Raw genomic sequence first — 47,909 nt, forward strand, 5'->3', positions numbered from 1 at the left:
ATGGCTTCCTACTGTGCATGGGGTTGTTTTCGCAGTTTATGTTGGACCGGCCTGTCAGGCCCGCTTCATCGTCCGGAAGGTGATGGAGTAGCGGCGCGCCTCGATCGGGGGGGCATGCTGTGCTCCCATTGCGACCGCGCCTCGCCCTCCATCATGTAGAGCGAGCGCGGCAGGGCCTCGAGCGTGTGGCGTTCCCATCTGTCCCCGTTGCGGCGGCGGAAGCGGAATTTGCAGGGCGAGCCGAGCGACAGGCCCAGGACCTTGTCGAAGTGCGGCTTGTCGCGGTGCCAGCCGATGCCGACGCCGACCTCATATTCGGTGCACAGCACCTGCCGAACGCTGCCCTCCGCCAGCTGCGCCCATGCCACGACCTGCCGCGCGACGGGCAGCAGCCAGTCCGGGATCGGCTCCGCCTCGGCCAGCCGCTGCAGCGAATAGTCATAGCGATAGCCGAACGAGGCCACGCGCCGGTTGCCCTCGAAGGCGCCGAACTGGAAGCGCTGGAGCGGCAATGCTGCGATGCGGTCGATCAAGTCCTGCTCGACCGCGGCATCGATGAAGTCGTCCGTATGGCGAAGCCCCGCAGGGCCCGCTTCCGGTTCGGCGAACAAACCAAGCTGCGTCATGCCTCGCATTTCCGTGATGGAACCTAATGGCGGCTGCTGCGACTTATCTATGACGCGGGAAGAAACGTGCGAGGCTGTCATGGCAGAGAAGCATACCGCCGATCCGGTCGAGATCATGCGGGCGACCGGTCATCCTGAGCTTGAATATGCCGCGGGCTGGACCATCGCAGGTCTCGTCACCATCGGCACCATCGTCGCCGCCTGGGTGTTCGCGATCTGAGGCATGATCCGGAAAAGTGTGAAGCGGTTTTCCGGATAGATCATGCCTCAACAAAAAGCTGAGAGGCGATGCGCATCGCACCTCAGGCCACAGGGAATTGCAGCTCGAAGGCGACGCCGTCGCCGGTCGGCTTGAGCTTGATCGAGCCGCCATGGCTCGCCATCACCGCCCGCGCGATCGCCAGCCCCATTCCAGTACCGCCCTGGTCGCGGCGGGTGGTGAAGAACGCATCGAAAATCCGGTCGCGGTTGGGCGCCGAGATCAGCTCGCCGTCGTTGCTCACGGTCAGCCGCAGGGTGGTGCGCTCGTCGACCGCCTCCAGCCTGATCGTCCCGGCCTTGTGCCGCACCGCGTTGTCGGCGAGATGCGACAGCACGATCAGCGCCTTCTCGCCGGACATGCCGATCGCCCGGTCGAGGCTGCCGCTGGCTTCGATCGAGCTTGCCGGAAACCTGTTCCGGAGGTCGGCGATCACGGGTGCAAGCTCGGTGCGCTCGTTCTGCGGCAGGCTTTCGGCGCGGGCGAGCTCGCGCAGCCGCTGCGCCATCGCCTCCAGCCGCTGGGTGTCGGACAGGATGTTGGCGATGAATGTCGTCTGCTCGGCCGGCGTCAGGCCCTCGGCCTTGCCTTGAAGTGAATCCTGCAACAGCTCGGCCGCGCCCTTGATCGAGGTCAGCGGCGATTTCAGTTCGTGGGTGAGGTGTGCCGAGAACGTCGCGATGTAGTCCGAACGCCGCGCCAGCTGCTCGGCCATGCCGAGGAAGCTGTGCGAGAGCTGGGCGAACTCCCGTGTGCCGTAGTGCCGGAGCGGCCGGAACGCCTCGCGGTCACCGCGGCCGATTCTGGCGGCGCGATCGATCAGCTCGCGCATCGGCAGCGTGATGGTGCGCGAGAACACGAGCCCGATCGCGATGGTGCCGAGGAGCACGGCCAGCCCCGCCAGCACGAACTTGGCCCGCTCCTGGTAGAGGTGGTCGAAGATGTTGCTCGGCGTCCGCGTGGCGTAGATCACCCCCGCGACGCGATTGTCGACAATGACCGGCATCGCCGAGAACACGTGCACGCCGAGGCCCCGGCTGAAGGAATAGATCGGCGGCGGCGGCTTGTCCGGCACGCGGTTGCGCAAGGTGGCGCGGTATTGCCCGTGCAGCGCGTCCGCGACCTCCTCGATATGCGCAAGGGATTGCCCGACCTCCTGCCGGCCGGCGATCACCACGCCTTGCGGATCGAGGATGCGAAAGCCCGCCAGCGTCACCTTCTGCGTCTCGCGGATGATCGGCGTCAGTCTTGCGCCGATCTCGACATAGGCGGGCTGCGCCGGCCGGGGTGCAGCCTGGGCATCCGGCCGCCGCCGCAGCAGATCGTTCGCGGTGAGATCGAGCCCGGGGCGGATCGGCGTGACCTGGTCACCGGGATCGGGCAGCACGCCCGGTGGCACCTCGGCGCCCAGCGTGAGGCCGCTGTCGAGCCTTGCTGCAACCTCCTGCGCATAGATCGTCGCCAGCACGCGGCTCTGCGCGATCAGCTCGGCCTGGGTCTGTCGGATGAGCTGGTTGTCGTAGAGGCGAAAGAAGAACAGGCCGACCAGTGGCAGGATGGCGACGGTGGCCAGCACCGTGAAGATGACCAGCCCCAGCGACGGCCGCCATTTATCTGGCGCCGCGCTCATGCCTCTTTCTCGCAGCGGCCGAGCTTGAAGCCGACGCCGTGGATGGTCTCGATGACGTTGTCGCAAGCCAGCGCCGCGAGCTTGGCGCGGATATTGCGGATGTGGCTGTCGATGGTGCGGTCGGAGACCTGGATGTTGAGCTGATAGGCGGCCCGCATCAGCTGCTCGCGATTGAAAACCGATGTGGGGCGGGTCAGGAAGGCGCGCAGGATACCGAACTCGATCGCGGTCAGTTTCAGCGGTGTCCCTGCAAATGAAGCCACGTGCTGTTCGGGATCGATCAGGAGACTGCCTTGCGACAGCGCGGTGGGAACCGCCTTGGCCTCGCCATTGCGCGGGCTGAGGCGACGCAGGATGACGTTGACCCGCGCCACCAGCTCGCGCGGGCTGAACGGCTTGGTCACGTAGTCGTCGCCGCCGATCTCGAGGCCGAGGATGCGGTCGATCTCCTCGTCGCGGGCCGACAGGAACAGGATCGGCACGTCGGACGTCTTGCGGATCTCGCGGCAAACGTCGAGGCCGTCGAACTCGGGCATGCCGATGTCGAGCACGATGAGGTCGGGCCTGTCGGCGGCAAAGCGGAGAAGCGCCTCCTTGCCGTCGCGCGCCTCGATCACGTCCATGCCGGCCTTCTTCAGGGCGACGCGGATGACCTCGCGAATGTGGCCCTCGTCGTCGACGATGAGAATGCGATTCGCCAAGAAATTCTCCGCTGTCTCGTCAGCCCGCCAACCGGCTGCCGGACCTGGTTTCCGCCTGGGCGTCCAGCCTGCGCTGGAGCCGCCAGCTTCGGAAGCTCCAACTCCGCCAGGCCAGGTCCTGGCGCTGCTGTTCTACAAGCCTGTCTCGCTGTGACACAAGGCAGCCCTCGCTGGCGCCGGGCCGCAGCGCGATCGCCCTGTCGATGGCGGGCAGCGCCTGCGGCCCGAGCGTCAGGAGATAGTCGATGTCGATCTGCACGCCGTTGCCCGATGCCTCCCGGCTGTGGGTGACATTGTAGTCGGCAATGAAGGCGTCGAAGTTCACCAGCGAGCAGCCGTACAGCACGATCGTCAACGCGATCAGGTTGGCGCCGATCAGCCATTGGTTGGACCGGTTGAGGGCGATGCGGGTCACGATCAGGACCAGTCCGAGCGCGACCAGCCCCATCCAGATGAAGGCCGCGATGCGCCAGTAAGTCAGCATGTAGATGTCGACATAGAGATCGAGGCGGAGGATGGAGGAGGCGACCAGAAGCACGTTCTGCCCGACCCAGAGATAGACCAGCGGCCGGATCACCTTCGATTTCTCGGCCGGTCCGCCCGGTCGCATCGCGACCAGGACGAAGGCGGCAGCGAGCAGCGCGGTCGCGATCAGCGGGTAGGCGCCGCGATGGGCGTAGGACGCATAGGTCAGGTTCTCGGGCAGCGCGACGTGGCCCCAGAGATAGATGGCGTCGAGAATCGACTGTGCCGCGAACAGCAGATTGAACAAGATCAGCGAGCGCAGGATGGTGGAGGGGCCCAGAAACTCCGGCGACACGAAGGGCGGCAGCGGCTCCGCGACGTCCGTTTCGGCGGCGGCAACCTTCTTGCGCCGCCAGCGCACATGGATGAACGGCCAGACCAGCGCCAGCATCAGGATCCAGAACAGCACGCGCCAGACGCTGACATATTCGAAGATGATCTTCGGATTGAGCAGCGACACCCATTGCTCGATCACCGGATTGGCGGCGGCGAACAGCGCCACGAACACGGTGCTCAGCACCGCCGGCATCAACCAGAGCGCGATGCCGCGGGTGAACGCCGACATGTTGCAGACCTGAAGCGCGTCGGGGAAGAATCTGAAGGGACCGAACAGGACAAGGTTTCGCAGTGCGCGGGCGCGTTCCGCGAGGCCGGTCGTCTCCGGATTGGTTGCGAGCAGCAAGGCGATGGCCAGCGCTGCGACGAGAATCAGCAACGAAAGCGTGTTGAGCTCCTCGATGGCCGGCACGAGACCGAGTGCAACGATCGCGCCGCCGGTTACTGCGCGGCGAAAGTCCAGCGCCGCACGGTTGGCAAGCAGAGAGGCGCAGGCAATCGCGACCGCCAGGATCACCAGGGACATTCCGATCCGCCGGCCGTAGAGCAGAAAGTCGCCAAGTGCGGCGAGCAGCAGTGCCATTGCGAGCTTGGCCGACAGTGCCGAAGGCCTGATCGGTGGAATGTCCGTCGTCGATGTCGAAGCCAGGCTCGTCATGTCCAGAAGATTCTCCGTGATGGGGCATCACGAATTCTGGACGGCGCTCGTGCAGAAGTCGGGATCATCGCCTGCACGGTTTCAGGAGTCTTTTGCAGTTTTCGTGCAGACCCGAGTTTGTCTCTCGCGCAGCGTCAACCGCTTTGATAGGTGCGAAGCATTCGCTCCAATCGCGAGTGCTGCATCATGCAATTCCTCAATCGCCTCTGTCTCGTCCTGCTCTGGCTGGCCACGCCGCTCGCCGCATTCGCGGCAGCGAACAAGAATGACCCCTATTTGCTCGTGCTACGCGGCGCCGGAAACATCGCGCTTGTCGTCGCAAGCATCCTGGTCGTCATCGTCCTGCTGCGTCGCGGGCATTGGCGCAGCATTGCGGGCAAGCTGCTCGTCACGCTCTGGTGCCTGCCGCCGCTGCTGATGTCCGCCGCGCATGTCAGGTTCGAGCTGCGCAAGCACGCCGTTCTCAGCGTGAGCGCCGCCGAGGCTCGCCAGCTCGGACCACATTTCATGGTCGGGTATTCGTCCTTTCCGGAGGTTGCGCGTCTCGCCGAGCAGGGATTGATCGGCGGCGTCTACGTCACCCGGCACAACATCCGGGGACGGACGATCGAGGCGCTGCGGGCCGAGATCGCGGCGCTTCAGCACAAGCGGCGCGCCGCAGGCCTACCGCCGCTGGTCGTTGCGGCCGATCAGGAGGGCGGCATCGTCGGGCATCTCGCGCCGCCGCTGACCAAGGTGCCGGCACTGGCGACGCTCACCGGGCTCGCGCCCGGCGACCAGCAGGCCAGGGCAGAAGAGTTCGGCCGCATCCACGGCCGAGAGCTTGCAGATCTCGGCGTCAACCTCAATCTCGCGCCGGTGCTCGACCTGAAGCCGCCGGTTCGCCGCAATCGCCTCGATTTTCACACGCTGATCGGCCAGCGCGCGATCGCGGCCGATCCCGCGGTCGTCAGCACGATCGCGAGCGCCTATGTCCGGGGGCTGGAGGAGTCGGGCGTCGGTGCCACGCTCAAGCATTTCCCCGGCATTGGGCGCGTGCGCGATGACACGCATCATTTCAGCGCCAGTCTCGACACGCCGGTGAAGGAATTGGAGGCAACCGACTGGCTGCCGTTCCGCGAGGTGCTGTCGCACTCGCGGAGCGCTCTGATGGTCGGCCATGTCACGCTCACCGCTGTCGATCCCGACCGCGCCGCATCGCATTCGAAGCGTGTGGTCGAGGGAATCGTTCGTGGGAAATGGGGTTACCAGGGCGTGGTGATGACGGACGATCTCGTCATGGGCGCAATCTACCAGAACGACGTCTGCAGGGCCGTAGTGGAGGCGATCAACGCCGGCGTCGACATGCTGCTGGTCGCCTATGACGGCGCGCAATTCTATCGGGTCTTTTCGTGTGCCCTGGATGCATCGCGGCAGGACAGGCTCGACGCAGCGATGCTGCGCGCGAGCGCGGCGCGGTTGGAACTGCGCTCGCCGGCCGCACAGGCCGGAGCGGTCTCACCCGTTGGAAGCACACTTGGGATGATGGGCATGCCTGCTGCCCCGCGCGCGATGGCGCGGGGCGGTTGAACTCGGGCGCCTGCGCGTCGCGACGGGCGCGGCCTATTCGGCCTGCTCCAGCGCCGCCGGCATCTTCGCCACGGACATCAGCGACCGCGCCACCTGATTGAGCAGGAGATCGGCGTTCTCCTCTTCCGCGAGCGACTTCGACAGCAGCGCGACGATGGCGCTGTGCCGGAGCTGCTGCGCAAGGTTGCGTGCGGTGGTGTAGCCGGACATCTCGTAATGTTCGACGCGTTGGGCCGCCGAGATCAGCGCAAGGTCGGCGGCTGCGTCCTCCTTCTCTTCGCCTTCCTTCATGACTTCCTGGCCTTCCTCGATCAGGCCCATCATGCCCTTGCAGGGCTTGGCCCGTGCATTCTCGCCGAGCAGCTCGAAGCATTCATTGATGCGCTCGACCTGGTTCTCCGTCTCGGCCAGATGCTGCTCGAACAGTTCCCGCAGCTGGTCGAAGCGCGCGGCCTGAGCCATCTTGGGAAGCGCCTTGGTCAACTGTTTCTCGGCATGGAGGATGTCGCGCAGCTCGTGAAGCAGAAGGTCGGTGAGGCCCGCCTCGTCGACGGGCGACGAGCTCTCCGCGACGATCGACGGGGCCGCGCCGGGGTCCGAAGACTGGAGGGCAGGCGATTCTGTGAATACCCAGTCCTCGCCTTCGTTCCAGGGACCGCGGGTGTCGATCTCGCCGTGATCACCGCTGCCGGTGGAATCGTTGAAATACTGGTTCACGAGGCCCGGCGTCGGCGCGATCCTGCCGATGCTGAAGGCCGGCTTCGACAGGCTTTCGAGTGCCCGTGCGAACGCCTTCATATGGGTAATCTCTCTCGTCATCAGGAACTGCAGCGCGTCCTTGCTGCCGGCGTCGTCGCAGAAATTGATCAGTCGTTCGTAGACGATCTTTGCCCGTGCTTCGGCGGCGATGTTGCTGCGGAGATCGACGTCGAGCTCGCCGGTGATCTTGAGATAGTCGGCAGTCCAGGGATTGCCTTGCGAATTGAACAGGTTGACGCCGCCGCCGCCGGCAATCGCAATCAGCGGATCGGCTTCGGCCGCCTGGCGATCGTTCTTCGAAGGCGCGAGGTGCATGCGGGCAAGGCAACCGACGACTTCGAGATGGCTGAGCTCTTCGGTGCCGATATCCATCAACAGGTCCTTGCGGTCGGGATCCTCGCAATTCAGCCCCTGAATCGAATATTGCATCGCCGCCGCAAGTTCCCCGTTGGCGCCGCCGAACTGCTCGAGGAGCATATTGCCGAAGCGCGGATCGGGTTCGTCGACGCGCACGGTGAACATCAGCTTCTTGACGTGGTGGTACATGGGACGGCTCGCGCTGTGAGGGAAACTACGGCGACAACGGGCCCTCGGAATGTTCGTTCCTAGTCATCTCAAAATTCGGATTTCGTTCCAGATTGGTCTGGCGGGGCGGCTTGAGCCCGTCCCGGCAATAGAGTAGCGACGGAGCAATTGGCCTCCGCCGCTCCCCCGCGCCTGTGGACCAGCTCGCATGCGGTCGAGGGGCCGGCGGTCTCATCACGCATTGTGCTTCGAATGCAGGTGCGTTATGGCTCTCGCGCTTTCCAGAGGCGGAGACGAGCTTTGTCGAAACAATCCCTGCGCGAGGAGGCCGAACGCCTGATCCGCGAATCGATGGAAAAGAAGACCATCGTCGTCAAGCAGGGCACGACCCGCATCGAGGCGGTCTGCGGCAAATGCGGCGCCCCGAACCGGGTCCAGGCGGAAAAGGGCCAGGCCCGCGTCAAGTTCGCCTGCAAGCAGTGTGGGCACAAGCAAGAGACGTTGTAGCCAGGCCCCCTGACCTCACCGTGCTGCCGCGCTCCGGCTCCTCGCCACAGTCAGCGTTCTTCCACGAACTTCTTGAACGCATCGGCATAGTCCGGGTGCCAGCGCGACAATGGCGGGCGGTTCTCGACGATGTCGCCCATAGCCCAGAGCATGCGTTTCTCGTCGAGGGCCCGGGGCACGTCGTTGTCCGGGCAGAGGATGTAGAAATCGCCGGCTTCCAGCCGTGCCAGCATGAAATCGACCGTCTCATCCGGTGTCCAGGCGCCGGCCGGCTTCTCGGTGCGTCCCTTCGCGGTCAGGCCGGTGAAGACGAAGCCCGGGATCAACAGATGCGCCGTGATGTGGCAGCCCTTCGTGTTGCGCAGCTCGTGTTGCAGCGCCTCGGTGAACGCCTTCACGCCGGCCTTCGAGACATTGTAGGCGGGGTCGCCCGGCGGCGTGGTGATGCCCTGCTTGGAACCGGTGTTGATGATCAGGCCCGGTTTGCCGCGCGCGATCATGTTCGGCGCGAAGATTCGCGAGCCGTTGATGACGCCCCACATGTTGGCGCCGATGATGCGTTGCCAATGGTCGGGCTCGCCGAACAGCGTGCTGCCCGGCTGGATGCCGGCATTGTTCATGAGGATGTCGGTGCCGCCAAACCGCTCGCGCACCGCGCGTTCCAGTTCCGTCACGCTCTCGACCTTGCTGACATCGACGGCGGATGTCATCACGTTTGCGGGTGCCGTGACGGCTGACAGTTTTGTTGCAGTCTCCGCCAGCCGTGCCTCGTCGACATCCGCGACACATACCTTCATCCCAGTGCGCGCGAAGGCGATGGCAGCTGCAAATCCGATGCCGGATGCGCCGCCCGTGATGACGGCAACATTGTCTTTGACGATGGCGGGATGTGGCATGGATCGTCTCCGTGGAGGGCCTCGGTCGAGCTATAACATGGCGGCAGTCCGACCCTGCACAAGTCGGCATGGGAGGTCTTCGTTCGGCGCTGCCTTTACGCCCAACCGGCCCGGCTGTATCCTCGATCGAACGATCCCGCCCAGATCGAACCAATCAATCACTTGACAGGGAGTGCAGCCATGGCTGTGTCGCAGGCTATTCCGATCACGCGCCATCCGTTTGCAAATGGATCTTACAAGCCGATGCTGATCGACGGGAAGTGGGTCGATGCAGCCTCGGGCAAGCGCTTCGAAACCCGCAATCCCGCCACCGGCGAGTTGCTCGCCACCGTCGCCGAAGGCGACAAGGAGGACATCGATCGTGCGGTTGCGGCCGCTCGCCGCGCCTTCGAAGGCCCCTGGAGCAAGGTCAAGCCGTTCGAGCGGCAAAACCTGCTCCTGAAGCTCGCCGACCTCGTCGAGAAGAATTTCGACGAATTGTCGCAGCTCGACACGCTCGACATGGGCGCGCCGCTCAGCCGCACCCGCGCCTATCGCCTGCGCGCCGTCGGCATGCTGCGCTATTATGCCGGCCAGACCACGGCGATCCACGGCGAGACCATCGAGAACTCGCTGCCCGGCGAGATCTTCTCCTACACGCTGAAGGAGCCGATCGGCGTCGTCGGCGCCATCATTCCCTGGAATGGGCCGCTGACCGCGACGATCTGGAAGATCGGCCCTGCGATCGCGACCGGCTGCACCGTGGTGCTCAAGCCCGCCGAGGAGGCGCCTCTGACCTCGCTGCGCATCGCTGAACTCGCGATGGAAGCGGGCGTGCCGCCCGGGGTCATCAATGTCGTGCCCGGCTATGGCGAGACGGCGGGCGCCGCGCTCGCCTCGCACCATGACGTCGACAAGGTCGCCTTCACCGGCTCGCATGTCACGGGCCAGTCGATCATCCGTGCCTCCGCCGGCAACCTCAAGCGCGTCTCGCTCGAGCTCGGCGGCAAGTCTCCGGACATCGTGTTCGCGGATGCCGATCTCGATGCCGCCGTGCCGGGCGCGGCGATGGCGGTGTTCGCCAATTCGGGGCAGATCTGCAGCGCCGGTACGCGCCTCTTCGTCGAGCAGTCGATCTATGACGAATTCGTCGGCCGCGTCGCCGAGTTCGGCAAGAAGCTGCAGGTCGGCAACGGCCTCGATCCGAACGTGCAGATCGGACCGCTCGTCTCCGAGCAGCAGCTCGAGCGCGTCACCGGCTATCTCGATATCGGCCAGAAGGAAGGCGCCAAGGCGCTCGCCGGCGGCGGACGCGTCACCGAAGGGGCGCTGTCGAAGGGCTTCTTCGTCTCGCCGACGGTGTTCGCGGGCGTTGAGGACAACATGCGCATCGCGCAGGAGGAGATTTTTGGTCCCGTCATCTCCGCGATCGCGTTCAAGGACATGGACGAGCTGGTCAAGCGCGCCAACGCCACCACGTTCGGTCTTGGCTCCGGCCTGTGGACGCGCGATGTCAGCAAGGCCCATGCGGTGGCGAAGCGCCTGCGCGCCGGCTCGTTGTGGGTCAACTGCTACCAGGCGATGGATCCGGCGGTGCCGTTCGGCGGCTACAAGATGAGCGGCTACGGCCGCGAATCCGGCAAGCAGCACGTCGAGGAATATCTCAACGTGAAGGCCGTCTGGATCAAGACGGCGTAAGGCCGGCTCATCTTCGCCTCTCCCCGCTTGCGGGGAGAGGCCGGAATTCGCGCAACGCGCGGATTCCGGGCGAGGGGGACTCTCCGCGAGTCTAACTCTCACCGCGATTGCCGAGGCAGCCCCTCACCCCGTAAGAACGGGGAGAGGGAGAATAACCACCGCCTTCTCGGGCGGGCAGTCTCCCTCATATCATCCGTATTTCCTTCATTGACATCCGGGGACCACATGAAATTCAAAGCGTTGTTCAAGCCGTTGCAGGTCGGTCCGTACAAGCTCGCGCATCGCGTCGCGATGGCGCCGCTTACGCGCATGCGCGCCGAGCGCGAGAGTTTTGCGCCGCGGCCGCTCAATGCCGAATATTACGGCCAGCGTGCAACGCAAGGCGGCCTGATCGTCGCGGAAGCCTCGCCGGTGCTCTCGCACGGACGCGGCAATCCGGCAACGCCAGGCATCTATTCGGAGGCACAAGTCGCGGGCTGGCGCAAGGTGACGGATGCCGTGCACGCCAAGGGCGGCATCATCTTCCTCCAGCTCTGGCATGTCGGCCGCGTCTCTCATTCCTCCTTCCACGGCGGCGAGCTGCCGGTCTCGGCTTCCGCCATCCCGATCAAGGCGGAAGGCATGAAGGCGATGACGGCCGACGGCAAGATTGCGGACTACGAGACGCCGCGCGCGCTGGAGACCGAGGAGGTCAAGGACATCGTCGAGGCGTTCCGGCAGGGTGCGAAAAACGCGCTCGCCGCGGGCTTCGACGGCGTCGAAATCCACGGTGCCAACGGCTATCTGCTCGAGCAGTTCCTGCAGTCGCGCAGCAACCAGCGCACCGATCAGTATGGCGGCGGAATCGAGAACCGCGCGCGCCTTCTGCTCGAGGTCACGCAGGCCGCGATCGACGTCTGGGGCGCGAACCGCGTCGCCGTCCGGTTGTCGCCGCACGGCATCGCCAATGATTCCGGCGAGCCCGATCCGATGCCGCTCTACACCCATGTCGTGAAGGCACTCGACAAGCTCGGTCTTGCCTATCTGCACTTCATCGAGCCGCGCTCCAGCGGCGCCGGCCGCGCCGACGTCCACTGGGACAACGTGCCCTCGGCAATGGTGCTGTTCCGCCCGCTCTACAGCGGCGTGCTGATGACCGCGGGTGGCTTCACCGGCGAGACCGCGAACGCGGCGATCGCCGATGGGCATGCGGATATCATCGCGTTCGGCCGCATCTTCATCTCCAATCCCGATCTGCCGCGCCGGCTTCAGCACGACTATCCGATCACGCCGTACAACCGTGCGACCTTCTATAGCGGCGAGGAAAAGGGATATACGGATTATCCTGTTTATGACGAGCTGACGCCGGCATAACTTGCTCCGTCATTCCGGGGCCCGACGAAGTCGCGAGCCCGGAATCCATCCGACCGCATACCCGGAGGTGAGATGGATTCCGGGCTCGATGCTTCGCATCGCCCCGGAATGACGAGTTAGAGTGTCGCGCCACCGTCAGCCGCAATGACGACGGGGAAACACAATGGCCAAAGCCGCCGCCGCAGGTATAGCCACCGGCCAGTGTCTCTGCGGCAAGATCGCCTTCGAGATCGACGTTCCCGCGCGCTGGGCCTGGCACGATCACTCCGCCGCCAGCCGCCGCGCCCATGGCGCGGCTTACGCAACCTATGTTGGAAGCTGGAAGAAGCGCTTCCGCATCACCTCCGGCAAGACCGCGCTGACCCGCTACGAGGACAAGGCGACGAAGACCGCGCGCAGCTTCTGCTCGCATTGCGGCACGCCGATCGCCTATGAGCGCCCGCGCGGGCCGCACATGGTCAACATCCCCCGTGCGCTGTTCACAGAGCGCACCGGCCGCCAGCCGCTCTATCACATCGCCATCGAGGAGCTGCAGGAATGGGCCTATACCGGCGAACCGCTGGTGCCGCTGAAGGGGTTTCCGGGCGTGGTGTGGCAGCGCTCGAAAAAGAAGAAGCGGGCGAGAGGCGAGGATCCGTTCGAGCTCGGCCGGGAGGAGATGTAGCGCGGGCTGCGTACCGAGCTCTCGTGCTCCGGACGCTGCGCATCACCACTTCGGTGATGCGCTGCTGAGCCGGGGCCCATACGTCAGTGAGATTGGTGCCAGTTATGGGTCCCGGCTCTGCGCCGCACCGCTACGCGCTGCGTCGCGTCCGGGACACGAGACCGTCCCGCGCAAGGCAGCCATGACCACGCTTCCTTGCGTGCCTCCCAAGATCTCGGCCATCATGCCTTCAGTCCTTGCGGCAATGCCCGCTCCTGGAGGAAACATGAAGAACAAGATCACCGGCCGCTCCGCGTTTCTCGCGCTTCTCAAGGACGAAGGCATCACGCATCTGTTCGGCAATCCCGGCACCACCGAGCTGCCGATCATGCACGCGCTGAAGGATCATCCCGATCTCACCTATGTGATGGCGATGCAGGAAAGCCTCGTGGTCGCAATCGCCGACGGCTACAGCCGCGCCTCGGGCAAGCTCGTCGCCTGCAACGTGCACGTCGCGCCCGGCCTCGGCAACGCGATGGGCTCGCTCTACAACGCCCAGTTCACGGGCACGCCGATGATTTTGACCGCAGGCCAGCAGGAGCAGGGCCACGGCCTGATGGAGCCGGTGCTCTATGGTCCGCTGGTGCGGATAGCCGAGCCGCTGGTGAAATGGGCGGTCGAGGTGACGCGGCTGGAGGATCTGCCGCGCATCGTGCGCCGCGCCGCCAAGGTCGCGACCACGCCGCCGACCGGACCGGTGTTCATCTCGCTGCCCGGCGACATCCTCAACAGCGAGGCCGGAATCGATCTCGGCCGCTCCACCCGCATCGATGCCCGCACAAGGCCGTCGGACGAGGCGTTGAAGATCTTTGCCGCGCGGTTACTGAAGGCTGAGCGTCCCGTCATCGTCACCATGGACGAGGTGGTCAAGAGCGATGCTCTGAAGGAGGCGGCTGACTTGGCCGAGCTGCTCGGCGCGGCCGCCTACCAATCCTCGACGCCCTATGGCTCGCACTTCCTCTCGGAGAGCCCAAGCTTCATCGGCACGCTCGCGCGCGTGCAGAAGGCCGCGCGCGATACCCTCGCACCTTACGATCTCCTGATCGCGCTCGGCGGCGATCCCCTGCGCATGTCGGTCTACAGCGAGGTCGATGCGCTGCCGGACGGACTCGCCATCGTGCAGGTCGGCCTTGTCGACTGGGAGATCGCGAAGAATTACGGCGCCGAGATCGCGCTGAAGGCGGACTTGAAGGAGACGCTGCGCGCCTTGATCCCCGTCCTGAAGGAGATGGGTGGCGAGGAATTGGCGCAACGCGCCAAGCGGCGCCTTGCCGAGCTCGCGCCGAAGAACTGGACCGCGCGTCGCGCTGCTCTGGTCGAGCAGATCAGCAAGAGCGCGGGCCGTAGCCCCATCGATCCCGATTATCTGGTGCTGCAGATGGTCGAGGCGATGCCTGATAACGCCATCCTGGTCGATGAGGGCCTCACTTCCAGCCGCCAGGTCACGGCGCTGCGGCCGCACCGCGATCGCTATGGCTATCATGGCCTTGCCTCAGGGGGAATCGGCTGGGGCCTGCCGGCGTCCGTGGGTGCCAGCGTTGCCAACCCCGATCGCCCCGTCGTGTGCTTCTCCGGTGACGGCAGCGCGATGTACTCGATCCAGTCGCTGTGGACGGCGGCGCACCACAAGCTGCCGCTCAACGTCATCATCGTCAACAATGGCGGCTACCGCATCATCAAGCAGCGCCTGCTCGCCTTCCATGGCGACGACAACTACGTCGGCATGGATTTCGTCGATCCGCCCGTGGATTTCGCCGGCGTCGCCAAGGCGCTGGGCTGCGAGGCGATCAAGGTAAGTGATCCCCTCGAACTGAAGGCAACGCTGGCCTCGGCGTTCAATCGACCGGGCACGAAGCTGATCGAGGTGATGGTGGACGGGACGGTGTAGGGCAGGCTCTGTCCACCGTCATTGCGAGGAGCGCAGCGACGAAGCAATCCAGGCTGTATCCGCGGAGGGATTCTGGATTGCCTCGCTTCGCTCGCAATGACGAGGAGGAAGCAGCTACCCCTTCTTCCCCACCCGATACCCCGCAGCCGGATGCGGCGCATCTAACCGCGGCCGGCCGGCGCCGAACAGCTTCTCCCGCAGCGTGCCCTTGGCATACTCGCTCTTGTACCGTCCGCGCCGGGTCAGCTCCGGCACCAGCATGTCGGCGATGTCCTCGAAATCGCCGGGCGAGATCGCGAACGCGACGTTGAGCCCATCGACGTCGGTTGCTTCGAACCATTGCTCGATCTTGTCCGCGACCATCTCCGGCGTGCCGACCACGACCGGGCCGGCGCCGCCGATGCCGACATGCTCGATGACGTCGCGCACGGTCCAGACGCGGTCGGGGTCGGCGCGGGTGACGTTGTCCATGGCGCTGCGGCCGGCGTCGTTCTGGACGTGGCGGACCTGCTGGTCGAGGTCGTATCCGGAGAAGTCGACGCCGGTCCATCCCGACATCAGGGCGAGCGCGCCCTCGGGGCTGATGTGGCGGCGATAATCGGCGTATTTCTCCTTCGCCTCGGCCTCCGTCCGTCCGAGGATGATCGTCATCATCGAGAACATCAGGATTTCGGCCGGGTTGCGGCCGAGCGCGGCAGCCTCCTGCCGGATCGCGGACACGCGCGGCGCGATCACCTTGGCCGACGGACCCGACATGAACACGCATTCGGCATGCTTGGCCGCGAACTGCCGCCCGCGCGGCGAGGTGCCGGCCTGGTACAGCACGGGCGTTCGCTGCGGCGAGGGCTCGCTGAGATGAATAGTGTTGTTGATGCGGTAGTTCGCGCCGTCATGATTGACGCGATGAACCTTTGCGGGATCGGTGAACAAGCCGCGCTTGCGGTCGCGCAGCACGGCGTCGTCCTCCCAGCTCCCTTCCCAGAGCTTGTAGACGACCTCCATATATTCGTCGGCGATGTCGTAGCGGTCGTCGTGCCCGGTCTGCCTGTCCTTGCCGGCACCGCGCGCGGCGCTGTCGAGATAGCCAGTGACGACGTTCCAGCCGATCCGGCCCTCGGTGAGGTGATCGAGCGTCGACATCCGCCGTGCGAACGGGTAGGGCGGCTCGAAGGACAGATTGCTGGTGACGCCGAAACCAAGATTCTGCGTCACCGCTGCCATCGCCGACAGCAGCAGCAGCGGCTCGTTCGACGGCGTCTGTGCAGCATTGCGCAAGGCTGCGTCAGGGCTGTTGCCATAGACGTCGTAGACCCCGAGCACGTCCGCCAGGAACAGCCCGTCGAAGCGGCCCCGTTCCAGGGTTCGGGCGAGATCGATCCAGTAGGGCAGGCGGTTATAGTCGGCCGTGCGGTCGCGTGGATGGGTCCACAGGCCCGGTGACTGGTGTGCGACGCAATTCATCGCAAAGGCGTTGAGCCTGATCTCTTTGGCCATGCTGGTCCCTCGGCGCCCTGTACTGAGCGCTCTTCGAATGATAGATGTGCGCCCCAACTTGGCGAAGTTCTTGCATATGTTTGGGGGTTGGCAAGGTCAAAATCAGCGGTGCCGCCACGCCTGGCAAGCCGATCTCGAGCGAGCAGGAACGAAATCCCAAGAAAATTACAAGCGAACTACAAGAGAAACTCCAAGAAACTCTCCAAGCCCCCTGCCACTTTCGATGGCCTACGTAGCCCGCTACGTTCGCCCGCCTCGACAACCTTGAAAACGAAAGCAATGACCAGAGCCGACGCCATCGCCCGCGCCCGGGACGACTTCAAGTCCGGTGCGTTCCTCGCTGAACTCGACCGCCGCGTCGCGTATCGGACCGAGAGCCAGAATCCGTCGCGCGGCGCCGAGCTGCGCGCCTATCTGGAACGGGAGATGCAGCCGGCCTTCGCCGCGCTCGATTTTTCCAGCCGCATCGTCGAATCCCCAAGCGGCAAGGCGCCCTTCCTGTTGGCCGAACGTCACGAGAGCGCGTCGGCGCCGACCGTGCTGATCTACGGCCATGGCGACGTCGTCGACGGCATGGAGGGCGAGTGGCGCGATGGCCGCGATCCCTGGCGCACGACGGTTGCAGGTACGCGCCTTTATGGCCGCGGCACCGCCGACAACAAGGGCCAGCACAGCATCAATATGGCGGCGCTCCGCGCGGTGCGTGACGCTCGCGGCGGCAAACTCGGCTTCAACGCGAAATTCATCGTCGAAATGGGCGAGGAGATCGGCTCGCCGGATCTCGGCAAGGTCTGCGATCTCAATCGGGACGCGCTCAAGGCCGACTTGTTCGTGGCATCCGACGGGCCGCGCCTGTCCGCGGACCGGCCGACGCTCTTTCTCGGCTGCCGTGGCGGCATCCGCATTCATCTCGACGTGAATCTGCGCGACGGCGGCCACCATTCCGGCAATTGGGGCGGCGTGCTCGCCAATCCCGCGACCATCCTGGTCAATGCGATCTCGACACTGGTCGACGGCCACGGCCGTCTCCTGCTCGATGCCTTGAAGCCGCCGCGGCTCACCAACCAGATCCGCAGCTACCTCGCCGACGTGCAGGTGGTGCCGACCGCCGACGAGCCGGCGCTCGCGGAGAACTGGGGCGAGGAGGGGCTGTCGGCGGCCGAGCGGCTCTATGCCTGGAACACGCTCGAAGTGCTGGCGATGTCGTCAGGCAATATCGAGAAGCCGGCGAACGCCATTCCCGGTCACGCCAATGCCGTGCTGCAACTGCGCTTCGTGGTCGGGACGAAGGTCGAGGGCCTGATCGAGGCAATCCGCGCGCATCTCGTTGCAAAGGGTTTTCCCATGGTCGAGGTGCGGGCGGCCCAGAGCTTTGCTGCATCGCGCACCGATTTCGACAGCCCCTGGATCAAATGGGCGGCGGATTCGGTCAGGGAGACCACAGGAAAGGCGCCGGCCGTGCTGCCGAATTTCGGCGGCTCGCTTCCAAACGACGTGTTTTCCGAGATCCTGGGCCTGCCGACGATCTGGGTGCCGCACTCCTATCCCGGCTGCTCCCAGCATGCGCCCAATGAGCACATCCTGCTGCCCTTGACCGAAGAGGCCTTGACGGTGATGGCCGGGCTGTTCTGGGATCTCGGGGAATTGCCAGGACCACTGACAGGCCCGTTAACCTGAGGCATCGGTCCAGCCGAAAGTCACATTCTAATCCGGCCCGATTTGTGCTTGCATCCGGCCGCATCATCCTGAAAGGGGAAGAAGAAAGTGAAACATTTCCGTAGCATCGGGCTCGCGCTCGCCGCGACCTTCGTCGTCAGCCAGGCCGGGGCCCAGGAGCTGACCGGCACGCTGAAGAACATCAAGGACACCGGCGCCATCACGCTCGGCTTCCGCGACTCCTCGATCCCATTCTCCTATCTCGACGACAACCAGAAGCCCGTCGGGTTCGCGATGGACATCTGCTACAAGATCGTCGACGCCGTGAAGAAGGAGCTCAAGCTCGACAAGCTCGAGGTCAAGCTCAACCCGGTGACCTCGGCGACGCGTATCCCGCTGATGGCCAACGGCACGATCGACCTCGAATGCGGCTCGACCACCAACAATGCCGAGCGCCAGAAGCAGGTCGCCTTCACCAACACCCACTACCTGACCGCCAGCCGCTACGTCTTCAAGAAGTCGAGCGGCCTGAAGTCGATCGACGATCTCAAGGGCAAGACCGTGGTCTCGACCGCCGGCACCACCAACATCAAGCAGCTCACTGAGGCCAACGTCGCGAAGGGCCTCGGCGCCAACATCATTCCGGCCAAGGACCACGCCGAAGCCTTCCTCATGGTCGAGACCGACCGCGCGGTCGCCTTCGTCATGGACGACATCCTGCTGGCGAGCCTCGTCGCCGGCTCGAAGAACCCCGACGACTACGTCATCTCCAAGGATGCGTTCTCCAAGCCCGAGCCCTACGGCATCATGCTGCGCAAGGACGACCCCGCCTTCAAGAAGGCGGTCGATGCGGCGACGGCGGCGCTCTATACGTCCGGCGAAGCCCAGAAGATCTACGACAAGTGGTTCACCCAGAAGATCCCGCCGAAGGGCCTGAACCTCAACACGCCGATCTCGGCCGAGCTGAAGAACGAGTTCGCCAAGCCGACGGATTCGCCGAACCCGGACGACTACAAGTAAGATAAAACCTCGATCTTTCGATCGGGATCATGTCCGGCCACTCTTGACACCAGGGTGGCCGGACATTTGCATAGGCGCTCAGGACATCCATGACTGGCGCGTTCGCGCGGGGGACACGTGAACTACAACTGGAACTGGGGAATCTTTTTCCAGCCGAACCCGATGGGGACCGGCACCTATCTCGACATGCTGCTGTCGGGCCTGGCGCTGACCCTCAAGACCGCGGCGCTGGCCTGGGTCATTGCGCTGATCACCGGCTCGATCGTCGGCGTGATGCGTACGCTGCCGTCGAAGGGGGCGAACTGGTTCGGCTTTGCCTATGTCGAATTCTTCCGCAACATGCCGCTGCTCGTGCAGCTCTTCCTGTGGTACTTCGTGCTGCCGGAGCTGCTGCCGAAAGCTGCCGGCACCTGGCTGAAGCAGCTCCCGAACGCGCCGTTCTGGACGGCCGCGATCGGCATCGGCTTCTTCATGTCGGCCCGCGTCGCCGTGCAATTGCAGGCCGGCATCGGTTCGCTGCCGCGCGGGCAGAAGATGGCCGCAACCGCGCTGGGCCTGACCACGGTACAGGCCTATCGCTACGTGCTGCTGCCGATGGCCTTCCGCATCATCCTGCCGCCGCTCACCTCTGAATTCCTCAACACCATCAAGAACACGGCGGTCGCAATCACCATCGGCCTGCTCGAGCTGACCGGACAGGCGCGCTCGATGCAGGAATTCTCGTTCCAGGTGTTCGAGGCCTTCACCGCCGCGACCATCCTCTACCTCCTCGTCAACGCCGTCGTCGTGACCGGAATGCGCTTTCTCGAGCGCTGGGTCGCGATCCCCGGCTACATCACGGGGAAATAAGCGATGTTCGGCAATCTCGATTTCGACGTCATCCGCCGCGCGCTGCCCTATCTGTTCTTGGAGGGCATGACCTTCACGCTGACGCTGACGGGGCTCGCGGCCCTTGGCGGCCTCGTCTTCGGCACGGCACTCGCGCTGATGCGGCTCTCCGGCTTCAAGATCCTCGGCCGCATCGCCGGAATCTATGTCGACTTCATGCGCTCGCTGCCGCTGGTGCTGGTCATTTTCTGGTTCTACTTCCTGGTGCCCTATATCGGGCAGTGGGTGACCGGCGCCTCGCGGCCGATCAGCGTCGGCGCCTTCGCCTCCTCGCTCATCACCTTCATCATGTTCGAGGCGGCGTATTTCTCTGAGATCATGCGTGCCGGCATCCAGTCGATCTCGCGCGGACAGCCGGCCGCGGCCAGCGCGCTGGGGCTGACCTATGCCCAGACCATGCGCTACGTCGTGCTGCCGCAGGCCTTCCGCAACATGCTTCCGGTTCTGATCACGCAGACCATCGTGCTGTTCCAGGACACCTCGCTGGTCTACGTTCTCTCGATCACGGACTTCCTGGGCGCGGCCAGCAAGGTGGCGCAGCGCGACGGGCGCCTGGTCGAAATGTACCTGTTCGCTGCGATCGTCTACTTCACCATTTCCTGTATCGCGTCCTACGGCGTCCGCCGCCTCCAGGCGCGCATCGCCATCATTCGCTAGGGCTAGAAGCTCATGATCGAAATCAGCCACGTCAACAAATGGTACAGCCCCAGCTTCCAGGTGCTGACCGACTGCACGACCAGCGTCACCAAGGGCGAGGTGGTCGTGGTCTGCGGCCCCTCGGGCTCGGGCAAGTCGACGCTGATCAAATGCGTCAATGCGCTGGAGCCGTTCCAGAGCGGCGATATCCTGGTCGACGGCATCAAGGTCAATGATCCCAAGACCAACCTCCCGAAGCTGCGTTCGCGGGTCGGCATGGTGTTCCAGCACTTCGAGCTGTTTCCTCACCTGAAGATCATCGACAATCTCTGCCTCGCGCAGGAGAAGGTGCTCGACCGGTCGCGCGACAAGGCGAAGGCGAAAGGCATGCAACTGCTGGAGCGCGTCGGCCTCAAGGAACAGGCGCAAAAGTATCCCGCGAACCTGTCCGGCGGCCAACAGCAGCGCGTTGCGATCGCCCGTGCGCTCGCCATGGATCCGATCGTCATGCTGTTCGACGAGCCGACTTCCGCGCTTGATCCGGAAATGGTCAGCGAGGTGCTCGACGTCATGGTGGATCTCGCTCATGAGGGCATGACCATGATGGTTGTCACCCATGAGATGGGTTTTGCCCGCAAGGTCGCCAACCGCGTCATCTTCATGGACCGCGGCGAGATCGTCGAGGACGCGGCGAAGGAAGACTTCTTCGGCAAGCCGCGCAGCGACCGGGCGCAGAAGTTCTTGTCGAAGATTCTCTCGCATTAATCACCGCCACCGTATTCCGGGGCGCGACGCAGTCGCGAGCCCGGAATCCATAACCACCACCGGGAGTATGGATCCCGGGCTCGCGCTACGCGCGCCCCGGGATGACGAAGAGAGTAGGGTTTATCGGGCCCCTCAAATCTCCTATACCGAGACGAAATTCCCCTTCCCTCCCCAGGAGACCTGCCTTGGACCCGATCGCCTATGTCAACGGCTCATTCGTCCCGCTTTCGGAAGCCAAGATCTCGGTGCTCGATCGCGGCTTCCTGTTCGCCGACGGCATTTATGAGGTCTCGGCCGTGCTGGATGGCAAGCTGGTTGACAATGCCTCGCATCTGGCCCGGCTGGAGCGGTCGGTCGGGGAGATCAAGCTGAAGCTGCCGGAGACGATCGAGCGCATCACCGAGCTCCAGAAGGAGCTGATCGCGCGCAACAAGCTCCAGAACGGGCTCGTCTACCTTCAGGTCACGCGCGGCGCCGACAAGGGGCGCGACTTCCCGTTCCCCAAGGAGGACGTCAAGTCAAGCCTGGTGATGTTCACGTCCGAGAAGGACATCATCAACGCCGCGGTGGCCAAGACCGGGATCAATGTCATCACGGTGCCTGACATCCGCTGGGAACGCCGCGACATCAAGAGCGTGGCGCTCCTGGCGCAGGTGCTGGCGAAGCAGGCCGCGGCGGAAGCCGGCGCGGGCGAGGCCTGGATGCTGCAGGATGGCTACGTCACCGAGGGTGGCTCGTCGTCGGCGTTCATCCTGACCAAGGACGACGTCATCGTCACGCGCAAGAATTCCAATGCGATCCTGCCGGGCTGCACGCGCAAGGCCGTGATCGCGCTTGCCGAGGAGCGCCAGCTCCGCGTCGAGGAACGGTCCTTCACGGTCGCCGAGGCGCTCGCGGCGAAGGAGGCGTTCATCACCAGCGCATCCTCCTTCGTGCAGCCGGTGGTCGCCATCGACGGCAAGACTGTCGGCGACGGCAAGCCCGGCCCGGTGGCAACGCGCCTTCGCGAGATCTACGTGGAGTTCGCCAAGGCGACTGCGGTCTGAGCCACGCCCACCGCTGTTATCGCCCGGCTTGACCGGGCGATCCAGGACGCCGTGACGGCAGTGATAGGCCCGATGGGCCGCGGCGTACGGGATGCCGCGCCTTCGCGGGGCATGACAGTTGCGGATGCCTCACGCCACCGAAGCCTTCACCTTCACCGGATGCACCGCGCGGAACGCGATCGCGATCCTGTTCCAGGCATTGATGGCGCCGATCAGCATGGTCAGGTTCACCGTCTCCTCATCGGAGAACTGTGCGCGAACCTGCTCGTAAGTCTCGTCGGGCGCATGCGTCTGCGAGATCAGCGTCACCGATTCCGTCCAGGCCAGCGCGGCACGCTCGCGCTCGGTATAGAGAGGGGATTCTCGCCACGCGTTTAGCAGGTAGATGCGCTGCTCGGTCTCGCCGCGCTTGCGCGCATCCTCGCTGTGCATGTTGATGCAGAAGGCGCAGCCGTTGATCTGCGACGCCCGGATCTTGACCAGCTCGATCAGCGATTTCTCGATGCCGGTCGACTGAATCTGCTCCTCCAGCGCCATCAGCGCCTTCATCGTCGCGGGCGCGGCCTGGAGGTAGTTCATGCGAGGCTTCATGATTGTCTCCTTGCTTCTTGGGTTGAGGTCAGTGGGCGCCACCGGCCGAGGTCTGGCCGGGCTTCTTTAGGAAGAGGACGGCGAGCAGCGCCACGATCAGCGCCATGCCGAGCAGATAGAAGGTGTCGCTGAAAGCCAGGATATAGGCCTGCTTCTGCACGATACGGCCGATCGCGACATAGGCGCGATGCGCGGCATCCGCATGGTCGAGGACGCCGTGATTGACGAAATACTGGGTGAGTTGCTCCAGTCGCGTGCGCGTCGCCTGCTCGAATATCGAGACCGACTGCATCAGCACGTTGGAATGATACTGCTCGCGCTTGGTCAGAACGGTCTGCAAGATCGCAATTCCGACCGCGCCGCCGAGGTTGCGCATCATGTTGAACAGGCCCGACGCCGAGCCTGCGTTCTCGGCTTCGATGCCGGCGGTTGCCACCGCCGACAGCGGCGCCATGACCAGTGCCTGCCCGATCGCGCGAACGATATTGGGCCACAGCAGCTGGTCGGCGGCGTAGTCGTTGGTCATGTAGATGTTCATGAAGTTGGACGCGGCAAACAGCACGAAGCCGATGCCGATGATGATCCGCGCGTCGAAGCGCTGCATCAGGCGCGGCACCAGCGGGATCAGCACCAGCTGCGGCAGTCCGGTCCAGGCGAGCACCATGCCGATCTGCTCGGCATTGTAGCCCTGGATGCGTGACAGATACTGCGGCAGGATGAATACCGAGCCGTAGAGTGCGATGCCGAGCAGGAAGTTCGCGAGCATGCCGAAGCCGAAATTGCGGCGTACCAGCAGGCGCAGGTTCAAGAGTGGCTTCTTCACCGTGAGCTCGATGATCAGGAAGGCGGTCAGCGCCACCGCCGCGATCACCGACAGCTTGACGATGAACGGTGAGCCGAACCAGTCGTCCTTGTTGCCCTCCTCGAGCACGGTCTGCAGCGCCGACAGGCCGATTGCCATGGTGACGATGCCGGCCCAGTCGCCCTCCGCTAGAAGCGACAGTTTCATCGCCTTGGCCTCGAGTGCGTACCAGAGCATGCCGACCATGATCGCGCCCGGCACGAGGTTGACGTAGAAGATGTACTGCCAGCCGAAATTCTCGGTCAGATAACCGCCGATGGTCGGGCCGATCGCGGGTGCGAACGTCGCCGACAGCGCGAAGAGCGCGAGGCCCACCGGCTGCTTGCCGCGCGGCAGCAGGGTGATGATCAACGTGAAGGCCAGCGGGATCAGCACGCCGCCGGTGAAACCCTGGATGGCGCGCAGCACGATCATCTGCGACAGATCATGCGCCAGCGCGCAGGCCGCGGACAGGACCAGGAACAGGATCGCGTTGGTGAGCAGATAGATGCGGATCGAGAACACCTGCGCCAGCCAGCCGGACAGCGGGATCACCACGATCTCGGCGACGAGATAGGAGGTCGAGATCCAGCCGCCGTCGTCGATGCCGGCGCCGATCGCGCCCTGGATGTCTGCGAGCGAGGCGTTGACGATCTGGATGTTCAGCACCGCCATGAAGGCGCCAAGCGTTGCGCCGATCACCGCGATCCAGGTTTTGGCCGGCACCGACGGAGCGGCGGGTGCGGGAATGCTGGGGGCGGATGTCGCGTTGAGGGCGGGTTGAAGCGTGCTCATGGAAGCCTCGTCTCGGCTGCGGAGACAGGATGCGGATGATTTCGACAATCGAGGACGTTCTGGAACGATCTTCCGGCAGGGTTTGACAAACCTGCCGGGTCCGGGTCAGCCGCCGTGCGGCCTTAGCATGTTGTCGGCGAGACGCCTGGCCGTCTCGCGCTCGGCCAGCACGGTCGCCTTGGTGTCGATGGTCGGCACCGCGGACATGCCGGGGCGAAGCAGGCCGGTGAGGCTGTGGTCGTCGAGCACGATCTTCACCGGAACGCGCTGCACGATCTTGGTGAAGTTGCCCGTGGCGTTGTCGGGCGGCAGCAATGCGAATTCCAGCCCGCTCGCCGGCGAGAGGCTGTCGACATGGCCGTGCAGGACCCGATCGCGAAAACTGTCGACATACAGTTCGACCGGCTGGCCGGGCCGCACATGCGTGAGCTGGGTCTCCTTGAAGTTGGCAACGACATAGACCGCATCGAGCGGCACCACGGCCATCAATTGCGTGCCGGCCTGCACGTATTGGCCGACGCGCAAGCTGCGGGCGCCGACCGTGCCATCCACCGGCGCGGTGATCTCGGTATAGGACAGGTTCAGCGTTGCCTGCTGCGCGACCGCACGGGCACGTTCGAGCTGGGCTGCGGCCTGGGCACGCTGGCTGGTGAGCACGTCGATCTTGCGCTGCGCAGCCAGAAGGCCGAACTTCGCGTGCTGCAATTGCGCGCTGCTGGCGCGCAGCGCCGCGTCGGTCTGCTGCGCGCGCTGGATTGTGCCGGAGCCCGACTTCATGAGGTCGTCGTAGCGGGCGCGCTCCTCTTGTGCGAATTTCAGATTGGCGTCCGCGGCAGCGACATCGGCCGTGCTTTGCTCGATGATCGGCTGTTGCAGTTCGAGCTGGGCATCGATGTTGCGCACGGAGGCTTCGGCAGCCGCGACATCGGCGCGGGCCTGGTCGAGCGCCGTCCTGAAATCGCGATCGTCGATCTTGGCCAGCAGCTGGCCTGCCTTGACCTTCTCATTGTCGCCCACCAGCACCTTTGCGATGTAGCCGGAGACCTTCGGCGCGACGATCGTGGAATCCGCCTTCACATAGGCGTCGTCGGTGGATTCGAGGTACCGGCCGGTCTTCAAATAGTCGTAGCCATAGTCGCCGGCCACCGCGATGCCGAGGATCAGCGCCAGGCCGATGGCCGCCCGATTGAGGGTCTGCCGAGACAGCCGCAGGCCGATTTTTGCAGTTGTTCCAGACACATAAGAAGCGTTCGACATGACATCCTCGAAATTCCCGGTCGCCCGTTCGAGGAGGGCGTCCGCATTGACGAGGGTAAGATGCGTTGTCCCGGCCTTTGTGATAATCCCGGAATTATTTGAAGCATTATCCAGTAGGAACGGATAATCGGAGCTTCTGAGCCATGGACCGCTTCACCAGCCTCACCGCCTTCGTCCACGTGGTCGAAAACGGTGGGTTTTCCGCCGCCGCCCGCCGCCTCAACATGTCGACGACCATGGTGAGCAACCACGTCCAGGCGCTGGAGGACCGGCTGGGGGTGCGGCTGCTCAACCGCACCACGCGGAAGGTGAGCCTCACGGAAATCGGCAAGGCCTATTACGATCGCTCAACCCAGATTCTCGCAGATCTCGAACAGGCCGACGACATCGCCAGCGAATTGCAGTCGGTGCCCCGCGGCACGCTGCGCATTCACGTCGCCACGCACATGGTGCCGCTTGTCGCGCCGATCGTGGCGAAGCTGCTGTCGACCCATGCGGAACTCAGGATCGATCTGCGCATGGGCGAGGCCGATGTCGATCTCATCGAGGAGGGCTACGACGTTGCCCTGCGCATGATCCCGCCGCCGGATTCGAGCCTGATCGTGCGGAGACTTGCCACCTGGCGTCACGTGCTGTGCTGTTCGCACGACTATATCGAGAAGCACGGCCGGGTGCAGAAGCTCGACGAGCTCACCGGGCACAATTGCGGCCGGCACTTGAACTATCCGTTTGGCGACGAATGGCGCTTCCTTGACCGCAAAGGCACTCCGGCCTCCGTTCGCATCTCGGGCAGCTTCGTCACCAACAGCGGGGAAGCGCTGCGGAAGGTCGCACTGGAGGGCGCCGCTGTCTGCCTGATGGCCGGGTTTCTCATTCAGGACGATCTCGATACCGGCCGCCTCGTGCGCCTCTTGCCGGAATACCGGACGGTCGAGCTGTCCATGAACGCGGTCTATCCGCATCGCCATCATCTGTCGGCGAAGGTCAGGACCTTCATCGACCTGCTCGCGCACCACAGCGCCGAGCAGCAGAAGCTGATCAATCCGTATTCATGACACCTTTCTCCGGCGGCGCCATGTCGCTCAGAAAGTAAGTTGACATCACCGAGTTATCTGGAACAATACAACCTAAGATATGAGTGTTCTATTTTGGACCGAAGTGGTTCGGCCCGATCCTGTTTTTTCGATATGATGTTTCGTTCAAGCCGGCTTTCCGGCTTCTGCTTCTCAAGCCCTCACCTTTCCATGCTTGACGCATCGACTGGCGGCAAGCCGGTCAACGTTCGAGTGCATGAGAGCTTCGCAGGGGATTAGCGGCATCATATTGCGATGAAGCTGGACGGCCTGGCCATATCTGAACCGACAGCTGCTGAAGGGAGGCTTCGATGACCCTCGCCAGAACGGGATGGATTGCGGCTTTGCTGCTCGGCCTCATGGCGGCGAGCGGCGTGCAGCCTTCTCTTGCCGCGGCCGACGATGCATGGCCGGTCAAGAAAAGGCTGATCGGCGCGGACGGCGGCAAGTCCAAGGATGTCAGTGGCATCGCATGCACGACCACAGATGGGTTTCCTCGGTCGTGCCTCGTCATTGACGACAATCTCCAGGACGTCCAATTCATCGAATTGACCGACGGCAAGCTTGTTGCCGGCAGCCCGGTCAAACTGATCGACAACATGTTCAAGGACAAAGCGCTGGAACTCGATGCCGAGGGCGTCGCGTTCTCCAAAGGACACTATGGGTACTATTACGTCATCGGCTCGCACGGCCATCCCAGGGACAAGGACCACAAGCTCGATCCCAAGAAACATGCCGATAAGATTCGAGCGAAGATCGCCGCAAGCAGCCAGATCGTCCGGTTCCGTACGACGGGGGCAGATGGTAATGCGTCGGGGCTCGAGCGTACGGCGCAATTGCGAGAGGTCATCGCGGCTGAACCTGCTCTTCGCGACTTCATGGATGTCCGGCTGGAGAAGAATGGCCTGACCATCGAGGGAGTGGCGATCAAGGATGATCGGACGCTGCTCGCAGGTTTCCGAGGCCCCGTGCTGAACGGCAAATGCGCCGTCGTTATGTCGGTGGAGATAGCTTCCCTGTTTGGCAATGGAAAGAGCTCGGACCACCGTCTGTACCGGCTGCCGCTCGGCGACGGTCGTGGCGTGCGCGATCTCGCATCCTTCGGGGACCGCATTCTCGTTCTGGCAGGTCCGGCAGCGGACGGACCGGGGTCCTACGCCGTTTACGCGTGGGACGGCGCATCAGAATCCGTCGAGCTGTTGAAGGACTTGCCGTTTGATCCGAAGCGCAAGCCGGAGGGGCTCCTGCCGCTGGACAAGACGTCAACCGGACTACGTGTCCTAATCTTGTTCGATGGCGACAAGGAGGGTGCGCCTACCCCGATCGAAATATCGGGATCGGGCCCGCGATCTTCATCCTGTCCCGCCGGCTAGGCGTTTGAAAGCCCGCGCGTCGCACTGTTCCTTTAGGAGGTCGGCGGCGGCAGCCGCTTGAACACACCGTCGAGCGCCATGCCGATCGCAAGCAGGCGGCGATCACTGCCGGCAGGGCCGTCGAGTTCAAGACCGATCGGCAATCTGCTGCTGGCGCCGAGCGCGATCGGGATCTGGATTCCGGGAATACCGGCATTGCTGCCGGGATCGGTATTCTGGATGAAGAGTCCGAAGTTTTCGAGACTGCTGGAGTCGGGATTGGAGGCGATCGCGACGCGTGGCGTGGTCGGGAAAGCGATGGCGTCGAGCTTGTTGTTCGAAAATGTATCGCGGTAGAGCGCCTGAAGCGCGGGCCGCGCGGTCTTGATGGCGGCATCATAGATCGGCTTGGCATCGACCAGTGTGCCGTCGGGCCCTGGCAGCTTGCGCGGGATGACGAGGCCGTCATAGGTGCCCCTCACGTCGGGACTCGATATTTCGTTTGCCAGCGCTTCGATGGTGAGGCCCGTACCGGTGTGCTTCAGATATGAGACCATGTCGTCATAGGCTTCATACAACGCGACGGGGAAGCCGACCTGGCCGTTGAGTGCAGCGAGCTGCGGCATCTCGACCTCGACGACCGTGACGCCGCGTGCCTTCATCTGCGCGATAGCGGCCTGGAAGGCAGCTTCGGTGTCGGGATCGAGATTGGTCAACATCGTCTTCACGATGCCGATCCGAATCTGCGTCAGGTCGGTCGCCGCGACCGCATCGCCACCGGCGATCACGCGGTCGAGCAGCGCGACATCGGCCATGGTCGTGGCCATCGGGCCCGCGGTGTCGCGGGTGTGCGAGATCGGCGCGATGCCGTCTTGCGGATAGCGCCCGACCGTTGGCCGCAGCGAGGCGCACCCGTTCAGGGCGGCGGGCACGCGTACCGATCCGCCGATGTCGGTGCCGAGCCCGCCCGCGACGATCCGCGCGCCGATCGCGGCGCCCGTTCCGGACGAGGAGCCGCCGGCGATCCGCGCGCGATCATAGGCATTGCGCACGCCGAACTCGGCGCCGGACTTGAACGCGGTGTTGTAGCCGGAGATGCCGAAGGCCAGCTCGTGCATGCTGGTCTTGCCGATGATGATCGCTCCCGCGGCGCGCAGCTTTGCCACAACGGGCGCATCGACCCCTGGAACGTAATCCTTCAGCGCGGGGGTGCCGGCGCTACAGGGCAGCCCGGCCACCTCGATATTGTCCTTGATCACCACGGGCACGCCGCCGAGCGGCCTGCTCCTGTCGCCCTTGGCGTCGAACGCCGCGGCGGCCTCCAGGGCACCGGCCTCGTCCAGCGTGATGAAAGCGTTGAGATCGGCGTTGGCTTTGGCGCGGGCAAGAGCTTCCTGGGTGAGCGCGGTGCTCGTGACCTTTCCAGCGCTGAGGTTGTCCGCGGCCTCGGTCAGGGTCAGCTGGTCGAAATCCATGATGTGTCACCCGATCGCGGGAGCGCCATCAGGGCGTTCCCTCCAGGCTCAGAGGCTGAAGCTTCGCCGGCGCCGCGTCAACCGGTGGCGCGCATCTTCGCCGGCGATGGCATGTGGAGTTCAGCGAGCAGCCGCTCGACCTCGGTCCTCACCTTCGCGATCGCGGCGTCCTTGACCGGCCCATAACCGCGGATCTCCATTGGCGCCGTTGCGATCGCAACGAGATCCGGAAGGCGGGCCGTTTCGAGGTCGCCGAGCATCCGTTCGATCAAGCCCTCATACCAGGTGATCAGCTCGCGCTCGGCGTGGCGTTCCGCGGTGTAGCCGAAAGGATCGAAGGGCGTTCCGCGTAGCCCCTTCAAGCGCGCCAGCATGTTGAGAGGCATCTGGACCCACTGTCCGAAGGCCCGTTTGCGCGGACGTCCACGTGCGTCGCGCCGCGACGGCAGGAACGGCGGCGCGAGGTGATACTGGACGCTGAAGCCATCCTCGAATTCGCGCTTCAGCTCGTCGAGGAAGCCGCTTTGCATGTGCAGCCGCGCCACCTCGTACTCGTCCTTGTAGGCCATCAGCTTGAACAGGCTGCGCGCGACGGCCTCGGTCAGCACTTCGCTGTTCAGGCCCGCTTCGGCGCTGCGGACTCTTGTGACGATCGCCCGGTATCGCGCGGCATAGGCCGCGTTCTGATAGGCCGTGAGGAAATCGAAGCGCCGGGCGATGAGCTGGTCGAGGGTCTCGGCCTTGGGCGCATCGTCCGCGCTCGGCAGAAAATCCGGATCGGCCGCGGCGATCCGGCCCCAAGCAAAGGCCTGCTTGTTGCGTTCAACGGCGACGCCGTTGAGCTCGATCGCGCGCAATAGCGCTTGCAGCGAGACCGGCACCAGTCCGCGTTGCCAGGCAAAGCCGAGCATGATGATGTTGGCATAGACGGCATCGCCGAGCAGGCGCTCGGCCAGAGCATTGGCATCGATCGCGCCGAGATCGCTCTCGCCGATCACGTGGCCGATCGCGCGCAGGCGGGCTGGCGAGGCGAGATCGGCGTCGCGGAAGCGGACGACGTCGCCGGTCGGCATCTCCGCGGTGTTGAGCGCAGCGCGCGTGCCTTTCCGGTAGGTTCCGGACGCCTTTGGCGATGAGCTGACGACGAGATCGCATCCGATCAGCGCGTCGGCCGCGCCCTGGTCGATGCGGACCTGATGCAACGCATCCGGGCTGGCGGCGAGGCGGATGTAGCTCAGCACGGGACCGAATTTCTGCGCGAAGCCGGTGAAGTCCAGGACCGAGACGCCGCGGCGTTCGAGATGCGCAGCCATGCCGATCAGCGCGCCAACCGTGATCACGCCGGTGCCGCCGACGCCGGTCACCAGCAGATCGTAGGGTCGCTCGAGCGTTGCGGGCGTGGGCAGGGGTAGCGTGGCCGCGCGGCCGACCGCGTCGATCTGGCTCGCGCTTTTCTTCCGGCGCGTCGCGCCTTCGACGGTCACGAAACTCGGGCAGAAGCCGTTGAGGCAGGAGAAATCCTTGTTGCAGGCCGACAGGTTGATCTGCCGCTTGCGGCCGAGCGGCGTCTCCTTCGGCTCGACGCTGAGACAGTTGGATTCGACCGAGCAGTCGCCGCAGCCTTCGCAGACGAGGTCGTTGATGTAGGCGAAGCGTTTGGGATCGGCCATCTGCCCGCGCTTGCGGCGGCGTCGCTTCTCGGTGGCGCAGGTCTGCTGATAGATCAGGACCGACACGCCGGAGACGTCGCGCAGCTCGCGCTGCACGGCATCCATCTCCTCGCGGGGGTGAATGGTGACGCCGGTCGGCAGGTCGCCAGGCGAGAACTGTGCGGGATCATCCGACACCAACGCGATACGCGCCACGCCCTCGGCGCGGACGCTGTGGGCGATGGCATGCACGCTGACCGGGCCGTCGACCGGCTGGCCGCCAGTCATCGCCACCGCATCGTTGAACAGGATCTTGTAGGTGATGTTGGCCCTGGCTGCGATCGCCTGCCGGATCGCCATCGAGCCGGAGTGATAGTAGGTGCCTTCACCGAGATTCTGGAACACGTGCTTGTTGCCGGTAAATCTTGACGATGCCGCCCAGTTCACGCCCTCGCCGCCCATCTGGATCAGCGAGGAGGTCTCGCGGTCCATCCAGCTCGCCATGAAATGGCAGCCGATACCGGCGAGGGCCTTGGATCCCTCCGGCACTTTCGTCGAGGTGTTGTGCGGGCATCCCGAGCAGAAATACGGCGTTCGCGTTGCTCCGCTGACGTTGATGGTGCGCGCCGCTTCCGGCATCAAGGCGGCTGCACGCGCGGCGAGATTGAGGCCCGGAAACATCGGGTCGAGCCGGCGCGCGAGCACAGAAGCGAGCGCCCGCGGCGACAATTCGCCGATCCAGGAGATCAGCCTTGTCCCTCGCTCGTCGTGCTTGCCGACCATGCGCTCGGGCTTGTCGCCGGGATAGTCGTAAAAATACTCCTTGAACTGGCTCTCGATGATGCCGCGCTTCTCCTCGACCACGAGGATCTCGCGCTTGCCCTTCACGAAGTCCATCGCATCATGCAGCGCCAGCGGCCAGACCATGCCGACCTTGTAGACGTCGATGCCGATGCTGCGGCAGGCCGCTTCGTCGAGGCCCATCAGCCGCAGTGCTTCCATCAGATCGAGATGTGCCTTGCCAGTGGTGACGATGCCGTAGGTGGCGTTCGGAATGTCGTAGATGTGCCTGTCGATCGGGTTGGCCTTGGCGAAGGCGTAGACCGCGTGCTTCTTCGCTTCCAGCCGTTCTTCGATCTGCGGGCCCGGCAGGTCGGGCCAACGATAGTGCAGGCCGCCGGGCGGCGGCGTGAAGTCGGGCGTGCGGAAGTCGCGGGGCGGGCGCAGCGCGACGGAGGCGCCTGATTCCACGATCTCCGAAATCGCCTTGAAGCCGACCCACATGCCGGAGAAGCGGCTCAGCGCGTAGCCATATTCGCCGAACGCGAGATATTCGCCGACATCGGCCGGATGCAGCGTCGGCATGAACCAGCTCATGAAGGCGACGTCCGACTGGTGCGGCATCGAGGATGACACGCAGCCATGGTCGTCGCCGGCGACCACCAGAACGCCGCCATGCGGCGAGGAGCCATAGGCGTTGCCGTGCTTGAGCGCATCGCCGGATCGATCGACGCCGGGGCCCTTGCCGTACCAGAGGCCGAACACGCCATCGACTTCGCGGTCGGCTTGCGTTTCGACCTGCTGCGAGCCCAGCACCGCCGTCGCCGCGAGGTCTTCGTTGACGGCCGGAAGAAATTCGATGCGGTCCCGTTTGAGCCGTTCCTGGATGCGCCACAGTTCGAGGTCAACGCCGCCGAGCGGAGAGCCGCGATAGCCGGAGATGAAGCCGGCGGTATTGAGCCCGGCCGTGCGGTCCCGACGCGCCTGATCGAGTGCGATGCGGACGATCGCCTGCGTGCCTGTGAGGAAGACGCGGCCCTCCCGGCGCTCGTAGCGGTCGGAGAGCTCGTAACTGTCGAGTGACGGAATGGCGTCCATGCGGACCTCGTGCGGCATCCTGCCGGATGGTGGAAGGTTATGCCCGGGTCGCTGGTAGGTCTTACCTATTTATCCTGCATAGACCGACAATCCGGTAGAATTTTGCATCAGGTGCCCGCTTCTGGTAGAAACTGTCGTTTTGAGGGTCTGCATGATCGAAGAGCAGGACACCAGGATTCTCGCCCATCTCCAGAGGGATGGCCGTGCCACCAACCAGCAGCTGGCCGATGAGGTCGGCATGTCCACTTCGGCCTGCTGGCGCCGGGTCCGGGCCCTGGAGGACAGCGGCGTCATTCGCGGCTATGCGGCCTTGGTCGCGCGAGAGCAGGCGGGCTTTGCGATGTCGGCCATCCTCCACGTCTCGCTGGAGCGGCATGACGCGAAGTTCGTCGACGAGTTCGTGGCCAGGGTCACGACGCGCCGCGAGGTGCTGGAGTGCTTTGCGACCACGGGCGACGCCGACTATCATCTGCGCGTCGTCGTGCAGGACATGGCCGCCTACAACCGCTTCCTCGACGAGTTCATGTTCCGCATCCCCGGCATCCGCTACGTCCGCAGCAATGTCGTGCTGAAGGAGATCAAGACGGGTGTGGCGTTGCCGTTTTGAGTTGCGGGCAGTGCCGCGGTTAGCTTACCGCTCCTCCCGCACAAACCTGTTGCGCAACGTCCCGACGCCGGTGATCTCGACCTCCACGACGTCGCCGTGCTTGATATCCGGCGAGGCGCCGTCGGTGCCCATCCAGATCACGTCGCCGGGCCATAGCGTGAAATACCTGGTCAGCTCGACCAGGAAGGGCACCACGCCGAAGATCATGTCGGCGGTCGCGAAGCGGTTGGTCTCCTTGCCGTTGACGCGGACGATCGTTTCCATCTTTTCGAGATCGGCTTCGGTCTCGATCCACGGCCCCATCGGCTTGAACGTGTCGGCGTTCTTGGAGCGCCACAGGCTGCGGTCCTCCTTCTGCCAGCTGCGCTCGCTCACGTCGTTGCCGATGGTGTAGCCGAACACGCAATCCATCGCGTTCTGCTCGGTGAGATGCTTCACCTTCCTGCCGATGACGACGACGAGTTCGCCCTCGTAGTGGATCTTGTCCGTCGCGAAGGAGGGGATCACGACCTCCTCGTCGTGGGCGATCAGTGCATTCTGCGCGCGATAGCCGATCTCGGGCCTGTCGGGGACGGCCGGCACTTCGCCGCGCTTGTCGGCGGCTTCCTTGAGGTGCTTCAGATAGTTCAAGCCGACGCAATAAAAGGTGCGCGGGATCAGCGGCAGTTCGATCTTGACCTCGGATAACGGCAGCATCCGCGAGGTGCGCTGCCATCCGGCGAAGGGATCGCCATCGACCGCGATCACCCGGTCGCCTTCAACGATCCCCCAGGACGTCTTGCCCGAGGCGGTGAATTTCAGCCAGCGCATGTCTTCTCCTCGTTATTCCGCAGCCTCGCGCGGCTGCACTTTCCAGGCGCCGGCAGCCGGCCGCTCGAGCCCGAGATTTTCCCGTAGCGTCCTGCCGCGATAGTCCGTCTGGAACAGGCCGCGACGCTGCAACTCTGGTACGATATGCTTGACGAAATCGGCGTAGGAGCCGGGCACGTAGGTTGCGGCGATGACGAAGCCATCGCAGCCGCGCTCGACGAACATCTCCTCCAGCTTGTCCGCGATCTCCTTGGGACCGCCGACCATCGCGTCCTGCACTTGCCCGCGGCCGGAGAAGGTGACGAAGTCGCGCGCGCTCGGGTTGCTCTTGCCTGACGCCTTCAGCACGCCGTCGCGGATGCCCAGGATGCCTTGCATGCTCTTCAGTTCCTCCGTCGTCAGCGGCTCGTCGAGATCCTTGGAGGCGAAATCGTAGTTGAGTGCTTCGGCGAGCAGCGACAGCGCGTCGATCTGGAGCGGCAGCTTGTCGATCAGCGCCATCTTGTCTTCGGCCTCAGCCTTGGTTGCGGCGCAGACCGGCGTGGTCAGATTGCACAGGAACATCTGGTCAGGGTCGCGGCCGGCCGTCGCCGCTTCGTTGCGCACGGCGGCGTAGCCGTCCTTGGCGGCGGCGAGATTGCGCGCGGCGGTGAAGATCACCTCGCCCCAGCGCCCAGCGAAGCGCTGGCCGCGGCCTGAAGCGCCGGCCTGGATGATCACGGGATGGCCTTGTTGCGAACGCGGAACGGTGAACGGCCCGCGCGACCTGAAGGCCGGTCCCTTGTGGTCGAGCCGCTTCACCCTGGTCGGATCGGCGAAGCGACCGCTTCGCTTGTCCATGATCAGCGCGCCGTCTTCCCAGGTGTCCCAATGGCCGAGCACGACCTCCATGAACTCGTCGGCACGGTCGTAACGGGAATCATGCTCAGGATGGGAGTCGCGGCCCATGTTGAGCGCCTCGCCGTCATTGAGCGAGGTGACGACGTTCCAGCCGGCGCGCCCGCCCGACATCAGGTCGAGCGTTGCGAAGCGGCGCGCGACGTCGAAGGGCTCATAGTAGGTGGTCGAGCAGGTCGCGCCAAGGCCGAGCTTCTCGGTGACCATGCCCATCGTGGTCAGCACGATCAGCGGATCCATCTTCACGCAGCGGATGCCGTATTCGACGGTGTGGGCGTGATCGTTGCCGTAGCGGTCCGGCATCGCCAGGCGGTCGTCGAAGAAGGCCATGTGGAACTTGCCGGCTTCCAGTATCCTGGCGATCTCCTGATAATAGTCCGCCGACATCGAATCGTTGCGCGAGTCAGGATGCCGCCAGGAACTCGGCAGGTTCGTGCAGTTCTGCGCCTGGAGGAAGCCGACCAATACCATCTGCCGATTCATGCTGCTGTTCTCCTGATGCCGTCAGGCCAGATCGAGCACGGTGTCGAGCCTGTACTCACGCGGGGCGGCGCTGATGCGCGTGAGGCGATCGGCCCTGACGATCGGCATGGCGTTCCCCTCGGCTTGGTGCCCGTGACAGGCTGCTTGTTGGGTGTCATCGTCTCAAAGCGCAGGAGCGATATCAATCTCCCGTAAACCATCGCAGGGCTGCAAATTCGTAGAGAGAACGCGCCTTTGACCGATGATTCGTCCCACGCGGCGGTGTTTCCCGCAGTTTTGCGTTGCTCGTTCGCTGCTCGTTCACTTTGATCGATGGTTTGCAGTGCGCAATAACGACCACTTAGGCGATCGCCGCTGATAAAGTCACCGGGAGAATAGGCAGAAATGCCCGGGAGCTGAGATCGTGCCGACGACACTCGCGCGCACCTTTGCGGCGTTGAGCGCCATCAATGAAGCGATCCTTTACGCGAGATCGCCGGACGAGCTGTACCAGAAGGTCTGCGACGCCGGATTTTCGAGCGGGGATTTTCTGGCCGTTGCCGTGTTCCTGGTGGAGTCGGACGGCCGGCGGCTGCGCTATGCGGCCGGCTGTGGCGATGACATTCCGCGGCTCCGTTCGATTGTGATCACGACGGAAGCCGGCACGCCTGAAGGATCCGGCGTCGGCGGCGAGGCGTTTCGCGATCAGAAACTGTGCATCAGCAACGACTATCTGAACGATCCGCGCTCGTTGGCGTGGCGCGAGGGCGCCGCTAAGGCTCGCATCGGTGCGGCCGCGGCGCTGCCGCTGCTCTGCAACGGTAAAAGCGTCGGCGTATTGTACGTGACGCGCAGCGAAGCCAATTCGCTGAGCGAGCAGATGGTGTCGCTGTTCGAGCGCATGTCGGCGAACATTTCCTATGCGTTGGACAATTTCGCGCGCGAGACCGCGCGGCAGGCAAGTGAGCGGGCGACACGGCGGCTCAACCGCATGTTCGGTGCCATCAGCGCCACCAACGAAGCCATCCTGCGCGCCAAGTCCGAGCAGGAGCTGTACCAGCTCGTATGCGATGCCTCGGTCCACAGCGGCAAGTCGCTGGCGACCATCGTCCTGCTTCGCGAACCGGATTCGCACTGGATGAAGCCTGTCGCCGCTACCGGGCAGAACCTCGAACTGGTCACCCAGGCGCGCTATTCGATCGATCCGGAGAATCCCTATGGCAAGGGCATCTCCGGCGAGGTGTTCCGGACGCAGAAAGCCATCGTCGAGGACGATCTCGCGAGCCGCACCAGGGGCTCGCCGTGGGAGCAGGCCAACGTCAACACCGGTGTTGCCGCCTGCGTCGTCGCGCCGCTGATCAGATACGGCGAGAGCGTCGGCGTGCTGCTGTTCTTCATCAGCCGCTCCTGGGCCAAGGACGAGGAGATCGTCGCGCTGCTGCTGCGCATGGCGGAGAACGTCTCGTTTGCAATCGAGAATTTCGGCCGCGAGGCCGAAAAAGCCAGGATCGCCGTGGAAGAAGAGTGCCTGGCGCGAATGTATGCGGCGCTCAGCGCCACCAACGAGGCAATCCTGCGTGCACGGTCGCGGTCCGAGCTGTTCGACCTCGTTTGCGAGGCGACCGCGAAGGGAGCCAAGTTCACCTCGGCCACCATCGCGCTGGTCGATCGTCGGGCCGAGCTGCTCCGCGTCGTCGCCTGCTACGGACCGAATGCGGATCAGGTTCGCAACTTCACGTTCTCCACCTCCGTCCGGGTGCCCGAGGGGCGCGGGCTGACGGGCACGGCGTTCCGCACCTGCCAGCCCGCCGTCAGCAACGACGTGCTCGCTGATGATCGCATCGCGCCTTGGCAGGCCAGCGCCCGCCGCAACGGCATCGCATCCTCCGCGGCGTTGCCGCTGCTCAACGGCGACCGGGTGGAGGGCGTCTTTCTGTTCAACTCTCCGGAGCGTGGCACCTTCACGCCGGAGCTCGTCGAGCTGCTGCGCAGGCTTCAGGCCAATGTCGCCTTCGCCCTCGAAAGTTTCGACCGCGCCGACGAGAAGGCGCGAGCGGACAAGCAGCGCAATCGTCTGAGCGGCATGTTCGAGGCGCTGAGCGCAACCAACGAAGCCATCATGCGCGCCAAGACACGCGAGGAGCTGTTCGAGGCGGCCTGCCAGGCGGCTGTGCTCGGCGATCTCTTTGCCTCGGCGACGATCGGCATCATCGACGAGGAGCGCGAGCTCGTTCAAGTCGTCGCGGTCAAGGGGCGCCTGAAGGAGCGCATGGCCGGACGGACCTGTAACATTTCCTCCGGCCATCCCGAGGCTCAGGGCATCATCGGCACCTCACTCCGAACCCGCCGGCCCAGTGTCATGAACGACTATCTGAACGAGCCGCGGTCGGCATACTGGCGCACAAAGGCCATCGAGGATGGAACGCGTGCCGCGGCGAGCTTCCCGCTTCTGAGGGCGGGCGACAAGGCGGTCGGCATTTTGCTCTTCCTCGCCCTGGAAGAGGATACGTTCACCCCCGATCTGGTCGAGCTGCTCGAGCGCCTGGCGGAGAACGTCTCCTTTGCACTCGACAATTTCGATCGCGCCGAGGAGAAGGTCCGCACCGAGGCGCAGAAGGAGCGTCTGACGCGCATGTTCGCGGCCCTGAGTGCGACCAACGAGGCGATCATGCGCGCGAAGTCGCGCGCCGAGCTGTTCGACCTCGTCTGCCTTGCGGCATCGAACGGCGCCAAGTTCACCTCGACCACGATTGCGCTGGCGAGGGCCGGCACAGACCAGCTCGAGATCGTCGCCACCGCCGGTCCGTCCGCCGACACGACGCGCAACGTCCGTCTCTCCATCGATCCCGAGCGGCCGGAAGGGCGCGGGATGAGCGGCACGGCGTTCCGGACGCGCCAGCCCTGCATCAGCAACGATTATCTCAACGACGACCGGGTCCGTGTCTTCCACGCCATCGTCCGTGGGGACGGAGCGCGATCGGGCGCCGCGTTTCCGCTCATCGCGCACGACCAGGCCGTCGGCGTCATGATCTACATGTCGACCGAACCGGCCACCTTCACGCCCGAATTCGTCGAGCTGTTGCAGCGCCTCGCCGACAACGTCTCCTTCGCGATGGAGAATTTCGATCGCGCCGACGAGAAGAAGCGGGCAGACGAGCGGATCGAGTATCTGGCCTCGCATGACAGCCTGACAGACCTGCCGAACCGCGAGACATTCAACGAGCTGCTGCACGCGGCGATCGACACCGCACAGCGTCGCGATCACCGCTTTGCGGTGCTGTTCATCGATCTCGACCGCTTCAAGGTCATCAACGATTCACTGGGTCACGAGGCCGGCGACCTGCTCCTGCTCGAAGTCGCGAACCGGTTGCGCGGCGCGCTGCGGGCCAGCGACGTGGTGGCGCGGCTCGGCGGCGACGAGTTCGTGGTGATCCTCGATCGGTGCGGCGAGATCGACGACGTCCAGCGCATTGCGGCGGGGTTGCTCGCGACGCTTGCCGAGCCGATGGAGGTGGCGGGCCACGAGTGCCACACGACGGCCTCCATTGGCATCGCGATGTATCCGGCCAACGGCTCCGACGCGCAGACGCTGACCAAGAACGCCGACATGGCGATGTACCTCGCCAAGGAAGACGGCAAGAACGGCTATCGCTTCTTCTCCAACGAAGTGAAGACGCAGTCGATCGAACGGCTGTCGCTCGAGAGCGCACTACGCCGCGCGCTGGAGCGCGAGCAGTTCTCGCTGAACTACCAGCCCAAGGTGGACATGGGGACCGGCCAGATCACGGGGGTCGAAGCGCTGCTGCGCTGGGCTCATCCCGATCTCGGCAATGTCTCGCCGGCGCAATTCATTCCGCTTGCGGAGGAAACCGGGCTGATCGTGCCGATCGGCCGCTGGGTGCTGAATGAGGCCTGCGCGCAAGCCATGGCCTGGCAGCGCCACGGCCTGTTGCCGCTGTCGATGGCGGTCAACCTGTCGCCACGCCAGTTTGTCGACGAGCATCTGTTGCAGGACGTCGACGAAGCGCTGGCCGCCAGCGGCATGTCGCCTGTGCTGCTCCAGCTGGAGGTCACCGAGAGCATGATGATGCACAATGTCGGTCGTGCGCTCAAAGTCCTCGACTCCATCCAGAGCCGCGGTATCCGCCTCGCCATCGACGATTTCGGCACCGGCTATTCGTCGATGTCGCTGATGAAGCACTTTCCGATCGACACCATCAAGATCGACCGCTCCTTCGTGCGTGACCTGCCGCAGGATTCGGAGGACCAGGCGATCGCACAGGCAATCATCAGCATGGGCAAGGCACTCGGCATGACCGTCGTCGCCGAAGGCGTCGAGAATGCCGAGCAGGAGGCGTTCCTGCGGACCCATGGCTGCGACGAGATGCAGGGCTTCCTCATCTCCAAGCCGCTGCCGGCGCGGCAGATCGCGGAGTTGCTGCGGCCGATGGTGCTGCCCGTCGCGCCGCCGCTCCAGCCGGAGCGGGATCCGGTCGCCGAGGAGGCCGCGGCGTTACGGTTGAAAGGCGCTGTCGTCTGACGGCAGCGGGTGCAGCTCACGGGACTCGTCGGCCTCGCGTTCCGCCTTGCGCGGAAAATCGTCCGGCCATGGCAGTGAGGTCTGATCCTCGAACAGGGCGAGAAGCAGGCACGCTCCGTCGGCAAAGGTCGATCCGTCGCCGAGGCCGAGCGTGCGCGACCACGCACCCGGCATCGGCTGGTGCGCGTCGCGCACCGCGATCGCGGGTCCCCACCACCAGGCCGGCGCCGGCGACCGTTCGTCCTCGGGCACGGCGAGCCAGCGGGCGAATTCGTTCACCACGCGCTCGAATTGCAGGCTTGCGGCCTGATGCATTCGCTCCGTGCTCCTTTTCGCGCCTGAAAGCAGGCCGATGCGCGCACGCGGTCGTGGTCTTGAAGCTTTGAAGAACGGCGCGTCGCGCAGCCACGTATGCCGCTCCATCGGCGGCCATACCACGAGCACCCGGCGGCCGGAAAAGCGGCCGGTGCGGGCTTTCATAGTCTCTTCATTCCCTTTAGCGGCTTAAGGTGTCCGCCGGCAAGCTGCAATACGGTCGCCTAGCGCGACCTGAACGGGTGCGCCTTCTGGTGCCAGGCCCAGGCCGTGCGGATCACCGTGGGCAGATCGGAGTGGCGCGGCACGAAGTTCAGCACGTTTCTCGCGGCAGAAGGATCCGCAACGAGATAAGTGGGATCGCCGGCGCGGCGCGGCTTGACGCTGTGTGGCACCTCGCGCCCGGCCTCCTGCCTGATCGCGTCGAGGATCTCGCGTACAGAGAAGCCGGAACCGGTGCCGAGGTTGAAGCTGCCGCCGGCATGCCCTTGTTCCAGAAGCTTCAGTGCCGCGACATGCGCGGCCGCAAGGTCCGTGACGTGGATGTAGTCGCGGATCGCGGTGCCGTCGGGTGTGTCGTAGTCGTCGCCGAACACCGCGAAGTCGACATGTCCCTGAAGCGCCATCATGGCGCGTGGAATGAGATGGGTTTCGTTGTCGCGCAGCTCGCCGATGCCGCCGGCCGGATCGGCGCCGCTGGCATTGAAATAGCGCAGGCAGAAGGCACCAAAGCCGTAGGCGGTGCGGTAGTCGGCGAGCATGCGCTCGATCATCAGCTTCGATGCGCCGTATGGATTGATCGGCGCGCAGGGGAAGTCTTCCGGCAGCGCCTTGGAATCGGCGTTGCCGTAGATGGCGCCGGTCGAGGAGAACACGATGCGATGGCAGCCCGCGTTGCGCATGGCCTGCAACAGCGACAACGTGCCCTGGACGTTGTTGATGTAGTATTTCTGCGGGTCGGTCATGGACTCCCCGACGAGGCTCGCCGCCGCAAAATGCATCACCGCCGTGACCTTGTGGTCGGCGAAAGCGCGCGCCAGCACCGCGCCATCGAGCAGATCGCCCGTCACCAGCGGGCCGGAGACGAAGCTGCGATGACCTGTCGAGAGATTGTCATAAACGACGGGCTGATAGCCGGCGGCGGTCAATGCGCGGCACGCATGCGAGCCAATATAACCCGCACCCCCGGTGACGAGGACGGTCGGTCTGTCGGTCATGTCGTCTTCTGCTCTTCTTCTAGCGGATAGGGCGGTTGCGGCTGAGGAGAAGATAGAGCGCCCGGGGGTTGGTGGTCAAATAGCGCCACAGCAGACGGCGTGGCTCGAGCAAGGTGCGCCAGGCCCATTCGAGCCCGATCTTCTGCATCCATTGCGGCGCGCGCGAACGGCTCCCGGACAAGAAGTTGAACAGGCCCCCGGATGTCTTGATGACGCCAACATTGGTCAGCTGCGCCGAAAACTCCTTCACGAATGCCTGCTCGTTGGGCACGCCGAGCGCGACCCACAGATAGTCCGGCGCCAGGGCGTTGATCTCCTCGACCTTGGCACGCAGCGCCTCGCCGCGCAGATAGCCGTGGCTGCGTCCGACGATTTTGAGCCTGGGATACATCTTCTGGACGTTCTCGACCGCAGCGGCGTTCTCGGCTTCGCTTGCGCCGAACATATAGAACGTGCGGCCGACGGCTTCAGCCTTGCGCGCAACGATATGAAACAGGTCCGTGGTCGCAACGCGCTCCGGCAGCGGGAACCAGGATTGCAGCTTCGAGGCCGCGACCAGAGGCTGACCGTCGGCGTTGATCAGGTCTGCGGCCCGGAACAGCCGCTCGGTCTGCGGCTCGGTCGAGCAGCGTGCCAGCACCTCGCCATTGGCCGAGGTCAGGAACAGCGGGCGGCCGATGCGACTGTCAGGATCGGTCGCCTCGATCATGAAATCGGCGGTGGCTTCCAGGTCGAGCGCGGCCATGCGAAGCCCGCCCACGGTGATTCTCGGCACCTCGGCAGTCGCTGCCCGTCCGTCGAGGTTGACGCGGCGCTCAAGCATATTGTCTGCCTCGATGGCGCGTTTGGATTGCAGGGGTGAGCTCGTCGAGCACGACGCCGACGAGCTTGCGCTCGGCGGGGCCGAGCGCGGCCAGGATCTCTTCCAGGCTGTCGTTGACGTCGAGGCTGGTCGGGAGCACGGCCACCAGCGAGTCGGTGTCGTCGAGCAGCTTGCGGCCGCCGGCCGAGAGCGGCATCGCTGGGCCGTCGAGGATCACGAGATCATAGCCGCCGGCGGAACGGGCCTGCGCAATCGCCTTGCGGATCGCGGCGGCAGCCTTGTCGGCATCGCCCTCCGCGGCGGGCAGCACCGAGATGCCGTTGACCGTCTTGATCTCGCGTGCGTCCTTGCTGCCGATCGAGAGCCATCCGAGCCTGCTCGGTTCGCTCCTGCTGGGACGGCTGACCTTGTTCGAAAGCGAGCGTGCCTGATGGTCGGCATCGATCATCAGCACGCGGGCGCCGTCGCGGGCGGCGGCCAGCGCGAAATTCAGCGTGGTCACGCTACGTCCGGTGGTCTCGCCGGCACCGACGAGCGCGATGACCGGCATCGCCTTGCCGCCGGCGCGCCGGACGACCGCCGCGCGCATGTCACGCCAAGCGTTGAGCAGTGTCGTCAGGGGAAAGCCGGGGCGGAGCGTTGGCCAGCCCAGCCGCGTGAGGTCGACGCCGCCGCCCGTAGCGAGGATGGCGCCGAGCGTGTGGATGACGTCGGCTTCCTGGAAGCGTGCGATCAGCGGCTTCTCGATCACGGGCTTTTCGACCATCGAAGGCTGGAGCGGGGGCGCGACAAGTTCCGGCGGAATCTCTTCAACTTCCGGAGCTCGCGAGGCCGGCGGAGGCGGCGACGCCTCCGGCGGGGGCGCGCGCTGCGGAGCTCTCATTGCATCTGCATCCGGCGCCGGCGTGCGCTGTGGACGGGCAGGCGCCGGCGCTGGTGCGATCGCTCCGGTGAATAGCAACTCGACCGCGACGAACCAGCTCGAGGCCGCGATCGCGCCGAAGATGAAGCCGATCATGGCGAACAAGCTCATCGCGGGCGGGAACGAGCGCCGCTGTGGCACCGTCGCCTCGCCGATGACGCGGGCCGCCGACGTGTTCAGGCTCTCCTGCTCCTCGGTCTCGCGGGAGCGCTTGAGAAAGGACTGATAGACGTCGCGGCTGGCATCGGCTTCGCGCTCAAGCTCGCGCAGGCGCACGGCGGCCTGGCTGAGCTGGACACTCTGCCGCTTCTGCGCTTCCAGCGCCCGGTTGAGCGAGGCTTCGAAATCGCGGGCGCGCGTCAAATCGTTCTTGGCGGACTGGGCGAAGCGGTCGATCTCTTCGTTGATGGTACGCTTGAGGTCCTCGACCTGCTTCTCGGTCTGGCGCAGCGCCGGATGGCGCGGTCCGAGCTCGCCGGCCTGCTCCGCATATTTCTTGCGGGCGTCGGCATATTGCGCGCGCAGATTCGCGATCGTCGGCGATTGCAGCGCCTCGGGGATCGCACCTGCATCCGTGGCCGTGCGCCGGCTCGCCTCGATCTGGTCGAGCCGTGCCTGCGCATCCATCGTCGCCGCACGAGCCGCGGAAAGCCGCTGGTTGCTGGCGGAGAGTTGCTGGTCGCTGATCAGCGCATCCTGGGTGCCGACGAAATTGTTCTGGGCCTTGTAGGTGGCAAGCGCAGTCTCGGCGTTGCGCAGCCGGTCGCGCAGCTCCTTCAGGCGGCTGGAGAGATCGTTGGTAGCGCGCCGTGCGGCCGACGCCTGCGAGCTGCGGGATTCGGCGAGGTAGGCATTGGTCAGCGTGTTGGCCAGCATCGCCGCTTTCGCGGGATCCGTCGACCAGACCTCGATGTCGACGATGAAGCTCTTCTCGGTCTTGCGGACGGTGATGTGCTTGTTCAATGCGTCGAGCGCAGCAAGCTGCACTTCATTCTTCTCCGCGGCGGACGGCGCGCGGGGGTGCAGGCCGATCAGGCCGAGCAGCGACGACATCAGGCTGCTGCCGTCGCCGCCTCCGAATTCCGGATCCTTGTCGAGACCTGCCTGCTGAATCACCTGGAGCAGTACGCTGTTGGAGGTGATCAGGCGCGCCTGGCTCTCCACCACCATGGACATGCCGGAGATGTCCTGGGCGCGGGGCGTGAGTTCGCGGTCGACGAGTTGGAGCTCGCGTGGGTCGACATAGAGCTGAGCGGTGGCGGTGTAGCGGGGCGTCACGCTCTTGCCGGCGACGACTGCGAGCGTCGCGCCGAGCAGGGCGGCCGCGGCGATCGCGACCTTTCGCCGCCAGAGCAAATTGACGAGCTCGAGCACGTTGAAGCCGGCCTGAGGCTTCCGTTGCGGGGCCTCCGGTCCGGTCCGATCGATCGGCTGGTTATAGTCAAGCATGATCCCCAGCTTTCATTCCAACTGCCGCGGGCTGAGGGGTTACTCTTCGCTTTACGCCACGCACCCGGCATATGGGTGCCCAATCAACGCAACAGGGAAAATTAACCATACTCGCTGAGGGACTATTCACGGAAATGGCAAACAAAGCGTTTAAGCGCATGCCACCCCTACGCGCGTCCTCGTGACGCTCGCGATACCGGGATCGTCCAGGGATTAACGATTCGTTACCGCGCGCAACGTGGCCGCGCGCCGCCGCTCGTCCAGCGATGGGCCGGGCACGGGTCATGGCCGTCAGCGCTTCCGCAGGATGACATGATAGTCGCCGCGACGGACGTCGGTGCCGCGCGGCAGCACGGCGTTCAGCATCGCGGCGCCGGCATCGACCAGGGCCGCAAACAACGGTTTGCGCCGGCGCATCTCGGGGTAGCGCGGGCTCTCCACCTCGCGACGATAGATCATCTCGAGGCCGTTGGCGGTCGCGAAAGCCTCGAGCCGGGGTAGCGTCACCAGCGGATGGAAGAACGTCGGGAACGGCGGCTCGCCGGGCAGACCGGCGTCCTTGATGCCGCGGATGTGCCGGTAGAACCAGACGTGAAACCAGTGCGGCGAATATTTGGTGACGACTCCGGAGAGCGAGCGCGGATTGGGCGCGCCGATCAGGATCATCCCGCCGCGCTTGAGCGCGTCACGGAAATTCAGGAGCGCGGCATCGACGTTCGGCAGGTGCTCGATGACGTTGTAGCAGATCACGAGATCGAAGGTCTCGCGCCTGAAGCGGTAGGTCTGGACATCGCCGAGGATCGCCTCGTCGGCGTAGGTGTTGTTGCGGACCTGGTCCTCGTCGATGTCGACGACCGTGACCTTGCTGCGGCTCAGCAATTCCGGTGGCAGGACGCTGCACGAGCCGCCGCCGGCCTCATAGATGGCGAGCCGGTCCTGCGGCAGCTCGCGGCACAGCACGTCGTGGACGGCGAGCAGGCTGTCGCGGGCCTCGCCGGGAACGAGATCATGGAGCGCCTGGGTGGGTGTTATGGCCGCGGAGACATTGATTGCCGTGGCTGTCGCGAAGTCGATCGTGGCTGGCTTGTTCATGATTTTCTGGCCGCGCTTGTTCTATTCAAATTTACAGGAAAAGACTCGCTCGCCCGAAGAGCAAATCCGATGCCGCGCCGTCTCACCGATCGCGGTGCTTACGGTCGGGTTAATGCGTATAGGCGTTAACTACGGCATTGTTCATGTCGAGACGTCGACGGCGCACTGGACCGCGAATTGCACTAGCACGCGTGCGAGGTTTTGCGGCAGAAACACGCGAAGGCGGTTAAGTGCATGGTGTCGTGCCAGGATGACTGGAGATCACCGGGATGGCGTGGCGGATGTGCCGCGCGCCGATCGGTCATTTTGGCACGCATCTGTCCCGCAGCGACGTGCCATCGCGGCACGAGGCCGATCCGCGCGATCGAAGCAGGGCTTTCTCAACATATCTCGGCCATCTAGGACGTCATGACATTGATCCCGACAGACCTGTCCGCCACGCGCATCTCGGACGTCGTGTGCGATCCCAACCGGGAGATCGTGGCGAGCTCCCGCGTCATCGATCTGTCGGTAGGAATTGTCGTCTGCATTCCCTGTTTCCGGCGCCCGCAGCATCTGCGGCTGACCCTGGACTCGCTGGCGAGCCAGCGTACACCCCGCTCCTTTGCCGTCGTTATGGTCGAGAACGACGCTGCGCGGCGCGAAAGCGCGCCGGTCGCCGCTGAATATCTCGCCGATGGCCGGCTCCAGGGCGTCTGCCTCGTCGAGAAGCGGCAGGGGAACTGCCAGGCGATCAACGCCGCATTCGAGACTGCGCAGGGGCTGTTTCCCGCCGCGACGCATTTCCTGATGATCGACGACGACGAGATCGCTTCGCCCGACTGGCTCGAATTGATGGTCCGCACTGCGGAGGCGACCGGTGCCGACGTGGTCGGCGGGCCGGTGCTGCCGGTCTTCGACGACGACAGCAAGCCCTGGCTTTCGCGTCATCCCGCCTTCTGTCCCGCCTACGACTATAGCGGTGCGGTGCCGCTGATCTATGGGTGCGGCAATTGTCTGATCACGCGTGCCGCCTTCGAACGGTTCGATCGTCCCGCGTTCGACCTGCGCTTCAATTTTCTCGGCGGCGGCGATTGTGATTTCTTCGTGCGGTGCCGCGATGCCGGCATGCTGTTCCACTGGACGGCGGAGGCCGTCATCACCGAGACCGTGCCGCACAACCGCACCAGCCTCGGCTGGATCGCAAAGCGCGGCCTGCGCATCGGTGCGATCAACTATCGCGTACAGTACAAGGCCGCGCAGACCACGGCGGCGCGTGCGCGAGTCTTCGCGCAGATGCTTGGGCGGGTGCCGCTGTCGCTGGTCCGCGCCGCAGCCTTGCTGAGCTCGTCGAAGGCAGTCGTCGCGATGCATCCCGTGATGGTTGCGCTTGGCGCCGCCCTGGCGGCCTTCGGGCTCGAGCCGAGGCCCTATGAGGCCTCGAAGATCGTGTCCTGATGCCGCGCGGCGGACTAGGTCGTGGACTCAAACCGCATCCAGATTCGCGTTGAGGCAAGCAAGACGGCGGCAAGGAAGTTGCGGGCGGTCTTGTCATATCGTGTCGCGATACGGCGGAAATGCTTCAACTTGTTGAAGAAGCGCTCGATCAAATTGCGTTGGCGATAGAGGGCGGGATCGACCGAGCGCTGGACCTTGCGGTCGCGGCAGGTCGGGATATGAGCCCGCCCACCACGGCTTTCGACCAGGTCGATGAGAGCACGGGCATCATAGCCGCGATCGGCGACGAGATCGCGGCCGGGTTCGAGCG

Annotated in this window: 37 protein-coding genes and 1 pseudogene; 18 read left to right on the forward strand and 20 right to left on the reverse strand. The window is 64.7% G+C overall.

The annotated features are described in order from the left end of the window. Positions 1-54: 54 nt before the first annotated feature. A pseudogene (locus H1B27_RS11020) lies at positions 55-626 on the reverse strand (alpha-ketoglutarate-dependent dioxygenase AlkB). A 79-nt stretch (positions 627-705) separates the two neighbouring features. Here H1B27_RS11020 and H1B27_RS11025 point away from each other — a divergent pair. Beyond that, entirely contained in the window at positions 706-846 is a 141-nt protein-coding gene (locus tag H1B27_RS11025) for a hypothetical protein (protein WP_165935896.1), read from the forward strand. 82 nt (positions 847-928) lie between these two features. Here H1B27_RS11025 and H1B27_RS11030 read toward each other — a convergent pair whose 3' ends face one another. Genes H1B27_RS11030 through H1B27_RS11040 form a run of 3 tightly spaced genes read right to left on the reverse strand, consistent with a single transcriptional unit; the run spans position 929 to position 4,735 of the window. Further along, complete coding sequence (locus H1B27_RS11030) at positions 929-2,515, reverse strand: ATP-binding protein (RefSeq protein ID WP_197966068.1); 1,587 nt, start codon at positions 2,513-2,515, stop codon at positions 929-931. Further along, complete coding sequence (locus H1B27_RS11035; RefSeq protein WP_061879059.1) at positions 2,512-3,216, reverse strand: response regulator; 705 nt, start codon at positions 3,214-3,216, stop codon at positions 2,512-2,514. The genes H1B27_RS11030 and H1B27_RS11035 overlap by 4 nt, the downstream gene beginning before the upstream one ends. Positions 3,217-3,235: 19 nt before the next feature. Next, positions 3,236-4,735 carry a DUF4153 domain-containing protein gene (locus H1B27_RS11040; RefSeq protein ID WP_197966069.1) on the reverse strand — a complete coding sequence of 500 codons (1,500 nt, stop codon included), beginning with the start codon at positions 4,733-4,735 and terminating at the stop codon, positions 3,236-3,238. 186 nt (positions 4,736-4,921) lie between these two features. Between H1B27_RS11040 and H1B27_RS11045 the strand changes: the two genes are divergently transcribed. After that, positions 4,922-6,304, forward strand: a complete 1,383-nt coding sequence (locus H1B27_RS11045) for a glycoside hydrolase family 3 N-terminal domain-containing protein (protein WP_197966070.1) — start codon at positions 4,922-4,924, stop codon at positions 6,302-6,304. A gap of 33 nt (positions 6,305-6,337) precedes the next feature. On the opposite strand, the gene H1B27_RS11050 is transcribed toward H1B27_RS11045, so the two are convergent. Continuing rightward, positions 6,338-7,609, reverse strand: coding sequence for a DUF892 family protein (locus H1B27_RS11050; protein ID WP_061879057.1), 1,272 nt, complete (start codon positions 7,607-7,609; stop codon positions 6,338-6,340). Positions 7,610-7,888: 279 nt separating this feature from the next. Between H1B27_RS11050 and H1B27_RS11055 the strand changes: the two genes are divergently transcribed. After that, the gene (locus H1B27_RS11055) at positions 7,889-8,095 is read left to right on the forward strand and encodes a hypothetical protein (protein ID WP_061879056.1); all 207 of its coding nucleotides are present in this window, start codon (positions 7,889-7,891) and stop codon (positions 8,093-8,095) included. 50 nt (positions 8,096-8,145) lie between these two features. Here the strand turns inward: H1B27_RS11055 and H1B27_RS11060 are convergent, their stop codons facing one another. Beyond that, the gene (locus H1B27_RS11060) at positions 8,146-8,991 is read right to left on the reverse strand and encodes an SDR family NAD(P)-dependent oxidoreductase (RefSeq protein WP_197966071.1); all 846 of its coding nucleotides are present in this window, start codon (positions 8,989-8,991) and stop codon (positions 8,146-8,148) included. A gap of 180 nt (positions 8,992-9,171) precedes the next feature. Here H1B27_RS11060 and H1B27_RS11065 point away from each other — a divergent pair, with 180 nt between their 5' ends. The 4 genes from H1B27_RS11065 to H1B27_RS11080 all read left to right on the forward strand — a co-directional run bounded on the left by H1B27_RS11065 (position 9,172) and on the right by H1B27_RS11080 (position 14,612). Continuing rightward, positions 9,172-10,668 carry an aldehyde dehydrogenase family protein gene (locus H1B27_RS11065; protein WP_197966072.1) on the forward strand — a complete coding sequence of 499 codons (1,497 nt, stop codon included), beginning with the start codon at positions 9,172-9,174 and terminating at the stop codon, positions 10,666-10,668. 225 nt (positions 10,669-10,893) lie between these two features. Continuing rightward, positions 10,894-12,021, forward strand: coding sequence for an alkene reductase (locus H1B27_RS11070; RefSeq protein WP_197966073.1), 1,128 nt, complete (start codon positions 10,894-10,896; stop codon positions 12,019-12,021). A gap of 163 nt (positions 12,022-12,184) precedes the next feature. After that, a complete protein-coding gene (locus H1B27_RS11075; protein ID WP_061879052.1) occupies positions 12,185-12,685 on the forward strand; it encodes a GFA family protein in 501 nt (166 codons plus the stop codon). Positions 12,686-12,950: 265 nt separating this feature from the next. Next, positions 12,951-14,612 (forward strand): thiamine pyrophosphate-binding protein, encoded by a 1,662-nt coding sequence (locus H1B27_RS11080; RefSeq protein ID WP_197966074.1) that lies wholly within the window; start codon positions 12,951-12,953, stop codon positions 14,610-14,612. A gap of 114 nt (positions 14,613-14,726) precedes the next feature. Here the strand turns inward: H1B27_RS11080 and H1B27_RS11085 are convergent, their stop codons facing one another. After that, positions 14,727-16,106 (reverse strand): LLM class flavin-dependent oxidoreductase, encoded by a 1,380-nt coding sequence (locus tag H1B27_RS11085; protein WP_197966075.1) that lies wholly within the window; start codon positions 16,104-16,106, stop codon positions 14,727-14,729. A gap of 279 nt (positions 16,107-16,385) precedes the next feature. On the opposite strand from H1B27_RS11085, the gene H1B27_RS11090 reads away from it, so the two are divergent. From H1B27_RS11090 to H1B27_RS11115, 6 genes are all read left to right on the forward strand, one after another. Then, positions 16,386-17,783, forward strand: a complete 1,398-nt coding sequence (locus H1B27_RS11090) for a M20 family metallopeptidase (RefSeq protein WP_197966076.1) — start codon at positions 16,386-16,388, stop codon at positions 17,781-17,783. Between the two features lie 87 nt (positions 17,784-17,870). Continuing rightward, positions 17,871-18,782: an amino acid ABC transporter substrate-binding protein gene (locus H1B27_RS11095; protein ID WP_061879048.1), complete on the forward strand. Its 912-nt coding sequence runs from the start codon at positions 17,871-17,873 to the stop codon at positions 18,780-18,782. 117 nt (positions 18,783-18,899) lie between these two features. Then, the gene (locus H1B27_RS11100) at positions 18,900-19,631 is read left to right on the forward strand and encodes an amino acid ABC transporter permease (protein ID WP_197966077.1); all 732 of its coding nucleotides are present in this window, start codon (positions 18,900-18,902) and stop codon (positions 19,629-19,631) included. Positions 19,632-19,634: 3 nt separating this feature from the next. Continuing rightward, positions 19,635-20,327 (forward strand): amino acid ABC transporter permease, encoded by a 693-nt coding sequence (locus tag H1B27_RS11105; protein WP_197966078.1) that lies wholly within the window; start codon positions 19,635-19,637, stop codon positions 20,325-20,327. A gap of 12 nt (positions 20,328-20,339) precedes the next feature. After that, complete coding sequence (locus H1B27_RS11110) at positions 20,340-21,071, forward strand: amino acid ABC transporter ATP-binding protein (protein WP_061879045.1); 732 nt, start codon at positions 20,340-20,342, stop codon at positions 21,069-21,071. Between the two features lie 185 nt (positions 21,072-21,256). Next, a complete protein-coding gene (locus H1B27_RS11115) occupies positions 21,257-22,117 on the forward strand; it encodes a D-amino-acid transaminase (protein ID WP_197966079.1) in 861 nt (286 codons plus the stop codon). Between the two features lie 129 nt (positions 22,118-22,246). Here H1B27_RS11115 and H1B27_RS11120 read toward each other — a convergent pair whose 3' ends face one another. The 3 genes from H1B27_RS11120 to H1B27_RS11130 all read right to left on the reverse strand — a co-directional run bounded on the left by H1B27_RS11120 (position 22,247) and on the right by H1B27_RS11130 (position 25,601). Continuing rightward, positions 22,247-22,708, reverse strand: coding sequence for a carboxymuconolactone decarboxylase family protein (locus H1B27_RS11120; RefSeq protein ID WP_197966080.1), 462 nt, complete (start codon positions 22,706-22,708; stop codon positions 22,247-22,249). Between the two features lie 28 nt (positions 22,709-22,736). Then, the gene (locus tag H1B27_RS11125; protein ID WP_197966081.1) at positions 22,737-24,344 is read right to left on the reverse strand and encodes an MDR family MFS transporter; all 1,608 of its coding nucleotides are present in this window, start codon (positions 24,342-24,344) and stop codon (positions 22,737-22,739) included. A gap of 105 nt (positions 24,345-24,449) precedes the next feature. After that, entirely contained in the window at positions 24,450-25,601 is a 1,152-nt protein-coding gene (locus H1B27_RS11130) for an HlyD family secretion protein (RefSeq protein ID WP_197966082.1), read from the reverse strand. Positions 25,602-25,744: 143 nt separating this feature from the next. Between H1B27_RS11130 and H1B27_RS11135 the strand changes: the two genes are divergently transcribed. Then, on the forward strand, positions 25,745-26,656 hold the full coding sequence (locus tag H1B27_RS11135) for a LysR family transcriptional regulator (protein WP_197966083.1): 912 nt from the start codon (positions 25,745-25,747) through the stop codon (positions 26,654-26,656). A 329-nt stretch (positions 26,657-26,985) separates the two neighbouring features. Continuing rightward, entirely contained in the window at positions 26,986-28,047 is a 1,062-nt protein-coding gene (locus H1B27_RS11140; protein WP_082822010.1) for a DUF3616 domain-containing protein, read from the forward strand. Between the two features lie 32 nt (positions 28,048-28,079). Here H1B27_RS11140 and iaaH read toward each other — a convergent pair whose 3' ends face one another. After that, entirely contained in the window at positions 28,080-29,501 is a 1,422-nt protein-coding gene (gene iaaH, locus H1B27_RS11145) for an indoleacetamide hydrolase (RefSeq protein WP_197966084.1), read from the reverse strand. 77 nt (positions 29,502-29,578) lie between these two features. Then, on the reverse strand, positions 29,579-33,028 hold the full coding sequence (locus H1B27_RS11150; protein WP_197966085.1) for an indolepyruvate ferredoxin oxidoreductase family protein: 3,450 nt from the start codon (positions 33,026-33,028) through the stop codon (positions 29,579-29,581). A gap of 151 nt (positions 33,029-33,179) precedes the next feature. Here H1B27_RS11150 and H1B27_RS11155 point away from each other — a divergent pair, with 151 nt between their 5' ends. Further along, the gene (locus H1B27_RS11155) at positions 33,180-33,635 is read left to right on the forward strand and encodes an Lrp/AsnC family transcriptional regulator (RefSeq protein WP_061879036.1); all 456 of its coding nucleotides are present in this window, start codon (positions 33,180-33,182) and stop codon (positions 33,633-33,635) included. Between the two features lie 24 nt (positions 33,636-33,659). Here H1B27_RS11155 and H1B27_RS11160 read toward each other — a convergent pair whose 3' ends face one another. Together H1B27_RS11160 and H1B27_RS11165 are read right to left on the reverse strand one after the other, a co-directional pair. Beyond that, complete coding sequence (locus tag H1B27_RS11160; protein WP_061879035.1) at positions 33,660-34,445, reverse strand: fumarylacetoacetate hydrolase family protein; 786 nt, start codon at positions 34,443-34,445, stop codon at positions 33,660-33,662. A 12-nt stretch (positions 34,446-34,457) separates the two neighbouring features. After that, the gene (locus tag H1B27_RS11165) at positions 34,458-35,825 is read right to left on the reverse strand and encodes an LLM class flavin-dependent oxidoreductase (RefSeq protein WP_061879034.1); all 1,368 of its coding nucleotides are present in this window, start codon (positions 35,823-35,825) and stop codon (positions 34,458-34,460) included. 403 nt (positions 35,826-36,228) lie between these two features. Here H1B27_RS11165 and H1B27_RS11170 point away from each other — a divergent pair, with 403 nt between their 5' ends. Then, positions 36,229-40,344, forward strand: coding sequence for a bifunctional diguanylate cyclase/phosphodiesterase (locus tag H1B27_RS11170; protein WP_197966086.1), 4,116 nt, complete (start codon positions 36,229-36,231; stop codon positions 40,342-40,344). On the opposite strand, the gene H1B27_RS11175 is transcribed toward H1B27_RS11170, so the two are convergent. From H1B27_RS11175 to H1B27_RS11195, 5 genes are all read right to left on the reverse strand, one after another. Beyond that, positions 40,318-40,659 carry a hypothetical protein gene (locus tag H1B27_RS11175; RefSeq protein ID WP_061879080.1) on the reverse strand — a complete coding sequence of 114 codons (342 nt, stop codon included), beginning with the start codon at positions 40,657-40,659 and terminating at the stop codon, positions 40,318-40,320. The genes H1B27_RS11170 and H1B27_RS11175 overlap by 27 nt on opposite strands. A gap of 224 nt (positions 40,660-40,883) precedes the next feature. Continuing rightward, the gene (gene galE / locus H1B27_RS11180; protein ID WP_197966087.1) at positions 40,884-41,876 is read right to left on the reverse strand and encodes a UDP-glucose 4-epimerase GalE; all 993 of its coding nucleotides are present in this window, start codon (positions 41,874-41,876) and stop codon (positions 40,884-40,886) included. A 19-nt stretch (positions 41,877-41,895) separates the two neighbouring features. After that, positions 41,896-42,699 (reverse strand): WecB/TagA/CpsF family glycosyltransferase, encoded by an 804-nt coding sequence (locus tag H1B27_RS11185; protein WP_197966088.1) that lies wholly within the window; start codon positions 42,697-42,699, stop codon positions 41,896-41,898. Next, on the reverse strand, positions 42,692-45,070 hold the full coding sequence (locus tag H1B27_RS11190; RefSeq protein WP_197966089.1) for a Wzz/FepE/Etk N-terminal domain-containing protein: 2,379 nt from the start codon (positions 45,068-45,070) through the stop codon (positions 42,692-42,694). Before H1B27_RS11190 ends, H1B27_RS11185 begins: the two co-directional genes overlap by 8 nt. Before the next feature lie 291 nt (positions 45,071-45,361). Beyond that, positions 45,362-46,162 (reverse strand): class I SAM-dependent methyltransferase, encoded by an 801-nt coding sequence (locus H1B27_RS11195; protein WP_061879029.1) that lies wholly within the window; start codon positions 46,160-46,162, stop codon positions 45,362-45,364. A gap of 408 nt (positions 46,163-46,570) precedes the next feature. Between H1B27_RS11195 and H1B27_RS11200 the strand changes: the two genes are divergently transcribed. After that, a complete protein-coding gene (locus H1B27_RS11200) occupies positions 46,571-47,599 on the forward strand; it encodes a glycosyltransferase family 2 protein (RefSeq protein WP_197966090.1) in 1,029 nt (342 codons plus the stop codon). A 14-nt stretch (positions 47,600-47,613) separates the two neighbouring features. Here H1B27_RS11200 and H1B27_RS11205 read toward each other — a convergent pair. Next, the coding region (locus H1B27_RS11205; RefSeq protein WP_197966091.1) for a transposase at positions 47,614-47,909 on the reverse strand (296 nt) is incomplete at its 5' end.

This window comes from Bradyrhizobium diversitatis, from assembly GCF_016031635.1.
GTDB lineage: Bacteria > Pseudomonadota > Alphaproteobacteria > Rhizobiales > Xanthobacteraceae > Bradyrhizobium > Bradyrhizobium diversitatis.

What these genes read in the sequence shown, in the direction of transcription:
- H1B27_RS11025 (WP_165935896.1), top strand. Translation starts at nt 706, where the DNA reads ATGGCAGAGAAGCATACCGCCGATCCGGTCGAGATCATGCGGGCGACC.
- H1B27_RS11030 (WP_197966068.1), bottom strand. Translation starts at nt 2,515, where the DNA reads ATGAGCGCGGCGCCAGATAAATGGCGGCCGTCGCTGGGGCTGGTCATC.
- H1B27_RS11040 (WP_197966069.1), bottom strand. Translation starts at nt 4,735, where the DNA reads ATGACGAGCCTGGCTTCGACATCGACGACGGACATTCCACCGATCAGG.
- H1B27_RS11045 (WP_197966070.1), top strand. Translation starts at nt 4,922, where the DNA reads ATGCAATTCCTCAATCGCCTCTGTCTCGTCCTGCTCTGGCTGGCCACG.
- H1B27_RS11050 (WP_061879057.1), bottom strand. Translation starts at nt 7,609, where the DNA reads ATGTACCACCACGTCAAGAAGCTGATGTTCACCGTGCGCGTCGACGAA.
- H1B27_RS11060 (WP_197966071.1), bottom strand. Translation starts at nt 8,991, where the DNA reads ATGCCACATCCCGCCATCGTCAAAGACAATGTTGCCGTCATCACGGGC.
- H1B27_RS11065 (WP_197966072.1), top strand. Translation starts at nt 9,172, where the DNA reads ATGGCTGTGTCGCAGGCTATTCCGATCACGCGCCATCCGTTTGCAAAT.
- H1B27_RS11070 (WP_197966073.1), top strand. Translation starts at nt 10,894, where the DNA reads ATGAAATTCAAAGCGTTGTTCAAGCCGTTGCAGGTCGGTCCGTACAAG.
- H1B27_RS11075 (WP_061879052.1), top strand. Translation starts at nt 12,185, where the DNA reads ATGGCCAAAGCCGCCGCCGCAGGTATAGCCACCGGCCAGTGTCTCTGC.
- H1B27_RS11080 (WP_197966074.1), top strand. Translation starts at nt 12,951, where the DNA reads ATGAAGAACAAGATCACCGGCCGCTCCGCGTTTCTCGCGCTTCTCAAG.
- H1B27_RS11085 (WP_197966075.1), bottom strand. Translation starts at nt 16,106, where the DNA reads ATGGCCAAAGAGATCAGGCTCAACGCCTTTGCGATGAATTGCGTCGCA.
- H1B27_RS11090 (WP_197966076.1), top strand. Translation starts at nt 16,386, where the DNA reads ATGACCAGAGCCGACGCCATCGCCCGCGCCCGGGACGACTTCAAGTCC.
- H1B27_RS11105 (WP_197966078.1), top strand. Translation starts at nt 19,635, where the DNA reads ATGTTCGGCAATCTCGATTTCGACGTCATCCGCCGCGCGCTGCCCTAT.
- H1B27_RS11110 (WP_061879045.1), top strand. Translation starts at nt 20,340, where the DNA reads ATGATCGAAATCAGCCACGTCAACAAATGGTACAGCCCCAGCTTCCAG.
- H1B27_RS11120 (WP_197966080.1), bottom strand. Translation starts at nt 22,708, where the DNA reads ATGAAGCCTCGCATGAACTACCTCCAGGCCGCGCCCGCGACGATGAAG.
- H1B27_RS11125 (WP_197966081.1), bottom strand. Translation starts at nt 24,344, where the DNA reads ATGAGCACGCTTCAACCCGCCCTCAACGCGACATCCGCCCCCAGCATT.
- H1B27_RS11130 (WP_197966082.1), bottom strand. Translation starts at nt 25,601, where the DNA reads ATGTCGAACGCTTCTTATGTGTCTGGAACAACTGCAAAAATCGGCCTG.
- H1B27_RS11135 (WP_197966083.1), top strand. Translation starts at nt 25,745, where the DNA reads ATGGACCGCTTCACCAGCCTCACCGCCTTCGTCCACGTGGTCGAAAAC.
- H1B27_RS11140 (WP_082822010.1), top strand. Translation starts at nt 26,986, where the DNA reads ATGACCCTCGCCAGAACGGGATGGATTGCGGCTTTGCTGCTCGGCCTC.
- iaaH (WP_197966084.1), bottom strand. Translation starts at nt 29,501, where the DNA reads ATGGATTTCGACCAGCTGACCCTGACCGAGGCCGCGGACAACCTCAGC.
- H1B27_RS11150 (WP_197966085.1), bottom strand. Translation starts at nt 33,028, where the DNA reads ATGGACGCCATTCCGTCACTCGACAGTTACGAGCTCTCCGACCGCTAC.
- H1B27_RS11155 (WP_061879036.1), top strand. Translation starts at nt 33,180, where the DNA reads ATGATCGAAGAGCAGGACACCAGGATTCTCGCCCATCTCCAGAGGGAT.
- H1B27_RS11160 (WP_061879035.1), bottom strand. Translation starts at nt 34,445, where the DNA reads ATGCGCTGGCTGAAATTCACCGCCTCGGGCAAGACGTCCTGGGGGATC.
- H1B27_RS11165 (WP_061879034.1), bottom strand. Translation starts at nt 35,825, where the DNA reads ATGAATCGGCAGATGGTATTGGTCGGCTTCCTCCAGGCGCAGAACTGC.
- H1B27_RS11175 (WP_061879080.1), bottom strand. Translation starts at nt 40,659, where the DNA reads ATGCATCAGGCCGCAAGCCTGCAATTCGAGCGCGTGGTGAACGAATTC.
- galE (WP_197966087.1), bottom strand. Translation starts at nt 41,876, where the DNA reads ATGACCGACAGACCGACCGTCCTCGTCACCGGGGGTGCGGGTTATATT.
- H1B27_RS11185 (WP_197966088.1), bottom strand. Translation starts at nt 42,699, where the DNA reads ATGCTTGAGCGCCGCGTCAACCTCGACGGACGGGCAGCGACTGCCGAG.
- H1B27_RS11190 (WP_197966089.1), bottom strand. Translation starts at nt 45,070, where the DNA reads ATGCTTGACTATAACCAGCCGATCGATCGGACCGGACCGGAGGCCCCG.
- H1B27_RS11195 (WP_061879029.1), bottom strand. Translation starts at nt 46,162, where the DNA reads ATGAACAAGCCAGCCACGATCGACTTCGCGACAGCCACGGCAATCAAT.
- H1B27_RS11200 (WP_197966090.1), top strand. Translation starts at nt 46,571, where the DNA reads ATGACATTGATCCCGACAGACCTGTCCGCCACGCGCATCTCGGACGTC.